The 43,536-nt window shown below is 38.4% G+C and carries 42 protein-coding genes, 6 pseudogenes and 1 riboswitch (1 of these 49 cut by a window edge); of the genes and pseudogenes, 39 read left to right on the top strand and 9 right to left on the bottom strand.

What is annotated here, in order from left to right; translation table 11 throughout:
* Positions 1–494: thioredoxin family protein (locus tag IQ19_RS28715; RefSeq protein ID WP_242021094.1), on the top strand; the 494-nt coding region annotated here is incomplete at its 5' end.
* Positions 495–849: 355 nt separating this feature from the next.
* Here IQ19_RS28715 and IQ19_RS22425 read toward each other — a convergent pair.
* Complete coding sequence (locus tag IQ19_RS22425; RefSeq protein ID WP_144545256.1) at positions 850–1,479, bottom strand: TetR/AcrR family transcriptional regulator; 630 nt, start codon at positions 1,477–1,479, stop codon at positions 850–852.
* Positions 1,480–1,790: 311 nt separating this feature from the next.
* Here IQ19_RS22425 and IQ19_RS22420 point away from each other — a divergent pair.
* From IQ19_RS22420 to IQ19_RS22370, 10 genes and pseudogenes are all read left to right on the top strand, one after another.
* Positions 1,791–2,278, top strand: a pseudogene (locus tag IQ19_RS22420) (FAD-dependent oxidoreductase); the annotation flags it as partial.
* A gap of 139 nt (positions 2,279–2,417) precedes the next feature.
* Positions 2,418–2,732, top strand: a pseudogene (trxA, locus tag IQ19_RS28710) (thioredoxin).
* A 530-nt stretch (positions 2,733–3,262) separates the two neighbouring features.
* Complete coding sequence (locus IQ19_RS22410) at positions 3,263–3,913, top strand: peroxiredoxin-like family protein (RefSeq protein WP_144545254.1); 651 nt, start codon at positions 3,263–3,265, stop codon at positions 3,911–3,913.
* 297 nt (positions 3,914–4,210) lie between these two features.
* Positions 4,211–4,480 carry a hypothetical protein gene (locus IQ19_RS22405; RefSeq protein WP_144545252.1) on the top strand — a complete coding sequence of 90 codons (270 nt, stop codon included), beginning with the start codon at positions 4,211–4,213 and terminating at the stop codon, positions 4,478–4,480.
* A 173-nt stretch (positions 4,481–4,653) separates the two neighbouring features.
* Positions 4,654–5,316: an NAD(P)H-dependent oxidoreductase gene (locus IQ19_RS22400; protein WP_144545250.1), complete on the top strand. Its 663-nt coding sequence runs from the start codon at positions 4,654–4,656 to the stop codon at positions 5,314–5,316.
* Between the two features lie 358 nt (positions 5,317–5,674).
* The gene (locus IQ19_RS22395) at positions 5,675–6,592 is read left to right on the top strand and encodes an NADP-dependent oxidoreductase (RefSeq protein ID WP_144545248.1); all 918 of its coding nucleotides are present in this window, start codon (positions 5,675–5,677) and stop codon (positions 6,590–6,592) included.
* Positions 6,593–6,923: 331 nt separating this feature from the next.
* Positions 6,924–7,136, top strand: a complete 213-nt coding sequence (locus IQ19_RS29330) for an IS3 family transposase (RefSeq protein ID WP_144545246.1) — start codon at positions 6,924–6,926, stop codon at positions 7,134–7,136.
* A gap of 842 nt (positions 7,137–7,978) precedes the next feature.
* A complete protein-coding gene (locus IQ19_RS22380) occupies positions 7,979–9,460 on the top strand; it encodes a spore germination protein (protein WP_144545244.1) in 1,482 nt (493 codons plus the stop codon).
* Between the two features lie 20 nt (positions 9,461–9,480).
* Positions 9,481–10,569: a Ger(x)C family spore germination protein gene (locus tag IQ19_RS22375; RefSeq protein WP_144545242.1), complete on the top strand. Its 1,089-nt coding sequence runs from the start codon at positions 9,481–9,483 to the stop codon at positions 10,567–10,569.
* Between the two features lie 40 nt (positions 10,570–10,609).
* Positions 10,610–11,704: a GerAB/ArcD/ProY family transporter gene (locus IQ19_RS22370; protein WP_144545240.1), complete on the top strand. Its 1,095-nt coding sequence runs from the start codon at positions 10,610–10,612 to the stop codon at positions 11,702–11,704.
* Positions 11,705–12,389: 685 nt separating this feature from the next.
* Here the strand turns inward: IQ19_RS22370 and IQ19_RS22365 are convergent.
* Both IQ19_RS22365 and IQ19_RS22360 read right to left on the bottom strand, forming a co-directional pair.
* Entirely contained in the window at positions 12,390–13,181 is a 792-nt protein-coding gene (locus IQ19_RS22365) for a Na+/H+ antiporter NhaC family protein (protein WP_158638885.1), read from the bottom strand.
* A gap of 119 nt (positions 13,182–13,300) precedes the next feature.
* On the bottom strand, positions 13,301–13,621 hold the full coding sequence (locus IQ19_RS22360; protein ID WP_144545235.1) for a hypothetical protein: 321 nt from the start codon (positions 13,619–13,621) through the stop codon (positions 13,301–13,303).
* Between the two features lie 249 nt (positions 13,622–13,870).
* On the opposite strand from IQ19_RS22360, the gene IQ19_RS22355 reads away from it, so the two are divergent.
* From IQ19_RS22355 to IQ19_RS22280, 15 genes and pseudogenes are all read left to right on the top strand, one after another.
* Complete coding sequence (locus tag IQ19_RS22355) at positions 13,871–14,605, top strand: urease accessory protein UreH domain-containing protein (RefSeq protein ID WP_144545233.1); 735 nt, start codon at positions 13,871–13,873, stop codon at positions 14,603–14,605.
* 63 nt (positions 14,606–14,668) lie between these two features.
* Positions 14,669–15,568: a cytochrome c oxidase assembly protein gene (locus IQ19_RS22350; RefSeq protein WP_144545231.1), complete on the top strand. Its 900-nt coding sequence runs from the start codon at positions 14,669–14,671 to the stop codon at positions 15,566–15,568.
* The gene (locus IQ19_RS22345) at positions 15,568–16,275 is read left to right on the top strand and encodes a response regulator transcription factor (RefSeq protein WP_144545278.1); all 708 of its coding nucleotides are present in this window, start codon (positions 15,568–15,570) and stop codon (positions 16,273–16,275) included. The genes IQ19_RS22350 and IQ19_RS22345 overlap by 1 nt, the downstream gene beginning before the upstream one ends.
* A complete protein-coding gene (locus IQ19_RS22340; protein WP_144545229.1) occupies positions 16,272–17,678 on the top strand; it encodes an ATP-binding protein in 1,407 nt (468 codons plus the stop codon). The genes IQ19_RS22345 and IQ19_RS22340 overlap by 4 nt, the downstream gene beginning before the upstream one ends.
* The gene (locus IQ19_RS22335; RefSeq protein WP_144545227.1) at positions 17,675–17,872 is read left to right on the top strand and encodes a hypothetical protein; all 198 of its coding nucleotides are present in this window, start codon (positions 17,675–17,677) and stop codon (positions 17,870–17,872) included. Before IQ19_RS22340 ends, IQ19_RS22335 begins: the two co-directional genes overlap by 4 nt.
* Before the next feature lie 4 nt (positions 17,873–17,876).
* Complete coding sequence (locus IQ19_RS22330; protein ID WP_144545225.1) at positions 17,877–19,073, top strand: F510_1955 family glycosylhydrolase; 1,197 nt, start codon at positions 17,877–17,879, stop codon at positions 19,071–19,073.
* A gap of 17 nt (positions 19,074–19,090) precedes the next feature.
* Positions 19,091–19,291, top strand: a complete 201-nt coding sequence (locus IQ19_RS22325) for an SHOCT domain-containing protein (RefSeq protein WP_144545223.1) — start codon at positions 19,091–19,093, stop codon at positions 19,289–19,291.
* A 436-nt stretch (positions 19,292–19,727) separates the two neighbouring features.
* Complete coding sequence (lgt, locus tag IQ19_RS22320; RefSeq protein ID WP_144545221.1) at positions 19,728–20,525, top strand: prolipoprotein diacylglyceryl transferase; 798 nt, start codon at positions 19,728–19,730, stop codon at positions 20,523–20,525.
* A gap of 69 nt (positions 20,526–20,594) precedes the next feature.
* On the top strand, positions 20,595–20,807 hold the full coding sequence (locus tag IQ19_RS22315; RefSeq protein ID WP_144545219.1) for a hypothetical protein: 213 nt from the start codon (positions 20,595–20,597) through the stop codon (positions 20,805–20,807).
* 402 nt (positions 20,808–21,209) lie between these two features.
* Positions 21,210–21,546: pseudogene (locus IQ19_RS22305) on the top strand (mercury(II) reductase); the annotation flags it as partial.
* A gap of 163 nt (positions 21,547–21,709) precedes the next feature.
* A pseudogene (locus IQ19_RS29445) lies at positions 21,710–21,984 on the top strand (cytochrome C biogenesis protein); the annotation flags it as partial.
* Between the two features lie 123 nt (positions 21,985–22,107).
* The gene (locus IQ19_RS29440; RefSeq protein WP_462936496.1) at positions 22,108–22,338 is read left to right on the top strand and encodes a cytochrome c biogenesis CcdA family protein; all 231 of its coding nucleotides are present in this window, start codon (positions 22,108–22,110) and stop codon (positions 22,336–22,338) included.
* A gap of 423 nt (positions 22,339–22,761) precedes the next feature.
* The gene (locus IQ19_RS22295; RefSeq protein WP_144545214.1) at positions 22,762–24,660 is read left to right on the top strand and encodes a copper resistance protein CopC; all 1,899 of its coding nucleotides are present in this window, start codon (positions 22,762–22,764) and stop codon (positions 24,658–24,660) included.
* 637 nt (positions 24,661–25,297) lie between these two features.
* Positions 25,298–25,603, top strand: a pseudogene (locus IQ19_RS22285) (DUF4181 domain-containing protein); the annotation flags it as partial.
* Between the two features lie 50 nt (positions 25,604–25,653).
* Complete coding sequence (locus IQ19_RS22280; protein ID WP_144545212.1) at positions 25,654–25,848, top strand: hypothetical protein; 195 nt, start codon at positions 25,654–25,656, stop codon at positions 25,846–25,848.
* Positions 25,849–26,556: 708 nt separating this feature from the next.
* Here IQ19_RS22280 and IQ19_RS22275 read toward each other — a convergent pair.
* The 4 genes and pseudogenes from IQ19_RS22275 to IQ19_RS22260 form a co-directional block, all read right to left on the bottom strand.
* A complete protein-coding gene (locus IQ19_RS22275) occupies positions 26,557–27,027 on the bottom strand; it encodes a hypothetical protein (RefSeq protein ID WP_242021093.1) in 471 nt (156 codons plus the stop codon).
* A gap of 120 nt (positions 27,028–27,147) precedes the next feature.
* Positions 27,148–27,386 (bottom strand): annotated as a pseudogene (locus IQ19_RS28700) (YunG family protein); the annotation flags it as partial.
* Positions 27,387–27,669: 283 nt separating this feature from the next.
* Positions 27,670–28,662 (bottom strand): TIGR03943 family putative permease subunit, encoded by a 993-nt coding sequence (locus tag IQ19_RS22265; RefSeq protein ID WP_144545208.1) that lies wholly within the window; start codon positions 28,660–28,662, stop codon positions 27,670–27,672.
* Positions 28,663–28,673: 11 nt separating this feature from the next.
* Positions 28,674–29,669, bottom strand: coding sequence for a permease (locus IQ19_RS22260; protein WP_144545206.1), 996 nt, complete (start codon positions 29,667–29,669; stop codon positions 28,674–28,676).
* Between the two features lie 196 nt (positions 29,670–29,865).
* Here IQ19_RS22260 and IQ19_RS22255 point away from each other — a divergent pair, with 196 nt between their 5' ends.
* The 5 genes from IQ19_RS22255 to IQ19_RS22235 all read left to right on the top strand — a co-directional run bounded on the left by IQ19_RS22255 (position 29,866) and on the right by IQ19_RS22235 (position 33,210).
* Positions 29,866–31,044 (top strand): FAD/NAD(P)-binding protein, encoded by a 1,179-nt coding sequence (locus tag IQ19_RS22255; RefSeq protein WP_242021092.1) that lies wholly within the window; start codon positions 29,866–29,868, stop codon positions 31,042–31,044.
* A gap of 48 nt (positions 31,045–31,092) precedes the next feature.
* Complete coding sequence (locus tag IQ19_RS22250; protein ID WP_144545204.1) at positions 31,093–32,274, top strand: GTP-binding protein; 1,182 nt, start codon at positions 31,093–31,095, stop codon at positions 32,272–32,274.
* A gap of 17 nt (positions 32,275–32,291) precedes the next feature.
* Entirely contained in the window at positions 32,292–32,441 is a 150-nt protein-coding gene (gene rpmG, locus IQ19_RS22245; RefSeq protein WP_095312352.1) for a 50S ribosomal protein L33, read from the top strand.
* Between the two features lie 19 nt (positions 32,442–32,460).
* A complete protein-coding gene (locus IQ19_RS22240) occupies positions 32,461–32,703 on the top strand; it encodes an SDR family oxidoreductase (protein ID WP_277875357.1) in 243 nt (80 codons plus the stop codon).
* Between the two features lie 180 nt (positions 32,704–32,883).
* Complete coding sequence (locus tag IQ19_RS22235) at positions 32,884–33,210, top strand: hypothetical protein (protein ID WP_144545201.1); 327 nt, start codon at positions 32,884–32,886, stop codon at positions 33,208–33,210.
* A 133-nt stretch (positions 33,211–33,343) separates the two neighbouring features.
* On the opposite strand, the gene IQ19_RS22230 is transcribed toward IQ19_RS22235, so the two are convergent.
* A complete protein-coding gene (locus IQ19_RS22230) occupies positions 33,344–33,613 on the bottom strand; it encodes a phage holin family protein (protein ID WP_144545199.1) in 270 nt (89 codons plus the stop codon).
* Between the two features lie 455 nt (positions 33,614–34,068).
* On the opposite strand from IQ19_RS22230, the gene IQ19_RS22225 reads away from it, so the two are divergent.
* Both IQ19_RS22225 and IQ19_RS22220 read left to right on the top strand, forming a co-directional pair.
* The gene (locus IQ19_RS22225) at positions 34,069–34,269 is read left to right on the top strand and encodes a cold-shock protein (RefSeq protein WP_009334826.1); all 201 of its coding nucleotides are present in this window, start codon (positions 34,069–34,071) and stop codon (positions 34,267–34,269) included.
* A gap of 120 nt (positions 34,270–34,389) precedes the next feature.
* Complete coding sequence (locus IQ19_RS22220) at positions 34,390–34,974, top strand: DUF421 domain-containing protein (protein WP_144545197.1); 585 nt, start codon at positions 34,390–34,392, stop codon at positions 34,972–34,974.
* A 71-nt stretch (positions 34,975–35,045) separates the two neighbouring features.
* Here IQ19_RS22220 and IQ19_RS27855 read toward each other — a convergent pair whose 3' ends face one another.
* The gene (locus IQ19_RS27855) at positions 35,046–35,207 is read right to left on the bottom strand and encodes a hypothetical protein (RefSeq protein WP_158638883.1); all 162 of its coding nucleotides are present in this window, start codon (positions 35,205–35,207) and stop codon (positions 35,046–35,048) included.
* Positions 35,208–35,370: 163 nt separating this feature from the next.
* Positions 35,371–35,474, top strand: a riboswitch (SAM riboswitch).
* A gap of 88 nt (positions 35,475–35,562) precedes the next feature.
* Here IQ19_RS27855 and IQ19_RS22215 point away from each other — a divergent pair.
* The 6 genes from IQ19_RS22215 to IQ19_RS22190 form a co-directional block, all read left to right on the top strand.
* A complete protein-coding gene (locus IQ19_RS22215) occupies positions 35,563–36,897 on the top strand; it encodes a Na+/H+ antiporter NhaC family protein (protein ID WP_144545195.1) in 1,335 nt (444 codons plus the stop codon).
* A gap of 225 nt (positions 36,898–37,122) precedes the next feature.
* On the top strand, positions 37,123–38,268 hold the full coding sequence (locus tag IQ19_RS22210; RefSeq protein WP_144545193.1) for an exonuclease SbcCD subunit D: 1,146 nt from the start codon (positions 37,123–37,125) through the stop codon (positions 38,266–38,268).
* On the top strand, positions 38,265–41,399 hold the full coding sequence (locus IQ19_RS22205) for an AAA family ATPase (RefSeq protein WP_144545191.1): 3,135 nt from the start codon (positions 38,265–38,267) through the stop codon (positions 41,397–41,399). The genes IQ19_RS22210 and IQ19_RS22205 overlap by 4 nt, the downstream gene beginning before the upstream one ends.
* Positions 41,400–41,516: 117 nt before the next feature.
* Positions 41,517–42,140 carry a Dph6-related ATP pyrophosphatase gene (locus IQ19_RS22200; protein ID WP_394140660.1) on the top strand — a complete coding sequence of 208 codons (624 nt, stop codon included), beginning with the start codon at positions 41,517–41,519 and terminating at the stop codon, positions 42,138–42,140.
* Between the two features lie 99 nt (positions 42,141–42,239).
* Entirely contained in the window at positions 42,240–42,614 is a 375-nt protein-coding gene (locus tag IQ19_RS22195) for an SET domain-containing protein (protein ID WP_110066814.1), read from the top strand.
* A 382-nt stretch (positions 42,615–42,996) separates the two neighbouring features.
* On the top strand, positions 42,997–43,536 hold the 5' portion of the coding sequence (locus tag IQ19_RS22190) for a YwaF family protein (protein WP_144545190.1). The gene runs 192 nt beyond the window's last position; only the first 540 of its 732 coding nucleotides appear in the window; the start codon lies at positions 42,997–42,999; its stop codon lies beyond the right edge, outside the window.

The following is a 43,536-nucleotide window of genomic DNA, read 5'->3' as shown; positions in this document are numbered from 1 at the left end:
ATTATTTTGGATTTAAAATTGTACCGAATGGAATTTTCGTCGATAAAAACAGTACAATTCGTTTAATTAAACAAGGGTTTCATGTTTCAAACCCAAAGCATTTGGACGCAGTTGAAAAACTAATACACGGAACAGTAGAAAAAGTTATTTTAGATGATGAATACTATAATCCCTCCAATAATGTTAATAACATAGAAAAACAACTCTCTGAAACTAAGTTTAAGTTAGGGATGGAATATGCGAATAACGGAAAAAAAGAAGAAGCATTAAAAGAGCTAGACGAGGCTCTTTATCTTGATACAGATAATTTTCTTATTCGAAAACAACGATGGTATATACGATATCCAGAAAAATTTTCACCCATTATTGATATTGAATGGCAGCAGGAACAATTAAAAAAAGAAAAGGCACAAGAAGCCCTTTTAAAAGATGGATTAGCTTGTGGTCCCGAAGGTTGTGTATTCCCAGGTACAACTATTAATGAAAATAAATAGTTAGTAGAAGTGTTAATTTCTTTATTTATATAAATTAACATTAAATGGTTTATTAATAACGAAAAACATTGATCTTCCCATAAAAAATACCCCGTAAAAGTTATTTGGTGTCTACCATTTACGGGGCAGAACAGTTGCGAATTAATGTGCTTTTTCCATGATATTTTCTGCTTTGTGCCTCTAAAAGGAACTCTTTACCCTTATGGGAGTTTTATTTCAAAAGAGACACTCGGACCGATTCCTTTCATAGAGCAAAACAGAATAAAAACATTATCCTCCTTTCATGATGTTTTTCAGCATAATAAATTAGAATGCTATCTTGTGCAATTGGATAAAGTGTTATCATTCTGCCATATCAAATGATGAATGAGCTGATATGTGCTAGCATACTGTCCAATCCTACTTCAAGGGGTAGTGTTTCTTTTCGAACCTGAGTAAGAAGAAGTCCTCCTTGAAGTGTGGTCAGCAACGCAAGAGCGAGTTCGTCTGTATTGGCATTGGTGCTCAGTTCGCCACGCTCCTGCATCGTGTGTAGCCCTTTTCGAATAAAGTTCTCCCACTTCATAAATCCGGCTTCGAGCTCGGAACGCGCATCTGGCTCAATGTCTGACAACTCACTGGCAAGCGAGCCGATTGGACACCCACCCCGACATTGCCTCTCATTTTGAAGTTGAACAATCGCATCACGCCAAGTTTTTAGGGCTTCCATACTGTCAAGTTGGATTACCAAAGACTCTTGGGTGCTTAGCACTTTCTCAGTCTGATAAATAATTACGGCTTTAACCAGCTCTCGCTTCTCGTTGAAATAATGGTATATCTGGGACGAGCTGACTTGAGCCTCTATTTGCACATCCTCTACGCTTGTACTTGCAACGCCTTTCTCAAACATCAATTTGGCTGCAGCAGAAACGATTCGAGAGCGAGTCTCTTCACCCTTTTTCGTCAGCCGATGCTTTGATTTCCTAGCTTCATTAAGTTTTTCCATATAATAAGTATAACAAAAAAATAGGTTTCCCAATCCCAAAAATTTTTATTGAATGCCATTGAAAAAATGGATAGGATACCTTAAAAAGGGAATAAACGAGAAATTATTAATTGGTTCTTTAAGTGATTTTAAGATGAAATCATAACAGGGTATCATGAGGTGATAATAACCATCATTGATAAAGATGCTTGGGTGAGGATAATAAAATTCGTTTAGAATAATGTTTTTGCCATGATTTAAAAAAACTTATTCGCCTTATCGGAAACATTTCTAACGTGGCTGCTAATACCAACCCTTTTAATACAAAGGTTGCATTCTTTAAAGATAAAGATTTAGTTGTTATTGGTGGAGGAGATTCGGCGGTTGAAGAAGGTGTTTATTTAACACGTTTCGCTTCTATGGTTACAATTATTCATCGACGCGACGAATTACATGCTCAAAAAATCCTACAAGATCGTGCTTTCGCTAATGAAAAAATTTCATTCATTTGGAATACTACATTAAAACAAATTAATGGAAAAGATGGAAGGGTCAGTAGTGTAACATTAGTCAATCCTCAAAATGGTGAGGAATCTGAGTTCAAAACAGATGGTGTGTTTATTTACATCGGTATGTTATTACTCACTAAACCATTCTTAAACTTAGCCATTACGAATGAAAGTGGCTATATTGAAACAAATGAAGCAATGGAAACAGCGGTACCTTGGTATTTTTGCGGCTGGTGATGTGCGTGAGAAAACATTACGACAAGTTGTAAACACCAACTGGTGACGGTAGCATCGCAGCACAAGCCGTTTAGAATTATGTTGAAGAATTAAAAAAAGAATTAGCCAAAAATTAATTATTCATTTAGTGATATAGTAATTAGCCAAGATAAGTTATTATGAGTGTTTTTTAAACATTTGAATTATTAACCAAAAAAACAGCTGGAAATTGAAATGGTGATTAAACATGTAACAGACGGAAACTTTGTGAAAAAACCCTCTGAGGGAGTTGTACTTGCGGACTTTTGGGCACCATGATGTGGTCCATGTAAGATGATTACTCCAGTTCTTGAAGAAATCTACTCAGAGATGAGCGATAAGATTAAGATTGTGAAATAAAAACCGATGAAAATCAACAAGTAACTGGCCAATTTTATGTCATGAGTATCCCAACTTTGAATCTTCTTTTAAGATGGCGAAATCGTGGATAAAATTATTGGCTTTCAACCAAAAGAAACTTTGGTTGAACTCTTAACCAACAAACTTTAATAAAAATGAGACGCATGGGCTTCTTCTAATTTTAAATTGTGTGAGCTAATTTTGGGTGAGTCTCAATTGTGAAAGTCCCGAACTTCGAAGACAGAAGTATCAGTTAACGTAAAGCGAGATAATCCAAATGGCGCGGAATATATAGAAAGTGAGCGGCAAACCTCAATTCTGAGGAACAATAGCTTCATATAAGATTAGATATTGTTGGATTTCGAAAAACGCTGTTCCTCCTAAAACGAGTATCTTCAACCATATTCTCCTTTCACATTTGTATTCTTATTTTATTAATTGAGCGAATTTTTTCCTGGCATCCAGGACAAAATAAAATTGACTGATAACTCAATGGTACTTGGCGGTTTAGTTTACAGATTAACATGCCAACCAAATCGGCATCTGTCATCTACATTACATCGTTCTGCCGTTTTACATAATTTCAAAAATAAAATGGAAAACTGTAAGCTACATTACAGAACCCTTTTTTTTTTAGAATTATAATCAAGCTATCATTCGATATTGGAGGTTTCAGGACGATGAGCAACCAAAATTTAACCGAGCAGCTGGAAGTGGCCACACAGCAGTTTAAGGCCAATTCACCGATTGAAGGGCAGATTAAGATCGGACAAATGATTGAGGAACTTCAGAAATCGGGGATCGCTTCCGGGAAGCAACCAGGCGAAAAGGCGGTGGACTTTAAATTAACAAACGCACTAGGCCGGGATGTAATTTTATTTGAAGAGCTCACGAAAGGGCCGGTTGTGCTGGTCTTCTATCGCGGAGGATGGTGTCCTTTTTGCAATATGCAATTAAAGGCTTACCAGCAGATATTGCCGGAAATCCAGGCGATAGGTGCGCAGCTTATAGCGATTAGCCCGCAAAAACCGGATCATTCGTTATCCCTTCAGGAAAAGGAAGGATTGGAATTTCAAGTCCTTAGCGATCCGAACGGCTTGGTAACGGCCAAGTACAATCTGCTCTTCGATGTTCCGCCGGGAGTAAAGGAAGTCATGGAAGGTATCGGACTTGATCTTGCGGAGTACAACAATACCTCGAAATGGGTTTTGCCGGTTCCGGCTACTTTCATGATTGATGAGAGCGCCATTATTCGCTCCTCCTATGTCAATCCGAATTTCATGCAGCGTCAAAGCCCGGAGGAAATTTTGCGAGAGCTAAAAAACCTGTAACGATTTTTGCATCATTCATTTGTGGGCAGAACAATCGATTATGGTAAGAACAAGTCTGAAGAAGCGAGGCTTTAAATTGGATATCACATGTAAAATTATCTTGCCGTACGATATGACCTGACATATCCATATATGCTGGTGATACGGGAGAATCTTATATGGCTGGGTTCAGCGACAATCGGAGCGGGCCCGCGATCAGTGCTGTATTCCCTGTTCGTGCGTTTACATACCCCACAAAGGCCGCAGACGTCCGGCGTCTCCAAGCGAACATTTTGTTGATTCAGAGGGGATAGAGGGATGGAAAAGAATTCTCAATTTCAAGCCATAAACGCCGGCAAAATTGCTTCGTCATTGGCTGGGGGCTATGAAGTTCCGATTCACGGTTGCCATTTCCGGAACAGCGATTTTGCTTCAATTGATGCCGTTTACGGTGTCAGAACGCCGATTGAATTGTATTTCACATATCGCAATTGTTACAAATCTGCTGTTCAACAATTGCCGGTTCGCCGCGCGTACGACTTGAATCTAAAGGCTGGTATGAAGAAGCTGCGCGATTTTATGAAATAGTCGAACAATTGGATCAAGCCATCTTGCAATTTATTCAACAAAACGGCTTGAAGAGGTCAATGCGTGGGCGGAGCGAGCGGCTGAAGTGGATTAATGAGGCAGACGCAGGTGGCTGTTGTACATGGGGCAGCTATGCATCTGTACTAAATGTTAGTTAAGAAGGAGAATATATCATGACAATGACCAAGGAAGAAATTTTGAAAGCTTATCATTTTCGCCATGCAACCAAAGAATTCGATCCTAGCAAGACCATCTCCGACGACGACTTTGAATTTATTTTGGAAACGGGCCGGCTCTCGCCTAGCTCGTTTGGCACTGAGCCGTGGAGATTTGTAGTTGTTCAAAACGAACAGCTTCGGAACAAAATAAAAAGCTCTTCGTATGGAGCGGCAAGCAAACTGCCGGAAGCCAGTCATTTCGTCATTATTCTGGCACGGACTCCGCTGGATATGAGATATGACTCCGCCTACCTTAAGGAACAGCAGTCCAAAGAAGTTCCGAAGGAACAGCTGACAAGGCGGCTTGAATTGCTTGAAGAGTTCCAGAGACATGATTTCAAGCTCCTGGATCATGAACGCTTTCTTACCGACTGGGCCGTCAAGCAGACGTACATACCGCTTGCGAACATGATGATGGCTGCGGCGCAAATCGGCATTGACTCATGTCCGATCGAAGGATTTGACATTGAGAAAATGAATCAGCTGTTGGACGAGGAAGGGCTGCTGGAGGACGGACACTTTACCATCTCGGTCATGCTTGCCTTCGGTTATCGCAAAAAAGAGCCGAGACCGAAAATACGCAGACCGTTTGATGATGTTGTGAAGTGGGTCAAATAAATATAATATGGCGGCATGTGTATGCTTCGCAAGCAAGTTCGACAAGACCGATTTTGGGCTGCTTATGAATGTGGCCGAAGCGGCGTCCCCTTTCATGTCGTTTGTGAGCGGAACAAACTAATGTAAGGGGGTCTACCATTTTTTTATCCGATTTTGCTCATTTATAGCAATTAATCAAGAAGGGTGAGGTGAGTACGATGGTAACATTCCAAATCGTGATCAACAAACGAATAACGGGCGCTGTAGCCGCGCCTCTACGCCAGTTCATCTGTCGTGGTAAGACGCCGAGCTTTTGCGGCGCTAATAGCTTCCGGACCGACGTGCCGTACAGGAGAAGACTATACATGGAGGTGTCCAAATGAAAGCAATTGTGGTGACAGATGAGGCCGCGGGAACGGCCGGGATGAAGCTGGTGGAGCGGCCGGAACCGAAGGCGGCGTCGAACGATGTCGTCGTTCAGGTTCATGCGTCGGGATTCACCCCCGGCGAGCTGACGTGGCCCGGAACCTGGACCGATCGCCTCGGCCGCGACCGCACACCGTCGATCCCCGGCCACGAGGTGGCCGGAGTGGTCAGCGCCCTCGGCTATGGCACGAGGGGGCTGTCGGTAGGACAACGGGTGTTCGGGCTCGCGGACTGGACGCGCGACGGCACCCTCGCGGAGTACGTGGCCGTCGAGGCACGTAACCTCGCGCCGCTGCCGGGCGATATCGACTTCACGGTGGGCGCGAGCCTACCGATCTCGGGTCTGACCGCGTGGCAGGGACTGTTCGTGCACGGCCGCTTCCAGGCAGGGCAGAGCGTCCTCGTGCATGGCTCGGCCGGTGGAGTCGGCTCGATGGTGACGCAGCTCGCCCGCGAGGCGGGAGCCTACGTCATCGGCACCGGACGTGCCGCCGACCGTCAGACGGCGCTCGACTTCGGCGCGCAGGAGTTCGTCGACCTTGACAACGACTCGCTGGAAGACGTCGGCGGCGTCGATCTGGTTTTCGACGTGATCGGAGGCGACATCGGGAAGAGGTCCGCGGGTCTGGTTCGCGCCGGCGGAATGCTGGTGACCATCGCCGGTCCGCCAGAGGCACAGCCGGCCGAGGGCTTGGCGATTGATTTCGTCGTCGAGGCCGATCGCGCGCAACTGGGTGAGATCGTCCAGCGGGTCCGGGATGGTCGGCTGCGGACGAACATCGGCAACGTGGCGGCCCTCGACGATGCTGTCGCCGCCTTCAACCCGACCGAGCGGATCAAGGGAAAGACGATCATCCGCGTTCGTCCGTAAGGGCTCAGGGACTGGGCCTCGTGGATCATCGTCAGCCGCGAGGCCCGGTCATTTCCGGCTTCGGACATGGGAACTAAATGGCCATTTACGACATATGTCCTTAAGGTAAAAGCAAAGACCACCGGAAATCCGGTGGTCTTTGCATATCAATGTGTAGAGTTTCGAGGACATCTTCAGCAAAGAAAAGAACTAAGGTTCCAGTTCATCGAAGATCATCACTCCGAGTTTCGATTAGAGAAGATGTACGGCGTGCTCGAAGTATCACGGAGCGGCTACTACAAATGGCACAAGGAAAAAGAGAACGAGAATAGACCAGAATTGCCGACAGGCTTTGCTGTCACGGATTTCTCGGCACTTTCTTGACAGTCACTGCCGCTACGGCAACCCCAAGATCACAAAGCGTCTTCATGCAGAGGGCTGGACGGTTTCCGAGCGTTTGGTCTGGCTTCTGATGCAGGAGAACCATATGCGCGCATGTGTGTCCAAGAAATTCAAGGTCACAACCACCGACTCCAATCACAACCGATTGCACCGAACCTGCTAAATCAAACCTCAAGACCACTGCACCAAACAAGGTGTGGATGACGGACATTACCTACATTCCATGTCGTGAAGGCCGTCTGTATTTGGGCAGCGTCATGGTGTACTCAAGAGGGCCAGTATCTCGTTTAAAAGAGCATCGCTTGGCGTCTGAAATAATATGACGCCGGAGATTGAGCGTGGTGAAAACTCTTCAATAACTTTCATTTGATAATGGTCCAATAAGTGCTGCGGGTATTCCTTGATGAACATTCTAACCCGAGGGTAAAGACTCGGATTGATTTTAATGTAGTCGGTTCGAAATCATCCCATAAATAATTTACCGCGATTCCGTACTTACGAGATCTACCGATGAGCCGAAAAAACTGGTGCTACAAACTCTCTACTTCAACAACTCCATTTTCTCGGCAGACAGCGCATTTATGGTCTTCGATATTTCCAGATCCGATACAAACCGCAGAAAAATCCTGAATTCTCGGTTATTCTTGATTTGCGTTTCAAGTAGGGGTCCCTCCAACATAACGCGAAAACGTACGCTAAGCCCCCATATCCCCAAAAAATCCGGGTTTCCCGTACGCTAAGGGAATCCGTTTTGTTTCAATGAGGTTTGCTGTAATAGTCAGCAGAGACTTGATCCCGTTACTGGATACCACAACGCTTTATCCCGTAGCCGCCAGTACCCATCCAATGCCCCGACTGAACGACGTACAGATCAATGCTCGCCGTCCTTGGTCAGTCAAAAATTTCTTGTGATTCCACTTATGTATAAAAAAAGAGTTTTTTACAAAAATAACATAGTACCATAAAAAGTATTTGGGAAATTTAGCCAGGAAGGATTTATTCACAATGAAAACAGAATTTAAAAACCTCGATCAATTATTAAAATTAGCCGGACAATCGAGTGACTTTAAGACAACAACGATTTTACTTGGTAAACAAAAAGTGAATATTTTCTATTATAGTACCTTAATCGATGCGAAGTGGATGCAGCAACATTTGATTCTTGTGGTGCAAAATCGCTCATTGGATTCCGAAATCAAGGAAATCGAGGATATTAAGGACTGGATTCCCATTAATGATATAGAGATTACCGACGAGTTAACAAATATTCAATCCAAACTGCTGAAAGGTTATGCGCTCGTTCAACTTAATGAAAACGATCAAAAGTGTGCGTTGGTTAATTTAGCCGACAATCATGGATTGCGACAAAATAATGATACGGAAAACGAGTTTAGCGTCGTCGGCCCTAAAGTCGGTTTCGTAGAGGACCTGGATACAAACATCGGTTTGCTAAGAACACAAATCAATATCCCAAACTTGATTATAAAAGAAATTATCGTTGGAACAACTTCAAAAACAAAAGTCGCAATAATTTATATCGATGGGGTGACAAATAAACAGCATATTCAAACTTTTGAGCAAAGGCTTGTTGATATTGATCACGATGTCGTGTTTGATTCGTCCTTATTGGACCAAATGATGTCTGACAATTCTTTGACGCCATTTCCATTGTTTGTATCCACGGAACGCAGGGACCGAGTGGTGTATTCACTTATTAACGGGCAAGTCGCGGTCATTAGCGACGGATCACCTTATTTTGTTACGGGACCCTCAACATTGTTTGATTTTTTTATTTCCCCGGAAGATTATTATTTGCCATGGATATTAGGTTCTTTTTTTCGATTGATTCGAATCTTTGGTGTCATTTTTTCGCTGTTTGCCACGTCAATGTATGTTGCGATAACCACATTCCATTATGAAGTCATTCCAAAAGATTTGCTTAGCCCCCTTATTTTTTCCAGAAAAAACGTTCCATTTACGCCCTTCTTTGAAGTGCTTTTTTTAGAAATAACCATTGAATTTCTTCGGGAAGCAGGGGCCAGATTACCAACAAAAATTGGCCAAACCTTAGGTATTGTCGGAGGAATTGTTATCGGTCAAGCTGCAGTCGAAGCAGCTTTAACAAGTAATATTTTACTAATTGTTGTCGCGCTATCGGCTTTAGCCTCATTTACGACACCGATATATAAGATGTCAAATGCGATACGATTTTTACGCTTTCCTATCATCATTCTGTCAGCGATATTTGGGGGAATTGGCCTATTTATGGGGGTGTGTTTTCTGTTCATCCATCTTATTCGTTTAAAATCATTAGGCTCTCCTTACTTTGTTCCGATTTTTCCTTTAAGGACAATGGATCTTAAAGACAGTTTTATACGTCCATCCTTTCAATTTCTGTATAAAAGACCTCAATATTTAAGACCAAATTCTTTATTTAGGTATTTGCCTAAACCAGTTAAACAGAAAAATGACTTAGATGAAGAATAAATTATGAAAAGAGGGCCATTATGTATAGGAGGAAAATTTTTCTGGTTATCATTTTGTGTGCAGTTTTATCGGCTTGTGCCGATCAAAAAATTGTGAATAAGATTGTTCTTGTCTCTGCAATTAGCTTTGATACCGTTTCGAATGGCATAAAAAGCGCTGCTCTAATTGCTAACTTTAAAGAACAGGGAAAAACAGAACTACAAGTTTTACATACGGAATCCATCTCTAATAATGGCACTCTGCCACGACTAAATACGCGGACAAAAGATCCCCTTGAAAAGGGACAGCTAAGGATGGTGTTATTCGGAAAAACTCTTGCAGAAAAAGGGACTGGGACTAAAATCCATAATTTACTCCGCGATCCTAAAATTTCATCGCGGCTTCAGCTTGGAGTCGCGGATGGGGACGCTTCGGAACTGTTGGAAATCATCCAAAAATCCCAAGAACCGTTTTTTTTATCGGATATGATTGAGCAAAACATGATAAATGGAAATTTACCGTCGATGAACCTTCATGAATTCTTGTTTAATTATTATGGTGAAGGACGAGACATGTTTTTACCGTATTTTAAAATAGATCACGGAGAAGTAATAATCGATGGTCTGGCTTTATTTAGAAGTGATCAAAAGATAACCGAAATTAGCATGAAGGACGCTTTCTTATTAAAAATGCTTATTCAGAACTCGAAGAATGGAAACTACATGGTTCCAGTTGAAGGAAAAGCATCAAACAAACAGGTTGAAGATTTTATTTTATTGAGAAGCATGCATTCAAAGGCAAACTATATTGTGAACAAAGTTAATCAAATCCCTTCTATTTCAATTCGGTTGAAATTGGAGACGGAACTTCAGGAAGTCCCGGATTGGATGGTTTTGAGATCAGAAGAGCAGCTTACACAGCTTGAAAAAACGATGGGTTCTTATTTTAAAACAGAAATTGAAAAATTCCTGTCACTATTGAAGGAAAATAAGGTTGATCCAGTCGGCCTGGGCGACTTAGTAAGAAGTCGGTCTAAGGAATGGAGTGCACAAGATTTTGAAAAAATTTATCAAGAAATAGAAACAACAGTAAGCGTTCAGGTTAAAATTGTCAATACTGGCAGTAGTTGAACGATGTCTGGAAGTACAGTTTAGTGAGGTGTTTCGCATATTGAAAAATCCTGTTGACGAAAAATACTTAATATCTCCCTTCTTAATTGTTCCTCTTATGTATGTCAGTATGGTCATGCCCGGAGTTCTGAATTTCCAACGAGAATTGGCCGAACATGCCGGATATAATGCTTATATTTCTGTTGTTTTAGTAGGGATTAGCATTCATTTAATCTTATGGATGATTTATAAAATTTTACGTTCTAATCAAGAAGGTCTAGATGTAACTGCAATCAACAAAACATGTTTCGGGAAAATTGCAGGGAACATAATCAATTTCGCAATTGTTCTTTATTTTTGTTTCGGAGCTTATATTAAATTCAGAGCCTATATTGAAGTTATTCAAGTTTGGGTGTTTCCCTCAGTGGAAATGATTATCATATGCACCCTTTTGGTGTTGCTTTTATACTATACCGTATCCGGCGGGTTTCGGTCCGTTACTGGACTAAGTTTTTTTGGACTTCTAATTTCAATTATTCATGTTATTCCAGAGTTTTCGTTGGTTTTGCCGTATACACATCCGTTAAATTTGATGCCTCTTTTTAACCATTCAATAACCGACATATTACTCTCTTCTAAAAGCATGATATATCAATACATGGGATTAGAAGCTCTTCTACTCTATTACCCATTCATTAAATCACCGGCAAAATCTCAAAAATGGGCACATTTGACGGTGTTTTTTCTTACATTAATGTATTTGATGATAATAATCATAACGTTTATGTATTTCAGTGAAGGGCAGCTGCGCGAAATCTTGTGGCCGACGCTTTATATGCTCAAGATTCTTGAGGGACCTGTGTTACAGAGAGTAGAATATCTAGCCATTTCAATGTGGTTGATAAAAATGGTCGCAAACATATCTTTATTCTTATGGGCGGCATGCCGTGGAATGAAAAACGTGTTCCAGATCAAACCGCGTGCGAGCTTGATTGCTTTTCTGGTCGGATTTCTGATATTAGAGTATTTTCTGAAGGACCCTAACATATTTCGATGGATTGAGTTTTATTCAGACGTCGGACTTTATTTTATTTATGGATATATCCCGATTATGTTCGTAGTCACGCAGATAAGGAAAAATTGGAATAAGGGGTAGTAGTAGCACAACTGATACCACCCGCAAACGAATGGATTATAATGCAGCCAGGTTGTTTAGTAAATAATCACAAACGGGGCAAGGCTGCTGATCATCCTTTGAACTGTGACCCGTAAGATGGACATCTTGAAAAAAGTGCCCCTCTTGCGGGTCATTTATGTTTTAATCGAACTAGAGGAATTGAGCGAGGTATTGAATCATGGGTAAAACGAAAGGCGCTTCAAAAATATTCAGTTCGCAAGAGATTAATCAACTTGAGCGAAACCCTAATGTGCTACGTGTGTCGGAGACTGCAATCACATATTCCCCGGCTTATAAAGTCGCTTCAGTACAGGCGTATCTCACTGATCAACCGCCAATGATATCTTCTTTGAGGCTGGCTTTCATTTAGATGCCATTGGACATGACAAACCAAAGAAGTGTCTGTTGCGTTGGCGTCAGATATTCACCGCTCTAGGTGGGAATGGCTGCTTGAAGAAATGCGAGGTAAACAAGCCACTGGCAGGAGGAATGCAGGTGAACGATCGGCAGAAGATAAGTTGCGTCGAGCTGAGGCTCGTATCAAGCTCCTCGAAGTGGAAAATGAACTTCTAAAAAGGCTCGAAGCGCTCGAAAGGCAAGCAAGTAAGGTCTTAAGCCTTCCGAGCGCTTTGAGCTCATTAATCAAACCATCCGTAAGCATAACTTACATTGCGTTACACGCAATCTCTGCCAAGTTGCTGAGGTGAGTGCAAGCGGCTATTACCGTTGGTGCAACGCCGAACGTGATTAAGCCTAAATCTTGTGAGAGGTCAGAAATTGACCATGCAAGCGCAAGGATAATTATCGTAGTCATTAATTTATTTCCACCTTTAATAAAGTGGTTGGTGATTTTCTTTAACTGGGCTCCTTGAAAAAAGTATAAAATCGCAGAGCTTATGGTTGTGATGATAAGGGCTAACAACATCATTCGAGATGGTTCATCGCTATTCCACATGAGAATGAAGCTTAATGGAAGAAGGATGATAATCGGAATAATGAGATTCATTAATCGAGGTTTAAGTGCAGGTTTTTCATGTTCCATCCCCATCTTCATATGTCCGCGATCCATTTTGTTTCCCTTCATTGCCACACCCATTTGGTCTTTTGCTGTTTCTGCCTTGTGTTTATTTTCTTTTACATCGGAAATTTCTTTTGAAAACTCAAAAGCAAAATGAGAACTTTTTGAAAATGGATCCTTTGTTTTTTCCTTTTGATTTTCTTGTATTAATGCTTTCATGGATGGAAAGTTAAGGGCTGGTATAATCGATAACAAAGCAATAAGAATGGATGAATAGCTAAAAAAATGAAACGGCAGCGAACTTAAAAACACAGAATATGAAGAGCCTTCAACTCCAGCAGCGTCCATTCCTTTATTGATAACTCCCGTGGTATATCCGATAAAAGTTGTTGCAAAAGGAATTAAAACAATCACTGGGCTAGCAGAGTTATTTAACATATAAGCTAGTCTCTCCTTTGCCACATGAAAACGTTCTGTCAGTGGTTTTACGATGGCTCCTCCGGCAACTACCCGAAATCCACAGTCCATAAATGTAATCGGTAGTAACCCCCATGATATCAAAAGGGTTTGATTGGGTCCTTTAATATATTTCCGATCCTTTCAGCGAAGGCTTGTACACCCCCTGAAATGCGAATGAGAGCGACCAATCCGCTAAACATATATAAAAAAAGCAGAACATTTAAATTTCCAGTGTCTGTAAAGACTCCAAGTATATAGCTGACTGCGGCATTTAAGGAATCTAAAAAAGACCTGGTATTTAATAAACTCCCAAGCCATAATCCAATAAACAGTGATGGAATCACTTGTTTTGTCCAAATCGAAAAAATAATGGCAGCAAGGGAAGGGATAACTGGTAACCAATCTTCAAAAGACATCATTTGAACCCCAATCTTTTTATTTTACTTTTTTCCGCTTGTTTTGACTGTATTTCCATATGTTCCAAACCCCAAAAATTCCAACAAGTAGAGCGATTAAATACAACACCTCATCCAACCTATACACCCCAAATAATTATAAATTTTGGTCATGTTATGTTTCCCAATATTGAACATTTTATCTCCATATTTTCTCCAAACTTTTTTAATAAGATCATAAAAGGGAAGAATTTGAGGAAATGGTGATAGAAGATGTATGAGTTTTTTAGTCAGATTAGTAATGTGTTGACTCAACCTTTAATAAATTTTGCACGTAGCTTTGAGAGTATACCCATTCTATTTGCTTTTCTTATTGGAGTTGTTGGTGCTATGGCACCCTGCCAGTTTTCGGGAAATATTGGTGCCATTACTCTTTATGGAAACAAATCGCTTCAAAAAGGACTCGCATGGATGGATGTCTTCTTCTTTACGTTAGGAAAAATTGTTGTTTTTACGGGTCTGGGTCTTCTCGTATGGTTTTTGGGAAGAGAGTTTCCAAGAGAGCTAACTGTTTATTTTCCATGGTTTCGAAAAATCATTGGTCCTATGTTTGTTATTGTGGGGATTTTCATGATGGGATTGATCAAAATGAATTGGACGCTAACACTATTTGAGCTACCAAAGCAATTTTTTAAAAAAGGGAACCTGGGTTCATTTTTAATGGGTATCAGTTTTTCTTTGGGGTTCTGTCCAACCATGTTTGTCCTATTTTTTATTACATTAATGCCGGTCGTGCTATCAACTTCATATGGGGTAGTTTTGCCTAGCCTTTTTGCAGTTGGGACTTCTCTTCCATTATTTATTGCCATGTTTTTAATTTGGTTTTACGGAGGGAGTGGTACGGTGATGAAAAAAGGGAGAAAGATTGGCTTTTATGTACAAAGAGTTGCTGGGGTTATCATGGTAATTTTAGGAGTGTTAGATACAATTACCTATTGGACAATATAAAATTCTTCCTATTTTTTTCAAATTTACATGTTAAAGATAATAGTGTAAAAGAGGTAAAGTGTTATGAAACAGATTTGGCTTTTAGTTGGTCTTTTAATTTTTTATTTTTTTATTAACCCAGTAACACATGTTTCTGCCCACAATGGAACAGTTGAACATAGCACGGTGATTGATTTAATTGGTCATTGGAATCTTATTTTAGCAGGAGTTCTGGTTTTCGTTTTAGTAATGTACATTCTTCAATTTAAAAAGGAACAAGATTTCAGAAAGAAATTTTCGTATTTCTTTTTAGCGCTACTTGTATTCTATCTTGCATTAGGGAGTCCTCTGCATGTTCTTGGAGATCATTATTTATTTAGCGCTCATATGTTGGAGCAATCTTTAATTTATATTGTATTGCCTCCATTACTTTTGTTAAGTTTACCAAACCGGTTTGCTGAACCAATTTTTCGGCTTGGATTAAAAGTTAAAATCATCAGATTTCTAAAAAAACCTTTGATTCCATTACTTTTATTTAATGTACTGTTTTCGTTCTATCATATACCCCAAATATTTAATGAGGTAGTATCAAATAATATTCTGCATAACCTAGCCCATATAACTTTAACCGTTACAGCATTGTTTATGTGGATACCGCTCATTCCAGTGATTGAGGAATTAAATCGACTGTCAGAAGTCCAAAAAATCGGCTATATTTTTGGGGCAGGAATTCTACTTACTCCTGCTTGTGCCTTAATTATTTTTTCGAATGAGCCGTTTTATACTGTTTACGCTGGTACGCCAGAATTACTGGACCTCCTTCCACCCATAGATGACCAACAAACAGGTGGAATCATTATGAAAGTCATTCAAGAATTGGTATTTGGAACAATGATCGGTTATCTTTTCTTTAAATGGGCAAGGAAAGAAAGGTTAAAAGATGATTTTCCAGATAAATCCGTATCAGGGGGTGTGAATCAGTGATGAAAAAAGAAAAAATCCTCGTTGTTGATGATGAATGGAACATGAGGCAATTACTCAACATTCAACTCTCTTCCCGCTTTGACATAAAAGAAGCGGGAAGTGGAATAGAAGCTTTAGACGTTCTAAAAAAAGAAATGGTGGACTTGGTGATATTAGACTTGATGATGCCAGATTTGGATGGTTGGCAAGTATGCAAAAAGATAAGAGAAACGAGTCAAGTGCCAATCCTTATGCTTACTGCGCGTGGAGATGTAAAAGATAAAGTTCAGGGGTTTACTGTTGGAGCAGACGATTATCTTGTAAAGCCCTTTAACCCAGAAGAGTTGCTTGCAAGATCTAAAGCGCTTATCAGACGTTCAACCCTATCATCTGAATCAAACCCTCAATCAGAAGGGATAATTGAAATTTCCGAATTAAAAATTGATCAAAATCAAAGACAAGTCTTTATTAAGAATGATCTTTTAGAAGTAACACCAAAAGAATTTGATCTTATTCAGCTTCTCGTATTAAATCCAAGAATAACCTTTACACGCGATATGTTACTTGATCACATATGGGGCATTCACGGCGTTTTAGATATTCGCACGGTAGATTCACATGTCAAAAATGTCAGAGAAAAGTTTAGAAAAAATAACCTATCATTTAATCCAATAAAAACAGTCTGGGGGAGGGGTTATAAGTTTCAGGCTCCTGAAGAAGCGCAATGAAGTGGAATAGCATCGTCGTTAAATTAGGGACGAGTATTTTATTTCTTGTTTTAGCCATTTTGCTTCCGCTTGGCTTTATTATGAATCAGATTTTTACTGGATTTTATTTTAATAAAGTGCAAGAGCAAATTAACGAATTATCAAGTCGTTATGCAAGCTCGATCACATCACTCGAAGAAAAAGATATCCTTAACATGTTTGAGTTGCTGGCAACTATGACCGACCAAGAAATCGTGATCGTTAATGAACAAGGAATAGTTGTTGCGAATTCCGGACTCCCAAGCTTACCAAAAGGAGAAAGAATCAACGCAGACGATTTATCCCTGTTGGTTAGTGATGCACTCGTTCAGAAGGAATATTACGATAAAATTAGCAAAAGGCGCTACTTAAGTGTTGGTAGACCGATCATTTCACAGGAACGTTTTCTTGGCGGGATTTTTGTTTTGGCGTCAGTTGAGGATATGTATCAATCGCTTGAAATAATAAAAAAATCAGTGGTTTTGGCAGGAACAGGGGCTGTTTTCTTAGCCTTTGGATTTACATTCATTGTTTCACGTAAGTTATCAAATCCGCTTTTAGAAATGGAAAAAGCAACAAGGAAAATTGCAAAAGGTGATTTAAACACAAGAATTTCTAGCTCAACAAAAGATGAAATCGGCTCTTTAGCCACTGCCATTAATGATTTAGCTGTTGAATTACACAGATACCGTTCAAATCGGCGAGAATTTTTCGCGAACATTTCCCATGAATTGCGGACACCTATCACGTATTTAGAGGGTTATGCGAATGCATTAGAAAACAATCTTTACCGAACTGAAGATGAAAAAAGACAGTATCTACAAATCATTCAACAAGAAGCAGGCAGAATGTCAAAGTTAGTTCAAGATTTATTTGAATTATCCAAAATGGAAGAAGGAAAGTTAGCTTTACATTTCGAAGAAATTGATTTGATTGAAGTGGTTGAAAACGCACTATTAAAAACAAAAATCAAAGCTCAGGAAAAAAGATTACAGCTGGAATTTAACAAAGTATATCATCTTCCAACCATTTATGCAGATGGATTAAGGATGGAACAAATCGTTATTAATTTAATCGAAAATGCCATCCGGTATACAGAAAAAGGTACGATAAATATAAAACTGACCAGTGATCCAGATCGTGTAAAATTAACGGTCGAAGATACCGGGATTGGAATCCCTAATGAAGATGTTCCGTATTTATTTGAGCGGTTTTACCGGGTTGAAAAATCCAGATCAAGAGAATTCGGGGGATCCGGACTAGGTTTAGCAATCGTTAAACAACTTGTCGAACTTCAAAATGGCACCATATCGGTGAAAAGTGACGTTGGGAAAGGAACGTGTTTTGAACTTATATTCCCAATTTCTAAGGGGGATGCTCAGTGAAAAAGATGGAAGTTTTAATGTCCATTTTATTAATCGTGCTAGGTCTTGTCTGTTTAACAATGTCTGGGTCTATGATGTTTCAGCAGGATCTAAGTGTTTATATAAAAACGTTTGTTCAAATTTGTTTATGGATGGGAGTTCCGATTCTTTTAGCCGGGGTATCCTATCTATTATTGATTAAAAAGAGGAGATAATACAATGAATTTAAAAGCTTTATTTACATTCTTGGTCTTAACACTTTTTACAATTCCAGTTTCTGCATTTGCACATGGGTCTGAGGAGGAACACCAGCAAGAGATTGCTGCAAATACATTTTTAAACTATGGTCTAGTTAGTTCAGCCATTTTATTGGTTGTTGGAATCATTTTATTATTTTCCATCAGAAATCGATTAAAGGCTGTTAATGTTAAGAAACAAGAAGGGCGGATCAAAAGGGACAAGCTACAAAAATGGTTGAAAGTTAGTCAATGGGTTTCAGCTCTAGCATTATTAGCTTTAATGGTAACGGGGATATTCTCATTATCAAGTGGGGATGCGGCTGGTGAAGAAAAAGAAGAAAATGTTGAGTTTATGCATATTCATGGTTTAGGTATTACAAGCGATGGATCTGAAATTTACGTACCTGCGCATGCTGGCTTGAAAGTCTTTAAAAAAGGCAAGTGGGGAAATGCTGAGGGAGAAAAACATGACTATATGGGATTCTCCATGGTGAATGATGGATTTTACAGCAGTGGACACCCAGGTCCTGGTTCATCCTTAAAAAATCCGTTTGGTGTAGTCAAGTCCAATGATATGGGCAAAAACCTAGAAATTTTAGACCTGTATCAAGAAATTGATTTCCATGGGATGGCTGTTGGGTATAATTCACATGCGATTTATGTATTTAATCCACAGGCGAACTCAAGAATGGATGATACAGGATTGTATTACTCCATAGATGATACGAAAACATGGACAAAAAGTGAGATGAAGGGGATAGCTGGTAAGTTATCGTCAATAGCAGTTCATCCTAACGATGAAAAGATAGTAGCTTTAGGAACAAATGAAGGAATCTTTGTATCAACAGATTACGGTCAATCATTTGAAGAAATTTCTGACACACCTACTACAGCAGTATCATTTTCAGATAAAGGTGAACTCTTTGCAGGAAGTGTTTCTAATGAGATCACACTGTCAAAGTTTAATTTTGAAACAAAAGAGCAAACAGCGATTTCCATCCCTTCATTAAGCGGAGAAAATGCAGTTGGTTACATCGTGGTCAATCCAGCAAATGAGAATCAAATGGTATTTACAACGTTTGAAAAAGATATCTATATCTCTGAAGATTCCGGCGGAAATTGGAGTCAGTTAGCAGACAAAGGTAAAGGTATTAACCATAAATCAAATGAACATTAATAAGGAGTGATAGGAAGATGATGGGATTAGGTATGATGTTGAATATGTTATTTTATATCATCGTCCTTGGGTTTGCGATTTATGGTTTTGTTTTACTAATTATGAAACCATTTGAAAACAAAGCCAATAATGCTCTTGCTATTTTAAAAGAGCGCTTTGCCCAGGGAGAAATTGATGCAGAAGAATTCGAAGAGAGAAAACGACTTTTAAAAGATTAATGAAGTGTAGACCTATTCATTATGTTGAATAGGTCTACTTTAATCTAAGCTTTTTCTATTCCCATTATTTTCTTGATTTAGATGGCTTTAAACAAGTTAACGATAAACTATTTGTTATCTTTTCGTCTCCAAGTGGTTTCTCCACCTGATACTGGACACGCAGCGAATTCATCACCTTGTTTGAAATCTCTGCCTGACCCGATTCACATGTGTATCCGCCTGCTTCTGAACTCGTTCGCCTGTTTTATACTCTTCATTTCGGTTTGCCATTTTGCTTTCACCCCTATCCGATAGTTAGAACGCCTAAAATTTAAATCGAACACTTTGTCCTTCAAAATGCAAAATCCGTAGAAGCTTTCCATACTTCCTCCATACTTCCTCCATATTTATCGTGTAAGATCTCAAATAAAGAAACAAAAAGGAGGTTGTTTACCAGATGGACACCATTCAACCAATTGATCGAATTGCATTTGAAATCGGACCTTTAACTGTCTACTGGTACGGAATCATCATAGGTTTAGGAGTTATTCTGGGATACTATTTCGCAACAAAAGAAGCCAAGCGGTTAGGCTTAAATAAAGATATTTTTGCGGATTTACTACTGTGGGCACTACCCATTGCTCTAATTAGTGCAAGGATCTATTATGTCATCTTTAAATGGGAGTATTATTCGAAAAATCCAGGTGAGATAGTTGCGATTTGGGAAGGCGGGATTGCGATTCATGGAGCACTGATTGGTGCAACCATTACTGCTATTATCTTTGCTAAAAAAAGAGGCGTTTCATTTTGGAAATTAGCTGACATTGCAGCACCTAGTATTATTTTAGGGCAAGCAATCGGGCGATGGGGAAACTTTATGAACCAAGAAGCTTACGGGGGACCTGTTACAAGAGCAGTTCTTGAGAATTTACAGTTGCCTGATTTCATTATTGATCAGATGTTTATAAATGGGCAATATTATCAACCGACTTTTTTGTATGAATCAATTTGGAATTTAGCTGGGTTTATTATTCTCATTTTATTAAGAAGAATCCAACTACGTCAAGGTGAGCTGTTCTTGTCTTATATTATTTGGTACTCTATTGGACGTTTCTTTGTTGAAGGGATGCGAACTGACAGTTTGATGTTAACGGAGACGTTAAGAATGGCACAATTTATTTCCGTTGTGTTGGTTATTTGTAGTTTGTTAGTCATTTATTATCGAAGAAAAGCCGTGGTTCCTTTTAAGAATTAGTTGTTTCTCCATATTTTCTTCAAACTCAAGGTCTATAATGGTTTTAATAACAAAAAGGAGTGATAAGTGATGAAAAAGAAAATTGCGTTTGTTTCATCTTTTGCACTTGCAGCATTATTGGTCGTTGGTCAGTTTACGTATGCAGAAAAGCCAGACACTATGATGAATATGATGAATGATAACGGCATGATGAAGATGATGGAAGCAATGAATTCTCCAGAAGGGCAAAAGATGATGAAGTCATGCGGCAAATTCATGGAATCATACAATGAAGATGAATAGAACTCGGGGCAAGATGTCAAAGACCTTCTTTTTGAAGGTCTTTGTTTTAATAAAGAGCACTGATTGATGGAACGGTTACTATACTTACTATGTCCTTTAATGATGTTGTTCTGTATGAAGGGGATGTTTTCAGGTGGCAAAAAAGATTGTACCAAAAAAACAAGTAATTCATCTGATGACATAAAGTCCTTGCACATGCAAGTGCAAATTTTACAAGAGCAAAATACGAAATTAATGGAAGATATGAAATCATTAAAAACAATAAATCAAATGTTATCTCAATTTCTAAAACTAGCGACACGAACCAAAAGATCACATCATAATATAGGCAGCCGGATACCGGTTGTCTTTTTTTATGAATTCTGTCTTCAATTCGAAAAATATGTAGTAGTTTATTAAAGTGGAATTGTCACTGATAAGGGAATAGTTGGATTAAATTAAAAACTAGATTTATCGGTTGTACCGGGTGTTTTTTTACTAACCCTTCAATTGCAACCGTTGGTTTAACAGAAGAACAAGTCAAAGAAAAGGGCTATGAAGTAAAAACATCTGTATTGCCTTTAGAAGCTGTTCCAAGAGCAATTGTAAATTTGGAAACCACAGGTTGTTTAAATTAGTGGCAGATGCTAAAACATTAAAATATTAGGGGGTCACTTGGTTAGGAGAAAATGCCGGAAATTTGTTTTATGCGGCAACATTAGCCGTTAAGTTTGACTTAACCGCAGAAGATCTAAAAGAAATGTAAAAAAGAAGAAGATAGAACTAAGCCAACATACCAATATATTGGGAGTTGGTTTTTTTGTTGTCCTTACTTATTAGAAAAAAATCTCCATATTTTCTTCAAATTTTTCATTTATAGTTTGACAGGGTAATTGACTCGTGGTGTTAGAAAGGTGAATAAAGTGGATATTTTAAAATGTGAATGCGGTTATAACAACCCAGTAGGTACAGAAATTTGTGAATCGTGCGGAAAACCATTTGAAAATACAAAAAAGCAGGGACTATTGGATATGCGCTAGAAGGCGTAGCAAGGCGATCGGAAACCTATAAAAAATCAATTGTCGATCAAATTTGGAATTTCTTTTCTTCTGTAAAAGTCTGTATTTGGCTTATCATAATAACACTCATTGCCTCAGCAGTTGGAACGGTTCTGCCACAGGAGTTGTATATTCCTCCTAGTGCTGATCAAAAAAGGGCGCTTTTACATACCGATTTCTTTTTACTTAGGTTTACAGTTATATTTATTGTGATTGGCTTTTCGACATCACTTATCGGGTCGTTTTTTATTAATCATGATAATTTGATACGTCAAGTTGGGGCACTGGTAATCATTTTCTTTGGTCTTGTGATTGTTGGTGTATTTAAGCCCTCTTTTCTAATGAAAGATAAGAAGGTGTTTTCGTTTCGAAATCGTCCTTCCGGGTCCTTAGGATCAAGTGTGATTGGGGTAGGATTTGCTGCTGGCTGGACACCATGTACGGATCCAATATTAGCATCCGTTATTGCCCTGGCTGTTTCAAATCCCAATTAGGCATTGTTTTATATGATTATGTACTTTTTAGGTTTTTCAATCCCATTTTTTATCATGGCGTTTTTTAATGGAAATATGAATTGGGATAAAGAAATACAATCAAGTCATTATTAATACAGGAGGATATATCATGATTTTTATGGGTATATTCTTGCTATTTGATTGGATGACAAAACTGACATCATTTTTAGCTAGTAAATCCTACGGGGGGTCACTGGTTTTTAAATAGATTGAAGGGGTGTTGATATAAATGAAAAGAATCGTGTCTAAATGGTGGGTATGGTTACTAGTCGCTTTATTTATACTTATCAACCTTTTGTTACTAATATGAATGATGCAGAAAAGGAAAATAAAACAAATAATAGTGAGATTATAGAAGGTAATATTGATACATTAAGTTGATGGTTTTAAGGGGGAAGTTTTTTGCAGTTTGTACGTAAGGTGTTAAATGTGATAATGTTTGCTTTTATTATTAATTTTTTGATTCCAGGAATATCTGGTTTTGCTCATTCTAATTTGGAACAAACGTATCCGATAGAAGGGGAAAAGTTAACCGAAAGCCCATCAACCATCGAACTTTTGGTTCAGGATCCTGTCGTTTTACATCCTGGGTCTATAAAATTAGCGGATAGTTTCGGACATGCGATTGAATTAGAAGGCGCAGTGGTTGATCCAAATGATAACACTCATATTATAAGCAACATAACAAAAGACTTACCTGATGGAAAATATGTTGTAAAAATAAATGTTGTCGCATTAGATGGATATGTTCTTCAAGAAGAAATAAAGTTTGAAGTGGTTAATAAAGAAAACGGGCAAAATAAAGAGAAATTAAGAGCTCTTAAATATTCACCAGATGACAGCGAGATCATAGATGGTTCTCCAGAAAAAATTGACCTATGGTTTAGCCGACCGGTAGATATTACTGCAATCGGGGTGTTTGATGATCGTCAACAATCCATACGCCTAAAAGAGCCATATGTTTATCCGAAAGATCCGAACCATATAATTGTTGAGTTTAATGAAGAACTATCAAAAGGAACCTATCAGGTCACTTGGTATGCGCGTCCAAGCGGAGATGATACAAGCAAGCCAGACATACTTGATGTCTTTTATTTTGCTGTTGATGAGTTCACACCCATCCAACAAGTGAATCTTGGCGAAGCAACAAATTCCTTTTGGTTTAATAATATGGGACTAAAACAATTGGGGCATTGGCTAGTATTTTTCGGAATTTCAACTTTATTTGGTGGCGCTTTCTTTAATTCTGTTATATACAAACACAATCATTTGAAAAAGTGGAATAAGCTAACTTTTGTATTCCTTTTATTCGTAATAATCGGTGAGGCAATTATTCTGACCATTCAAAAAAGGGAAATAGGAAGCCTCTCTATTATAGAATTCATATCATTAAAATTTGTATGGATTCCATTATTGCAAATAATCTTAATAACTATTGGTTTACTGTTTGCAAAAGTAAGGTTTGCCTTTTATGGAACTGCACTGTTCTTAACATCATTTATAACCGGGCATGCTACTTATCCTCGTTATGGCGGTTATCTGACAATTGCAGTCAATACCTTTCACTTATTCGCTGCATCCATTTGGATTGGCGGGTTATTTCAATTAATTATTATTCCTAAAAAAGATGACATGAAAGATTGGTTAAAAGATGCTCTGCCAAAGTTTTCAAGATGGGCGCTCATTAGTCTTATTGTACTCATTTTTACTGGGATATTTATGACTATTCGATACGTTCCTTCTTTTTCAATTGAAAGCTTCATAAAAAGCGAGTGGGGGAAAGCGGTCATTTTTAAGATTGGTGCTACATTAATGGTTTTCATTCTTGGATTCTTTCAAAGAAAAACAATCATAAATCTAACAGCAAATGCATTAACTAAGGTCGTAAGCCGAGTAAAAGTAGAAATCATTTACGCAGTATTTATTTTGATATTTGCATCGTTATTAGTTGTATCTACACCAAGTGCAGCTGAACAAGGTGTATATCCAAAATCATTAGAAAAAGAGAATGTACAACTTAATGTGGCTTTTTCTCCTTTGAAGCCAGGACTAAATGTGCTAACAATGGATTTCGATCATAAAGACATTGAGAAAGTCGAAGTAACTTTATCTATGCCCCCTAACTACAAGGTCACCTACAATGCATTTAAAGTAGAAGAGGGCGTATTTAAAATTACCGGGAATCTTCTTCATGCGGCGGGTACAATGAATATGAAAGTAAAGGCTATTAAAGTGAATGGAGATAAAACCGATTTTTCTTATAAAGTTGTGATCCCAGGGGAAATGAGATTTAATGAATAGGATTAAGACAGCGGATTCCCGTTGTCTTTTGACTTTCTATTTTATTCTACCTAAAAAAACAAGTTCTAATCTAGATAATAAGTGTCTTTTTCAGAAGGATTTAATTTAAAACTTTGATCAAACGTGTGGTCATCTAAAGTAAGTCCCGTTTCTGAAGTGACTGGGATATTGTAAAGAGGAGAGTTAACTAAAGGGTAATCCAAGTAAATCAGTTTACCATTCGTCAGATTTTTTCAGGTCACTAACATGAATAAAAACGTTATTTACCTTACAAGCAATTGGAGATAAACATTCCACCTTTAGATTTCTTTTTAAATTTATAATTCAACAAATAGTAACAATAACCTTTGAAACTTATAAAGTTTATGTCGCAGTACAAGGTTATTATGTAGGAGCTTATTCAAGAATCGGGCGCTTTTCTTCAGCAAGAATGGCGCTCTTCTTTATGTTAAGGGCCATTTAATCGAGGAAGCAGTTGAATAAAATTCCACTTTTTTAAATAGCATCGAGGAATAAAAACAAAATGAGATACTATAAACAGGTTATAATTAATTATGGATTATTTGAACGGAGCAACAACATGGGTTTTATTTATACGCTGCTACTAGGTGTTGTTATTTAATTATTTGAATTATTTTTAAGGAAAAAGCTTAAAACAAATCGAAAAAGCGGTTTTTTAAGAATTTTTAAGGGACGGAATAAGATTTTTTTGACGGTTGAGATAGTACTATTAATTTCTTTTTTGGTACTTATCTTTTTTAAGCCCCCCGTTTTCTCCGTGTTTGGACCATTTGTCTTCCTGTTTATTCTTTATTTATTACGTGGGTTAGAGGAATGGATGTTTAGGCGACACGAGAAGGAATACTATCATTCTTGGTTAGGAGCAAGTTTCTTCTTACTCGCCTTTATAATTAGTTTCATTACTTTTGGTAGAGATTTTTAGTTCTAAGAACGCGTGTTATGGCAATTATAGATATAAGGAGTACAAAACACATGGATTACAGTTATGAAGAGTTTCTTGAAGACTTAGGTATGGGAAGAACAGGGAATTTTATGTTTTGGAAGTTCTATGATTCTACAAGTGAAATCATGGGGCAAAATGTTGAAGATTTACTTCAAAAAGTTAAACTTGATGGAAAATCAATTATGGAAGTATGGGACTTAATCGAGATTGACTGTGTTTTCTAGGTGTTTACTACATAATCCTTATCTATATTCAATTAAAGAGGAAAATTACAATTCTTATTCCGCAATCCGGCGCATTTCTGAAATTAGGAAAATTGTCTTCTTTTATGAAAAGAGCCAGATAGTAATAAGAAAACTCGTCAATTTATTCGGATATTAACTAAAATTAATTGTGGTTAGTTTACCAAGGAAATTCTGCATCATATATAGAAATAAACAATATACTACAAGGTAATTTCATTAAATGAGGGGGATTAAAGGTAGATGGAATTTTTAGTCTTTGGTGCTTGGCTTTCTTATTTCTTAATGATTATTGGTTGATGTTTAGTTTTAATGCTATTGTTTTTGTCATTTCTAATAGATATATTAAAAAGAAATTAAATCAAATAGAACAAACTAACAATAAGAGGTAAACCAGCTAATAGAAGCTATTTGTGACCGTCAATTAGAATGAAACAATTTCTGCTGGATTAACTGACACACTTTACTGGAAATCCTCGTACCCCCCAAGTAAAAAATGCAGCCTCTAACAGCAAGATATGTCAATCAATGCACTGGTTGTATAAGACAAGGTATAGAAATTAACTAAAAGCCAAAATATTTATTTTATTGAACTAAAGCACCCGTTTACTTTAAGTATATATTTTCACAAACTAAACATTTTTATTTTTTTAGTAAATATATTTTAAAAGTATTCCGCTAAGTATTTTTTTAAACCTCGTCTTTAATTTTATTAAACGATTTTTCCACTAGATACTGATACCCATAAATAATAATTGCTAATGACACACATATAAAATACCATATAGTATGATTCATCTTTTTAAATTTAAAAACTCCTACCTTTTCCCATATTTGAGCAAAAGGATAAGCATTAATAGCATCTATTACCATATTTGTAATTAAATATTTTAGAAAATTGCCGTATGTTAGTTTAAATACCCATAGTGTGGCTACAAAAAAAGGACCTAATATATATGTAAAATCCACAAAACCAGGAGATAAAGGGCTTTTATTTACCCACCATTTTTTCTTATTCGCAATTACACCTAACACACTTAAAAATAAATTAACAAAACTTGCTACAGGTAAAAACCTAAAAAATGATTTTTTCCCCATGAAGGGAACAGTTAGCCAAGGAACGATTAACATCGCTAAACCGAAAGTCTTTTTTTTATCCATATAAATCAACTTCCTTTTAAATATGTTTTTTATAAAATTCCTCAAACTAAATCTAATTATTCTTATTATAGTTAAACTTTCCTGCCCCGTTTGTTCAAGAGCGTCTCTTTTAAAACGCTCTTATAAATGTATCTTTTCACTTTGCTTGAGAAAATCATACTGTTTCTGATTTGTATCCAAGAATGCCTCTTCTCTATTTGACGGAATGTCCATATACCTGATATCTTCATTGAACTGTGAAACAGTATAATCATAACGTACACAATTGATTTCGTTGTAAAAATGCCATCCTTCAAATAACGGGGTCTTTCTTATAAGGCCGCAACTACTAACGCTGCTACACCGCATTGGCCTTTAGCGGATTGTCTTTAGTGAATGATTGACCAAGATTTTAATAATGCTTCTTGCAGCTTCATAAAAGTTGATTCCCTCATTTAATAGATCTCCTTTATAAAATTTCAGATCGCTTTCCAAAACAACAACTGCCCCGTTAGCGAAAAAGAAAAATGCTTTGCTCCTTATTGAAGCAAAGCAATTTCTAGTTCAACAATCTAATCAATATCAGCTATCTTTTTTCCTTCTTCATCTATTTGGGAACTACCTCCACCGAAACTCCAGCCTTTGCTTAGAGTCCCTTATAGTTTATAGTATCCTGATATTAATAGGGTAGAGGTACGGTATAAATGGCTCCTCAATTTCTTCCCATTTTTTTATTTTAATAAGTGGAAGTTCTGCTCCATTATAGGTTGCGGCATCAATTACCCCAGTTACTTTAATCCACATATTATCATAAAGTTTCGGTGCATCCTCCAATTCTGAAAGAAAACCAATCATACTCGCATCCGCTACGCAATGAGTGATTAAAAACCTTGAAACGACCAGCTGGTTGGAATTTAATCCCTCTTCTTTATAAACAAATCCCTGGAATTCAATTTCTCTGCCTTTAAACTTATTGATATCTTTACTGATTTCCTCGTAGTACAAACTAAAAACGAAATCATCCATTTTTATAACAGGGCTTGAATTTAGCTCCTTTTTTAATTGCTCAAATTCGCCTTTTGAAATCACCTGTTCACCTTCATAAACAGAAGGGTCTTGTTCAATTTGTTCCTCGAAATCTTCTAAATTGTCCTCAAGGGAGTATTCTTCAAAATCATCTGCTGAACTTTCGTCTATATTTTCTAAATTTACCTGTCCGGCATCCTCTTTATTTTGATTCCCAAGTATCGCTAGTCCGCCTTTTTTATCAGCAATGGATGCATCGAGCGTTTTAGCCGGCAAGAAAAAACCTGTCATTAACGGTAAAACAATGATTGAGTAAGATAACAGTTTTTTTACTGTAAACGGAGAATCTCCATGATCATGATCATGGGAACAATCATGATCATGATTGTTGTGACAGCATGAATGGCTATGATGATGATCATGAATCTCGGTTTCTTTTTTTGAAGTCCAAATTCTTGTAATTTGAATAAAAAACAAGATTAAAAAAAGAATGGATGCTGATTGACTTAATCCAGAGTATTTGGGATTAATGTATTTAGTTATATCACCTGTATGGTGTAGCTGAAAAATCAGTCCACAAAAAGCCAATAGGATTAATGCCCTTAATGCCTGCTGAAAATGAAATTTCATAGTAATCCCCCTTAAATAACGTTCTGAAAAATAAACAATGTGATAAATACAACCGAAGCAGTGAGTGTTAATACTCCAAGGACGAACTTTAGTCGAAATACACTAAGCATCATGATTGTATTCTTAAAATCAATCATTGGTCCAAAAATAAGAAAGCCTAATATCGAGGACCTTGGAAAAATACTGCTGAAGGATGCTCCAATAAAAGCATCTGCTTCAGAACAGAGAGATAAGACATACGCAAAGCCCATCATAATGATTAAAGAAGCAACAGGATCATCGGCACTTTGCAGGAATGCTTTGGCAGGCATATAGACTTGTACAATTGAAGCTAAAAAAGCTCCCATTATCAAATATTTTGCCATATCAAAAAATTCATCAATGGAATGAGTCAGCATAGACCATACCTGGTCTATAAAAGAACGCTGTTTTGTGCTGTGTCCATGGGTTAAATGAATCGGATCCTTCAATTGATTGGACTTAAATCTCAAGCTCACTGCAAAAGCAACGATAATGGCAACCAAGAACCCCAGACCCATTCTAAGCCCAGCCATTTTAAGATCATTTCCAAAAGCCATGTATGTTGAAGCAATTACAATGGGGTTAATAAGCGGTCCTGTCAGCATAAAACCTATCGCTGCATATACAGGTACCCCTTTGGAAATGAGCCGGCGAATAATGGGAACAATGCCACATTCACAGGCAGGAAAGAGAGCCCCCACGACGCAGCTCATGACTACAGCTGCGGCTCTATTTTTCGGTATCCATCTCTGGATATGTTCTTCTGTAATAAAAATTTGGATAAAGCCGGCTATTAGAACACCAATCAGCACAAAAGGGAGTGCTTCAATTAGAATACTTATAAAAATAACATTAAGGTTTAGTAAAGAGGGGGGAATCTCTAAAGAAAGATCAAGGCCTGAACTAAAAGATATTAGATAAACTAGAATGGCCAATAAAACAATGCCTGTTATATCGATAATATGGCTGCGAAATATTCGAATCATGATTTCCTCCTGATAATAAAATCGTAATGATTTCGTTTTAAACTTTATATTAATTCTATGAAATTGTAAATGGGAATATGAACATTTTGAGAGGATAGGAGAAATGTCGGGGAAAATAATTTTTTAAATTACGGCTTGCAAACAGCTTAAATATCTATTAAGATTTAAATCGTAATAATTACGATTTGAAAAAGGAGTGAGTGTTCTGTATAAATGGGTGGTAATTGGCGGAGGTATCCATGGATGTACAATTGCCTCCTGCTTGATAAAGAAAGGAAAGGCTGCCAGCGAAGACTTGCTTATCGTAGACCCTTTCGAAGAACCCATGGCCAGATGGAAAAAGAATACTGAATTAATTGGAATGGAATACCTTCGTTCCCCATCTGTCCATCACATTGATACAGATCCCTTTAGTCTGCAGAAATACGCCTGCACAAAAGGAGAACTAACGGGAAGCTTTTTTGGCAGGTACAAACGTCCTTCTCTCGATTTGTTCAATGAACACTCAGATTTTATTATGAAGGAGACATGCCTAAAAAAATCATGGCATAAGGGCCGCGTTATTTCTATTAAAAAGGTAAATGGTTTATGGGAATTGAAAACGGAAAAGGAAGAGATACTTAATGCCTTGAATATTGTCTTTGCTATTAGTGTCAATGATCAATTAAACATTCCAGAGTGGGCTGAGCAAATAAAAGAGAAATCAAATAATAGCATCCTGCATATTTATGATGAGGAGTTAAATGACTTATCTTCTTTGGAACCTCCAATCGCCATTGTGGGGGGAGGGATTTCAGCTGCGCATTTGGCAATAAAATTATCGGTGCTGTTTCCAGGGGAAATAACGCTGATTAAGCGGCATCCATATCGAGTTCATGATTTCGACAGTGATCCTGGCTGGTTAGGCCCCAAAAAACAATCTCCTTATCAAAAGCTTAAAAACTATGATATGCGTCGGAACATGATTAGAAAAGCTAGACATAAAGGGTCTTTGCCCGGGGATTTATTTCGGAAACTAAAAAAGCTCGAGAATGACGGCAAGATTAGTGTCGAGGATGGCACCATAGAATCCGTTTCCTTAGATGGAAGACAACAGTTAAATATAATTGTAGGGAACCAAATAATCAATGTGAAACATATTCTTTTAGCAACCGGGTTTCAGCCATCACGGCCAGGCGGGAAACTAATTGATGCGCTTGTACAAGAGCAGAATTTATTATGTGCTAATTGTGGGTATCCAATCGTTAATAAGAGCCTTCAATGGTGTCCCCATCTTTATGTTTCCGGGCCGCTGGCAGAGCTGGAAATTGGTCCGATTGCAAGGAATATTGCGGGAGCCAGGCAAGCAGCAGAAAGAATTATTTATGGCTTATAGAGTTTAAATTGTAATGTGTACTATTTTCAAAAAAGGAGAGGTAGGAAAGTGACTAAAAAAATCCCTGTTACTGTACTGAGCGGTTATTTAGGCTCAGGAAAGACAACATTATTGAACCATGTTTTACATAATCGCGGAGATAAAAAAATTGCAGTGATTGTAAACGATATGAGTGAAGTAAATATTGACGCTTCCATGGTAAAAAAGGGCGGTTTTACAAGAACAGATGAAAAGCTGGTCGAGCTCCAGAACGGCTGTATCTGCTGTACCCTGAGAGAAGACTTAATGATTGAAGTTGAAAGATTGGTAAAAGACGGGGAGATTGATTACATCTTAATTGAATCATCAGGCATCTCAGAACCTATTCCGGTTGCCCAAACTTTCACTTATATTGATGAAGAACATGGAATTAATCTCTCTGATAAATGCAGACTGGACACCATGGTCACAGTTGTTGATGCAAATCGATTTTGGCATGACTTTGCTTCAGGTGAAAGCCTCTTAGACCGAAAACAGGGAACGGATGAAAATGATACGCGAGAAGTAGTTGATCTATTAATCGACCAAATAGAGTTTGCTAACGTGTTGGTATTAAACAAAATAGATTTAGTAGATGAAGAAAGTGCGTCTGAACTCAAAGGAGTTTTACTCAAGCTAAATCCCGATGCAAGAATTATTGAATCCATGCATTCGGAAGTAGATTTAAAAGAGATCCTTGATACTGGCTGCTTCGATTTTGAGAAAGCGAGCCAGGGAGCAGGTTGGATAAAGGAATTGAATGAAGAACACATTCCTGAGACAGAGGAATTCGGCATCTCTTCTTTTGTTTATAAAAGAAAGAGGCCGTTTCATCCAGAAAGGTTTATGCATTGGCTGGAGGATTGGCCTGTAGATATTGTGAGGGCAAAAGGTTTCGTATGGGTGGCATCCCGGAATAACATGGCAGGATTGCTTTCTCAAGCTGGCCCATCTATAACATTGCAGGGAGCAGGCGAGTGGATTGCAGCCTATCCGGAAGAAGAAAGGCTTGAAATTCTTAAAGAGGAACCGGAATTGCTTGAAAAATGGGATGAGGATTTTGGAGACCGAATGATAGAACTTGTTCTAATTGGAATAGATATGAATAAAGAAGAAGTTGAATCAAGCCTTGACAAATGCTTGTTAACATACTCAGAGATGGGGACAGACTGGAGTGCACTGGCTGACCCGCTTCCAGCTTTCCATTTATAAAAAAAGGAGGAAATAATATGAGAGTAAAAATTACACTAGCATGCACCGAAACGGGTGACCGTAATTATATAACAACAAAAAATAAAAGGAACAATCCGGACAGGATTGAACTGATGAAATACAGCCCGCGGCTAAAAAAACATACCTTGCATCGTGAAACAAAATAATGATCAGGAACCCTTCTTAATGAAGGGTTTTATTAAAAGCAGCTATTTCGGCATTACCCGTTCTTTATCTGTCGAAGTTGCTCATTTGGGGATTACGGTTAATGCAATTAATCCGGGTCCAACTGATTCTGCCTGGATGAATGAAGAGATAAGAAACCACCTTTTGCCGAAGTTTCCAATGGGACGAATTGGCCAGCCTGAAGATGTTGCTAATCTGGCAGCATTTCTTGCAAGTGAGGATGCCAAGTGGATAACAGGATAGGTTATTCATTCCGAGGGAGGGTTCCACCGGGGTTAATCGCAGGAGATTTCATAAAAAATCAAGTAACATTTATATAACAAATAACAGCTATTTATATCATTTTCGATACAAGATACCTAAAAGGGTTTATAGATCTCTTCCGAATGTGTATAAATAAAAGATAGTAAAGGGGAGAGACCTATGATAAATCTATTAAAAAACCCTGATTTTGTGCAATTTTGTGAAACTGCATCCCCACTTGAAATGGTAGAGCATTTAACAGACGGCAATATTAGAGGGCTGGAAAAAATCGCACTGGGGACTCTGGCAAATAGAAAGCAGCTGCCGCCAAATGTCGTTAATGTCCTGCTCGTTTATTTTTTCAGCACTTTTGCAAATAAAGTATATGATCGAAATGATCTTGCGAGGCTTTACGATTACTGGTCATCAAATCATGTGTTTAGCTTCTCAAAAGCACAGGAAATGACTGAAGAAAATATTGAAAATGTCTTATCAGGTTTAAAATAATATAGATAATAGTAAAAGAAGTTCAATCCCAAATGGGTTGAACTTCTTTTTATCTAGTTTTAGCAAATGTTCATATAAAAAACGATGAGTTCTTTGCACAAAAAAAGTCCTCAATCGAGGACACCTAAGAACATTATTTCTTCTTTCTAACAGAAGCACCTTCTATTGTCTGCTTCATCATTTGATGACCAAGAACTGCTACCCCTGCCGCAATGATTCCATTAATGAGTCCATTTATTGAAAATCCATATGCGATACTGCCAACAGTAACTGAGATAATGACAAGGATCCATAGTATGGACCAATCAGGCACGGATGGGGTTTGCTTCAGTGCATACCCGATCACCCATAAAGCCGGCACCAGCATATAATAATTTTGGCTCAAAAAATCTAAAAGGTTCATGTGAATCACCTCCTAAGTATTATCACTGTATTATATGAATGGGTCTATCAAGGGGTTTGTTTGCCTGTCCGTTTTTAGCATTTATTTTTTAATTGAGGCTTAAAGATTCCTTACCAGAATAATGAGAACAAATCCCAAGCTTTGCCGCTCGTTCCCACAAGAATCTATCATAGAGTTTAAGCAAGAAGGTTAACTTGACCTTTTGCTATTCAGATCCACGTTTGCACACAAGCCGTGAGACTGGGTGAAAGTGCTTTCAACCGCATGGCAATTAGTTGACATTCCTATCTAATAATGCTAAATTTAAATCAGCCGTTATGCATCGTGTTATATTTTGCTAGCTGCTTTTTCAACCGTAAGGATATGGTCTGGATGAGTAATGGACGTAAAGTTATAAGCGTGTATATGGTGAATTTACACATGGCTTTTTTGAAGCCAATAGGAGGATTTTTTTCATGAAAAACGGTAAAGTAAAATGGTTCAATGCTGAAAAAGGTTTCGGATTCATCGAAGGTGAAGACGGAAACGACGTATTCGTACATTACTCTGCTATCCAATCTGAAGGTTTCAAATCTTTAGAAGAAGGCCAAGAAGTTTCTTTCGAAGTTGTTGAAGGCGCTCGCGGACCTCAAGCAGCTAACGTAACTAAACTATAATCGACAGACCCATACAGAGACAGCCTGGCCATTTTGGCCAGGCTGTTTTATTTTGCAAAGATTGCATATTAGTCCGTTTTATACCACATCCTAAAAGAAAAAGGAAGGTGGATTAACAGGATGAATTTTGCCTGGCAATCATTACTTTTAGTTTTTGCAGGGGTTCTCCTGCTGCGTGTGGCTGGAAGAAAATCTATTTCACAAATGACGCTTGCCCAAACAGTTGTTATGATTTCAATTGGTTCTATCATTATTCAGCCAATTATTGAGACAAGTGTATGGAAAACGATTGTGGCTAGTGCCATTTTTATTGGATCTTTAATTTTGATGGAGTATTTGCAGGTAAAGTTTAATTTTATTGAAAAATTTTTAACCGGAAAATCGAAAATTGTAATTGAAAACGGGAAGCTTCAGCCCGCAAATATGAGAAAACTCCGCTTTACTGCTGATCAATTAGAAATGAGGCTTAGAACCAACGGAATTACAAAGGTTTCTGATGTGAAAGTGGCAACACTCGAACCGAATGGCCAGCTTGGATATGAATTAATAGATGATGCAAAGCCTTTAACAAGAGGTGAGTTTAAAAGACTGATGGGCGGGGTGATATTACAGACTCCGGTACAGCCAGCGCCACAACAGTCTAATAATATTTTCGAGGAAATCAAAGAAGGACATCCCCAGCCTCATTCCCAGGACCTGCACTGATATTGGAATCTAATACACAAGGCTAAGTGTCTGGGAATTAAAAAAGCCGCTACCTATTAGCGGCTTTTTCATTATTCCAAGTTGGAGTTTTGCAGGCTTCTTCTCGTATCAAGTATTAATTCCTGAATCCGTAAATGATGCAGAATGGTCAAGATCACAATCCCGATACTGAATAAACTTGATAAGATTGTGCTTCCAACCAAAAAACGAATAACCTTTCGATCGAACATCATTTCACTCCTTTTTTCCTTAGTATTTCATTAATCAGGAAAAATTATTAATTTTTTTGTATTGCTAAGAACCGACAGCGAATTTTTATATAAAAAAACTTGAACTTTAATCATTTTCCTGTATAATTTTCAAACAGAGTTAATAAATGATAACTTCATAACTTTTAACTTATCAAGAGAGACGGAGGGACTGGCCCTAAGATGTCTCGGCAGCGGGCTCACGTGAGCGCTGTGCCAAATCCAGCAAGCATTATGCTTGGCAGATAAGAAGGGGACTGTTGATATGTCAAAGATCTCTTCTTGTTTGAAGAGGTCTTTTTATTCTGTTAATAAAACCAACTAAGGAGAGAGGATAAGTATGAAAACAAACGAAAAAGGTAATCCGTCGGCTTTATTGCCCCTTTTGGCTTTTCTTCTGATATTTATTGGAAGCGGCCTTGCAACAGGTGATTTTAATAAAGTACCGATTGTTGTGGCTGTGGCAATAACAGCGGGAATTGCCCTTTCCATGAACAGGAAAACGCCATTTATGGAAAAGGTTGATATATTCACAAAAGGGGCAGGAAACCCCAATATTATTTTGATGGCTATTATCTTTTTACTTGCAGGGGCATTTTCGGGAACGGCCAAAGGAATGGGAGCGGTCGATTCTACAGTTAACTTGGCATTGTCCTTTGTGCCACACAATTTACTTATGGTTGGGCTTTTTATTATCGCCTGTTTTATTTCTCTATCAATGGGCACTTCAACAGGTACAGTTGTTGCTCTTGCGCCAATTGGTGTTGCGCTGGCAGCTGAAACCGATATTTCCGTAGCTCTGGCGATGGCTGCTGTTATTGGCGGTGCCATGTTTGGTGATAATCTTTCCTTTATTTCTGATACTACCATTGCAGCAGTACGGACCCAAGGGACAAAAATGACGGATAAGTTTCGTGTGAATTTTTTAATTGTACTGCCTGCAGCCATAGCAACAGCTATAATTCTTGGATTTTTAACAGCTGGACAGGAAAGTGCAGTAGCCAGCCAGGATTACAGCTTGCTGAAAGTGGTTCCATATTTGGGTGTACTTGCTGCAGCTTTGTTAGGAATGAATGTTATTCTTGTTTTAAGCGGCGGCGTCTTGCTGGCAGGCCTGATTGGAATTGCTGACGGAAGCTACACGCTGGTTTCCTTCTTGCAGATGATTGCAGAAGGGATGGCCGGAATGCAAACTCTTGCTATCATAGCCATTCTAATTGGCGGTGTTGTAGAAATCATTCGCTATAACGGGGGAATCGAATTTTTGCTGCACTTAGTTACAAGCAAAATAAACTCTCGCAGGGGAGCCGAATTTGGAATTGCATCCCTGGTCTCACTTACAAATGTATCTACAGCCAATAACACCATTTCAATCATCATTGCAGGACCCCTGGCTAAAAATATTGCTGATCAGTATGATATAGATCCTCGTAAATCTGCTAGTATTCTTGATGTTTTCGCTTGTTTTGTACAAGGAATGATCCCATATGGTGGGCAGATGCTGGCTGCTTCGGGTCTCGCAGCTATTTCGCCGGTAAGCATTATGTCTTACTCAATTTATCCATTATTGATTGGAATCAGTGGTATAATCGCCATTCTTATTAATTTCCCAAAATTAAAAGAGCGGGAAAGGGTAACGAATAGCAAAGTGGAGGAATACACTCCGCGTAGTTAAAGGTTGTTTCAGGAGGATTCTTTAATAGGAAGGATATAAGAGCCTAGGGAATAGGCTCTTTTTAATTTTACTGATCATCTATCTATTGGAAAATTTTTCTGATATAATGAGAACGGATGTTCTATTGAAGTTTTTCCTTATTTTGCAGAAGTACCTTATTTTTTGATTTGCTATAATGGTAACATTGTATATATTGAATCATGGTAGGAAAAGAGGGTGATTGATATGAAATTTATCCATACGGCGGATTGGCATTTAGGTAAACTGGTTCATGGGGTGTACATGACGGAAGATCAGCGCCATTTTTTAAATCAATTTGTTGAAGTGGTTGAAGAAGAAAAGCCAGATGCTGTTGTTATCGCAGGAGATTTATATGACCGGTCTGTACCTCCAACTGATGCTGTAGAATTGTTAAATGAAATTCTTTTTAAAATAAATGTAGAACTTAAAACTCCAGTAGTAGCAATTGGCGGAAACCATGACAGCGCCGAAAGGCTTTCCTTTGGCAGCTCGTGGTACAGACATTGCGGTTTCTATTTATCAGGAAAGCTGGTAAATGATTTTAGGCCAATACATATCAAGGGTGTTAACTTTTACCTTGTCCCTTATGCAGAACCTGGTATGGTCAGGCATTTGCTTGATGATGACAAAATCCATTCACATGATGATGCCATGAAGGCTATTGTCGGGAAGATTGAAGAAACTTTAAATCCGAATGAACCCAATATTCTTGTTGGACATGCCTTTGTACTTGGCGGGGCGACGAGCGAATCGGAGAGGACTCTTTCTGTCGGTGGTTCAGGCTGTGTCCATTCTAATTGCTTCGATCCGTTTTCGTATACGGCACTTGGGCATTTGCATAGCCCAGATGCGATCAAGCATGACAAAATCCGCTATTCTGGCTCGCTTTTAAAGTATTCTTTTTCTGAAGCGAAACAGGAAAAATCGATTTCCATAATTGAGATGAAAGAAAATGGTGAATTCGATCTTCGTACCCGTTCCTTACAGCCTAAAAAGGATTTAAGGGAAGTCGAAGGGTATCTTGATGAGCTGATGGATCCAGCATTCTATGAAAAACAAAATCTGGATGACTATTTAAAAATCACACTTTTGGATGAAGGGGCATTATTGGATCCGATTAATAAGCTACGGCAGGTATATCCAAATGTACTTCATCTTGAACGGAAGATTTCTATTACAGATATGAAGAAAAAAAGCTCCTTCATTTCTATGAAGGAGGAGAAAAAGTCAGAGCTTGAGCTTTTTAAGCAGTTTTATGAGCAGATGACTACTTCCGAATTTACAAACGATAAACAACAGGTTATGGCCGATGTGATTGAAAAAGTGCTAAGGGAGGAAGCGCTAAAATGAGACCATTAAAATTAAAGATGCAAGCGTTCGGCCCTTATGCAGATAGTGAACAAATTGACTTTACAGAACTTGGGAACCGGAGAATGTTTGTCATTTCCGGAAAAACTGGTTCGGGAAAAACAACCATATTTGATGGGATTAGCTATGCAATCTACGGAAAAGCAAGCGGTGAGGACCGAAATGGACCGGAACTTAGAAGCCAGTTTGCCAGAAACGAAACACTGACTGAGGTTTCTCTTGAATTTACATTAAGAAATAAATCATATTACATTTCCAGGTCACCTCAACAGGAAAAGAAAAAAGAACGTGGCGATGGTACAACAATAGTAAGTGCCAAAGCTGAACTTTATATTTATGATGAAAATGGAAGCAGGCAGCTTCTTGCGTCAAATGTAAGAGATGTCGATGAAAAAATCAAGGAAATCATGATTATTGACAGCAATCAATTCAGGCAAATCCTGATGATCCCACAGGGAGAATTCAGAAAACTTCTAACCTCAGAGAGCAAGGATAAGGAAGTAATTCTTCAGCGGCTATTTCACACCCAGATTTATAAGCGGATTGAAGAAAAGCTTAAAGAAGATGCTTCTGAGCTAAAAAGAACAGTTGAAGACCAAGTAAAGCTTCGTGATCAGCTTTTACTCCAGGCCCAGGCAGTTTTTAATAAGGAACTTATGGCATATTTGGAAGCTGGCAGTGTAAATGACACAATTTTGCTGCCGCTTATAAATGCAGAAATTGGGCAAATGAGGGAAGGTCTTGAGCAATTAACAGCTGCAGGCAAGAGCCAGAAAGAAAAAAGAGACAAACTCCAGCAAAAGCTGTATGAAGCAGAAACGATTATCAAACAGTTAAAGGCAAGAGACGAACTGAAACAAAGAAAAAATGAGCTGGAAGGATTAAAAGAAGAATTTGCCGGGAAGGAAAATCTAATTTCCCTTGCCCAGAAAGCAGCTTTGCTTAGCCAGCAGGAGCAGCTTTGCCATGAATTAAAGAAGGACTTGGACGTTTCAAAAGAGGAACTAACTGCACTAAAGAAAAGCATTGCTTCCCTAGCCGGGCTGTTAGAGGAAAACGAAGAAAGATGGGAAGCTGAAAAGAAACGTGAAGATGAAAGAAAGCAGGCTGGGGAGAAGGTTAACCGGCTGCAAAACATGAAAGAGGATATCCACTCTTATGCTGAAGTAGAAAAGCAGGTTCGTGCACTTGAAGAAAAGCTGGAAACCCTCCGCCTTCAAAAAAAGCATAAGGATGAAGCAATTAAAACCTCTGATCATAAAATTCAAGTATTGGCTGAGGAAAAACAGGAAATTGAAAAGAGTCATTTAAAGCTTTTGGAACATGACCGGCGGCTGGAAAAAATGGCTGAAGAAATAGAACGGCTTCATAAATATGAAGAGCTGCAGGGCGATTATACGCTAGCACTCGAAGTATTCGAAAAAAAGAAAAGATACTTTGAACAGACAGCATCCAGGCTGGAAGATGCCAGAATGCTTGTTGAGGAGCTGGAACGTAAATGGCTGCATGGACAAGCATCCATCTTGGCAAATCAGCTGCAAAATGGAGAAGCTTGTCCGGTTTGCGGCTCAGATCATCATCCAAATCCGGCTGCATCGCAAACTGATATTCCTGATGAAAAAGATTTAAAGGCAGCCAAACAGCACGCAGCCGAAATCGAAGCAGATAAAGCGAAAGCGGAGTCATCGTTCTATGAATCTCAATCAAACATGAAATCTATTGAAAATACTTTATGTGAGCTATTCAAACTTATACAAAAACAGCGGCCGGATACGGAAAAGGGAGACCTGCCGATTATTAAGAGTACTCTTCTTGCACAAAGAAAGGATCTCTTAAACCTTCAAGAGGAGTTAAAGAAAAAGAGCTCAAGACTGGAAGCTTGCACCTTAGAAATGGAAAAATCTCATCAGCAAAAGGAAGCTCTGGGTGCAGAAATAGAACGGCTGCAAAGTCAAATAAACGATACCGCTATTCTCTATGCTGAAAAAAAAGGCAACTTGACAAGGATGACTGAGGCAATTCCGGAAAATCTGCGTTCCATGGAAGCTTACCAGGCCAATCTAAAAGCAGCGGTTGATAAACTGGAGACTTTGCAAAAAAGTTTGGAAATTGCACAACAGAAATTTCAGGATACAAAGGCTGCCTATATGGCTGAACAGGCAAAAATGGAGACGATCGAAAGGCAAGCTGTTAAACTTGAGGAAAAGCTGGCAGTTGAAAGACAGAACTTTGTTCAGCGTATGAAGGATCAGGGATTTGACTCATATGGAGAATACCGAAATGCAAAAAAAACCGAACATGAGGTTCGTGCGCTGGAAGTAGAAGTGCGGGAATATCGTGAAGAAGTACGGTCAGTAACTGACCGTTATTCGGAGGTCTTACAGCTTTTAGAGGGTGTTGAAAAGCCAGACCTCGAAAGTCTGCAAGCACGCTTGAAAGAAACAGATGACCATCTAAAACAGCTGCAGGATCAATATACAAATCTGTATATGAAAAAGAAGCATAATGAAGAAACCTTACAAAAAATAACAGGAATTAATGAGAAAATGAAGGTCCTTGAAGAACGTTATAAAGTGATTGGACATTTATATGAAATTTCCAAAGGACAGAACACATACAGAGTTACTTTTGAAAGGTTTGTACTTGCTGCATTTCTGGACGATATACTTAGAGAAGCAAATGGGCGATTAACCCGGATGACAAGCGGCCGGTACCAATTGCTGAGAAAAACAGACCGTTCGAAGGGAAATGCGCAAAGCGGTCTTGAACTGCTAGTGTTCGATCAGTATACAGGCCAGGAAAGGCATGTCAAAACATTGTCAGGCGGAGAAAGTTTTAAAGCAGCATTAGCCCTTGCACTTGGCTTGGCTGATGTAGTCCAGCAATATGCCGGAGGAGTTTCTCTTGAGACGATGTTCATTGATGAAGGATTTGGCACACTTGATCCTGAATCATTAGATCAGGCAATTGAGGCATTAATCGATATTCAAAGCAGCGGCAGGCTTGTTGGCATCATTTCCCATGTTCCGGAATTAAAGGAAAGAATCGACGCCCGCCTTGAAGTAACAGCGAGCCAGACAGGAAGCAGCACGGAGTTTCAATTTTTAAATTAATTGAAAAGAGGAGGATAGCTTGCCTATCCTTTACAAGTTTTGAAAGATAAGAAGGTGATGATGTTGGCTAATAGAGTAGCCTTATCGTGGAGCGGCGGCAAAGACAGCTGCCTTGCTTTGGAGGTTTTAGTAAAGCAGGGTGTTGAAGTTGCATGTTTGATAACAACTGTGCCAGCAGAGATCGGCAGAACTTTTGGCCATGGAGAAAAGACTGAATTGATTCATCTTCAGGCTAAAGCATTATCTATACCTGTAGAATTCATTTCTTGTTCTTTTGAAAATTACACAGAACGTTATATTAGTAAATTAAAAAAATTAATAGATAAGTTTAAACTTACAGGCATTGCATATGGTGACTTGTACTTAGCAGGACATCGCCGTTGGGGGGAAAAGGTGGCAGAAGAAGCCGGAATTAATGCTGTATATCCTCTCTGGATGGAGGAAAAAGATAGTATCCAGGCACTTGAAACCTTTGTGAAATCAGGTAATAAGGCCAGAGTAATTCGTGTTCGAGAGGATGTACTGGATCCCTCCTGGCTGGGCAGGGAACTTGATGCTGCCTTTTTGCAAGATATCCAAAAAGAAGCTGTTTGCCCAATGGGGGAATCGGGAGAGTATCATACGTTTGTATATGACGGCCCATTGTTTTCACAAAAAATTCAATTAGGGTCCCCCAAATTAATACAACTTGAAACCACCAAAAAACTAGAATTTGGAGAATATAAGCTTATCGGAAAATAAGAGATGATCTCCCTAAAATCTTTAAAAGTTATTTATTTAGACATAACTGTCAAACATAAAAATAAAACACGTCATAGACGAGAATGAGCAGGTAACTAAATGATTGAAATCAAAACATCTACGCTAAGTGATGGCGAACATAACAGAGGAGTCTTTGCAACACGTGATATTAAAAAGGGTGAGCTAATCCATGAAGCACCAGTCCTGCCTTATCCCAATGAAGAGCATCAGCACATAGAAAAAACCGCTCTTGCTGATTATGCCTTCGAATACGGAGCTAAACACAGTGCAATCCTTTTAGGGTATGGGATGCTTTTTAACCATTCCTATAAACCAAATGCTGTTTATGATATAAATTTTGATAATCACACTTTTGACTTTTTTGCCTATAAGGATATAAAGGCGGGAGAAGAAATACTCATAAATTATAATGGTGAAGTTGATAATGATGATCCGCTTTGGTTTAATCAGTAATGATTGCTCAGTAAACATGTTAAATAGATAATATTTTTTCATGCATATCCCCATTGAGATGATCTTTTATCATGGTCTTCTTTGTTTCAATATTCTTTTGCTTTGGCTGCGTTAAAGCTTTTTGTTGATTTTAGCACCCTGTTGATTGGAGCGGATGGCGCCAGATCCTCAGAAATGCATTCGCATTCCCTTCGTGCGGTGTTATCTACAAGGTGCTTATTCAAAGACCGGCGGGAGGAGGCTACTGGACCACCCGCGGTTCGCTGAGCTTCTTGAGCAGGAATCAACAGGCAAATTTATCAGAGCCTTTGCTTTTAAAGTAGGAATATAGCAATTAATCATTAAGATTAAAAAATAAACGTTTTGAATGGAGAGAGTTATTATGTCCGGAGTATTTTCTCATGATTATAATTCTTTCCCTTTTATTGCTTTTACAGCTTCTCATCTTTTAATGATTGCCTTATTTGCTGCAGTTTCCGGCATTATGTTCATATTCCGAGATCGCCTTCGCCATATTGACGGGGAAGTCAGGAAGGTAATGTTTTTCTTGCTTTTTACGATGGAGCTCTTCTATCATATATGGCTCTACAAAGGTGGTTATTGGGATGTTTCCTTCACTTTGCCGCTTCATCTCTGTTCGATTAGCCTAATTCTATGTTTGGTTTTATTAGCAACTAAATCTAAAGCTATTTTCCAAATTGTCTATTTCATTGGGATAGTCGGTGCTTTGATGGCCATCCTGACTCCCGAGCTGTATTTAGGCTTTCCCCACTTTCGTTATTTTCAATTTTTTATTACCCATAATCTTATTATTTGGACATGCCTGTATTTTGTGTTTGTCCATCAATATAGGCCAACAGGTAAAGGAATGCTCATGTCCGTCCTATTTTTAAATATAAGTGCAGCTGTTGCTTTTATGGCA

Source organism: Cytobacillus oceanisediminis, assembly GCF_007830235.1.
Classification (GTDB): Bacteria; Bacillota; Bacilli; order Bacillales; family Cytobacillaceae; genus Cytobacillus; species Cytobacillus oceanisediminis.
The sequence above is the reverse complement of the archived record's forward strand: the minus strand, read 5'-3'. Positions and strand labels throughout refer to the sequence as shown.

Bases quoted from the DNA above. Each gene is read 5' to 3' on its own strand.
- IQ19_RS22340 (WP_144545229.1), top strand. From the start codon at position 16,272: ATGAAGTGGAATAGCATCGTCGTTAAATTAGGGACGAGTATTTTATTT.
- IQ19_RS22215 (WP_144545195.1), top strand. From the start codon at position 35,563: ATGAAAACAAACGAAAAAGGTAATCCGTCGGCTTTATTGCCCCTTTTG.
- IQ19_RS22265 (WP_144545208.1), bottom strand. From the start codon at position 28,662: ATGAAATTTCATTTTCAGCAGGCATTAAGGGCATTAATCCTATTGGCT.
- IQ19_RS22240 (WP_277875357.1), top strand. From the start codon at position 32,461: ATGAAGGGTTTTATTAAAAGCAGCTATTTCGGCATTACCCGTTCTTTA.
- IQ19_RS22325 (WP_144545223.1), top strand. From the start codon at position 19,091: ATGATGGGATTAGGTATGATGTTGAATATGTTATTTTATATCATCGTC.
- lgt (WP_144545221.1), top strand. From the start codon at position 19,728: ATGGACACCATTCAACCAATTGATCGAATTGCATTTGAAATCGGACCT.
- IQ19_RS22235 (WP_144545201.1), top strand. From the start codon at position 32,884: ATGATAAATCTATTAAAAAACCCTGATTTTGTGCAATTTTGTGAAACT.
- IQ19_RS22205 (WP_144545191.1), top strand. From the start codon at position 38,265: ATGAGACCATTAAAATTAAAGATGCAAGCGTTCGGCCCTTATGCAGAT.
- IQ19_RS22330 (WP_144545225.1), top strand. From the start codon at position 17,877: ATGAATTTAAAAGCTTTATTTACATTCTTGGTCTTAACACTTTTTACA.
- IQ19_RS22375 (WP_144545242.1), top strand. From the start codon at position 9,481: ATGTATAGGAGGAAAATTTTTCTGGTTATCATTTTGTGTGCAGTTTTA.
- IQ19_RS22410 (WP_144545254.1), top strand. From the start codon at position 3,263: ATGAGCAACCAAAATTTAACCGAGCAGCTGGAAGTGGCCACACAGCAG.
- IQ19_RS22315 (WP_144545219.1), top strand. From the start codon at position 20,595: ATGAAAAAGAAAATTGCGTTTGTTTCATCTTTTGCACTTGCAGCATTA.
- IQ19_RS22400 (WP_144545250.1), top strand. From the start codon at position 4,654: ATGACAATGACCAAGGAAGAAATTTTGAAAGCTTATCATTTTCGCCAT.
- IQ19_RS22195 (WP_110066814.1), top strand. From the start codon at position 42,240: ATGATTGAAATCAAAACATCTACGCTAAGTGATGGCGAACATAACAGA.
- IQ19_RS22220 (WP_144545197.1), top strand. From the start codon at position 34,390: ATGAATTTTGCCTGGCAATCATTACTTTTAGTTTTTGCAGGGGTTCTC.
- IQ19_RS22360 (WP_144545235.1), bottom strand. From the start codon at position 13,621: ATGATGTCTTTTGAAGATTGGTTACCAGTTATCCCTTCCCTTGCTGCC.
- IQ19_RS22380 (WP_144545244.1), top strand. From the start codon at position 7,979: ATGAAAACAGAATTTAAAAACCTCGATCAATTATTAAAATTAGCCGGA.
- IQ19_RS22225 (WP_009334826.1), top strand. From the start codon at position 34,069: ATGAAAAACGGTAAAGTAAAATGGTTCAATGCTGAAAAAGGTTTCGGA.
- IQ19_RS22350 (WP_144545231.1), top strand. From the start codon at position 14,669: ATGAAACAGATTTGGCTTTTAGTTGGTCTTTTAATTTTTTATTTTTTT.
- IQ19_RS22355 (WP_144545233.1), top strand. From the start codon at position 13,871: ATGTATGAGTTTTTTAGTCAGATTAGTAATGTGTTGACTCAACCTTTA.
- IQ19_RS22345 (WP_144545278.1), top strand. From the start codon at position 15,568: ATGAAAAAAGAAAAAATCCTCGTTGTTGATGATGAATGGAACATGAGG.
- IQ19_RS22210 (WP_144545193.1), top strand. From the start codon at position 37,123: ATGAAATTTATCCATACGGCGGATTGGCATTTAGGTAAACTGGTTCAT.
- IQ19_RS22405 (WP_144545252.1), top strand. From the start codon at position 4,211: ATGGAAAAGAATTCTCAATTTCAAGCCATAAACGCCGGCAAAATTGCT.
- IQ19_RS22260 (WP_144545206.1), bottom strand. From the start codon at position 29,669: ATGATTCGAATATTTCGCAGCCATATTATCGATATAACAGGCATTGTT.
- IQ19_RS27855 (WP_158638883.1), bottom strand. From the start codon at position 35,207: ATGATGTTCGATCGAAAGGTTATTCGTTTTTTGGTTGGAAGCACAATC.
- IQ19_RS22275 (WP_242021093.1), bottom strand. From the start codon at position 27,027: ATGGATAAAAAAAAGACTTTCGGTTTAGCGATGTTAATCGTTCCTTGG.
- rpmG (WP_095312352.1), top strand. From the start codon at position 32,292: ATGAGAGTAAAAATTACACTAGCATGCACCGAAACGGGTGACCGTAAT.
- IQ19_RS22425 (WP_144545256.1), bottom strand. From the start codon at position 1,479: ATGGAAAAACTTAATGAAGCTAGGAAATCAAAGCATCGGCTGACGAAA.
- IQ19_RS22230 (WP_144545199.1), bottom strand. From the start codon at position 33,613: ATGAACCTTTTAGATTTTTTGAGCCAAAATTATTATATGCTGGTGCCG.
- IQ19_RS22280 (WP_144545212.1), top strand. From the start codon at position 25,654: ATGGATTACAGTTATGAAGAGTTTCTTGAAGACTTAGGTATGGGAAGA.
- IQ19_RS22395 (WP_144545248.1), top strand. From the start codon at position 5,675: ATGAAAGCAATTGTGGTGACAGATGAGGCCGCGGGAACGGCCGGGATG.
- IQ19_RS22365 (WP_158638885.1), bottom strand. From the start codon at position 13,181: ATGTTAAATAACTCTGCTAGCCCAGTGATTGTTTTAATTCCTTTTGCA.